The sequence below is a fragment of the Rubritalea sp. genome, assembly GCF_051252225.1.
Taxonomy (GTDB): domain Bacteria; phylum Verrucomicrobiota; class Verrucomicrobiia; order Verrucomicrobiales; family Akkermansiaceae; genus Rubritalea.
Genome location: NZ_JBPOGE010000015.1, coordinates 1 through 57,671 on the forward strand (window position 1 = coordinate 1; position 57,671 = coordinate 57,671).

The window sequence follows — 57,671 nt, forward strand, 5'->3', positions numbered from 1 at the left end:
AGTGAGAAGTGAGAAGTGAGAAGTGAGAAGTGAGAAGTGAGAAGTGAGAAGTGAGAAGTGAGAAGTGAGAAGTGAGAGATGTCGAGTGTGATAAAATGAAAAAACCTCAGGGCTCTAGTGAGCGCCTGAGGTTTTAAATAAGTATTGAGGTGGATTACTCAGCTGAATTAGCTTGGTTTTCTTCACCTGAGGTGTCGCCTTCTTTGCGCGACTTCGAGCCGTTTACTACGAGTTGGCGACCCATGAATGGTTGGTCGTGGAGTACTTCTACAGCACGCTCAGCTTCTTCTTTATTGAGCATCTGGATAAATCCGTAGCCCTTAGATTTGTGAGTGTTGCGATTGTAGATGATTTCTACTTTCTTTACAGTGCCCACTCCTTTGAAGAGTTCTTCTAGGTCATACTCAGTCGCATCGTAAGAAAGGTTTCCTACGTAGAGACGAGCTGATTCGACTGCTACTGGCTGCGGCTTGCGGCGCTGTGGCTTGTCTTCACTAGTTTTAGCATTACGAACGTTGCTTTTAGGGGCTGTCGTTTTTTGCTGAGCTGGCTTTTTAGAGCGTTGTTGGTCACGCTGTTGCTTGCGTACTTTTTCTTCATCGAAAAGACCGACTGCTTTGAGGAGCTTTTGCCAGAAGGTTAGTTCGAGTGGTTTCGGGGGCTGGTTGCTACGGTTCCTGTTACGGTTGTTCCGATTGCGGTTGTTGTTATTGTTGTTGCTATTGTTGCGACGTGGGCGACGGTTGCCGCCTTCGCGGTTCCCCTGATTTGGTTTCTGTGTTTCAGACATGTTGTCGGATGTATTACTTGGTCCTGGCGCTGGGCGTATGGATGCCAAATACATAGTTGGTTCTCTTTTCACCCGATGCTGGCACAGTGTGCTTTTCTTCATCGGCAGTGTGAAAATGGCTCGATAGCGTTGCGTTATCTAGAACCCGCTCAGCGTTGTATTTGGCATTTTACAAGTCTCTACGGAAGGAGCACTTGTAGGTCGAGCTGGCAGACGTTGAGCATGAGATGCTATAAAAGGCAAGTGGTTTCGCAGTCGGTTGGTAGATTCGGGGTTGCTTCTGAGCCGAAGGAGATTATTCTACCGCCGTCTGTATTATTTCATTATGCGTATTTTAGTTCTTCTCTCTGGTATCTTTTTAGCCATCACGTCCTTCTGTGTAGCACAGGAGAGTTACATAGTAGTTGAGCGCTATTCCAAGAGGGTTCTTTTAGCTTCGGGTACCGAGACCAAGCGTCCCATCGCAAGCCTAGCACATATGACTACGGCTAAAGTTGCACTGGATTGGGCGCGGATGGCGAGCATGAGTAGCTCTACTTTGCTGACTGTGCCGGCACATGCTTTTCACACGCAAGATGTAAACCCGCTGAATCTGCAGGCAGGTGACCGCATTAGCCTACGCGATGCACTCTATGCGGTAATTCTCACCGAGGATGCAGTTTCATCACTGACGATAGCCCAGCACGTAGGGGCTGACTTATTGCGTCGTCGGCCAACAGCTGGCACCCCTGTAGATGTTTTTATATCTGAGATGAATAATCTAGCACGCTCATTAGGTATGATGAAAACGCGCTACTATTCTCCGTCTGGTGCTGATGTCTGGCAAAGTAATACGTTTTCAACAGCATCCGATCAAGCAAAGCTCTCTGTGACATTGGCAACGAACAATGCTTTCACCTTCTATGCTAAGCAAAAGCAGCGCAGTCTAAAGGTCCTGCGCGCTGATGGTAGCGAGTCTCAAATGACCGTTATTAATAGCAATAAACTGCTCAACTCAGCCTTGAAGGTGGAAGGGCTAAAATTTGCATACAGTCGACTAGCTGGGCAGAACTATAGTGTGGTAGCCAATCATGATTCCTATCTAGAGAGCCTAGCTGATGGAGCCCAGAGGGCGACTCCTGTAGAGTTAGTAGTCATTGTTCTAGGCAGTACAAACGCCGAGAGCTTCAGCAAATCCTTGATTACCCAAGGTTGGAAAGAATACGAAAGTTGGCGTAACGGGGGATATATGACATCTCCTAATCGCAGAGAGTTTCTAAAACTACCGACAGATACTCAGTAAGAAGTTTTTTAGACTGGAATTTCTTGAAGTCTGGCGGCTTGTTAGGTTATGAATATAATCTATGTTTTCCCGCGTGTGCTTGCTGCTTAGTGTACTTTTATCGAGTACTTTAGCTATTGCTGCTCCTATTAGTTTAGAAAAGACACTAGATAAGTTAGCTGGTGAGGTTCTGAGAAAACATCCTGAACTTCTTCAGGAGGAGAGGATGTCTGTAGCTAGAGAGCGCATAGTAAAGAGCTGGCAAGCTTCTGAAGCTGGAGAAATAGATGAAGAGGAACTCAGGGATTTAAAACGTAGAAAGCGAGACTACGAGGGGTATGACTGGCAGAATATGCTTAAGAAATATGAATTAGCGCAACTTGATGACCCGTTGTCGCAGTTTTTATTCGATGTAGCATCTGAGAAAGGGTTGAGCGCTGAGAAATATTATGTGCTGTTGGCTTTGATGAGTGAGCGCTTGGAAGAAAGTATTGAGCTGCGAGAAGAGACTTCTAAGGAACGAATGCGTCTCATTGGCAAGGGATATACGGCATATGTGAAGGCACATGGAGTGGAGCCTTCAGGGCTTCAAATGTGTGCATCAAAGGCTGAAACAATTTTTGCGATTCGACCAGAAACTGGCGAGAAGGAGAACTGGGTGTACGTAGGGTCTGGACCGGCAGAGATCAGGGGAGGCAACCGCTATAGACTTATTGCGTATTCTCCGTTCCTGACGGGAAGCGCTAATGATAAACGCTGGGTTGTTTATAAGGGTGGGATGCTCGGTGAATGGAAAGATGAAACCATTCAGAAGCAAGTGGCTGCGATGCATTTAGAAAATATGTCTATTGTTAGAGAGTTGGAAAGTAAGACCGCGAAGTCCAAGGAAACGGAAGTTCGGGCTGACACTGGAAAAGTTGCTAAACAAAAACAAACACTGCGCATTGAGATTAGAGAATTGTGGTGAAAAAAAAGTAAGGCCTAACACTTTCAAATGTTAGGCCTGAGTATAGTTGATTTTTGTGAGATATACTTGGTTGCTAGTGACCCATAGGGCTCTCACCAGACGCTTCAGCTAGGCTTTGGCTTTCAGGTGGGAGGAAGTTCTTAAAGCGCGTTTTATCGATGGCTTTCATGTAGGCTTCCTCAGGAGTTACGATCCCTTCGCGGAGTTTGTCCCAGATGGCTTCATCCATGAACTGCATACCTTCGGCTTTCCCCTGAGTGATGACATCATAGAGCTTTTGTGTCTTACCTTCACGAATGATGGAGGCCACCGCAGGAGTCGTAAACATGATTTCGTTAACTGCCACGCGTCCACCGTTGTCACAGCGCTTCATTAGGAGCTGGGCAAGTACTCCTCGGAGTGAAGCCGCAAGCATGGTGCGGACTTGGGATTGCTGATCAGCAGGGAACACATCAATAATACGGTCAACTGTCTTACGAGCGTTATTGGTATGAAGAGTTCCAAAGACTAGCATGCCAGTCTCGGCTGCAGTGAGTGCGAGGGAGATGGTTTCCAAGTCACGCATCTCACCAACGAGAACGATCTCTGCATCTTCACGCAGGGAGGCCCGAAGACCATCTGCAAAAGTCGGACAGTGGTGAGGTACTTCGCGCTGAGTGATGATACATTGCTTGTTATTATGCACGAACTCGATGGGTTCCTCAACAGTGATAATGTGTTTGCGGGTATTCGTATTGATGTAATCTAACAGTGCAGCCAGTGTGGTGGATTTACCTGATCCGGTAGGTCCTGTCACAAGAATAAGACCAGATCGGATGTCAGCAAAGCGTTTCACTACCTCTGGGATACCGAGTTGCTCTAGAGTGGCAATTTTGGTAGGAATTAGACGGAAGACAGCTCCAAGACCTTGACGTTGTTTGAAATAGTTACATCGGAAACGGGATTGTTCGTCCATCTCATAGGCGAAGTCGAGGTCGCCTTCCTCTAGGTATTGCTCAAAGGGCTTTGGGTCGCATATTTCTGCGAGCATCTTTTTAAAGTTCTCAGCTTCGAGAACTGGTTCGCCCTCAATTGGGTGAACGCCGCCGTGGATACGCAGTTTAGGTACTTGCCCTTCACTTAGGTGTAAGTCAGAGCCGCCTGATTCGACGAGGTTTTGGAAATATTTATCAATGATAGCCATAACGATAAGTTGGTTCTTTTTTAGTGGCTTGTTAGGATTTGAAATAAGTTTTCATGAGCTTTTTATCTTCGGCTCTGAAGTAGGCTTCTTCTTGGCTGATACGGCCCTTAATATAGAGATTCTTGATGGATTCATCCATGGTAATCATCCCTACATTTTTACCTGTTTGCATAATGCCAGGGAGCATAAAGGTTTTACCATCTCGTATACATGCCGCTACAGCTGCAGTATTTACTAACAGTTCAAGAGCTAGCTCGCGTCCATCGCCCTTAGCATTCGGAATGAGCTGCTGTGAAATAACACCTCTGAGTGATTCTGCTACCATGACGCGAATCTGGTCTCGCTGATCTGTTGGGAAAACATCTAGAATACGGTCGAGTGTTCTGGGTGCGTTACCAGTGTGAAGAGTGGCTATGACCAGGTGGCCTGTCTCAGCCGCTGTGAGGGCGAGAGAAATGGTTTCCAAGTTGCGCATTTCACCGACAACAATGATGTCAGGGTCTTCACGTAAGGCTCCACGCAGAGCTCTTGGGAAGGATTCTGTATGTGAGTGGACTTCACGCTGATTAACGTGGCAGCCTTTTGATTCAAAGACATATTCGATCGGGTCTTCAAGTGTTAGGATATGATCCTCTCGGTCTTGGTTAATGAAGTCGATGATGGCCGCCATGGTGGTTGACTTACCGGAGCCGACTGAGCCGGTGACTAGAAGAAGTCCATTGTGGTAGCGAGTGAGAGGGATGAGGTGTTCTTTAGGAAGCTTAAGCTCATCAATGGTGCGAATGTGAGTGTTAATGACGCGGAAGACCATGTCATAGCCTAGGCGTTGTCTCACCACTGAGGCTCTGAAACGGCCTAACTCATTTTGGTAGGCAAAGTCAGCATCACCTCTCTTGTGGAGAAGTTCCCACAACTCTTCGGTTAAAAATGATTTCACCAAGTTTTCGGTGTCATCAGCTGTTAGAGGTGGGGCTTCATCCCAGATAGCTTGGAGTTTTCCAAAGCGCCTCCAACAGGGAGGGCTAGCTGTAGCTAGGTGAATATCTGAGCAATCATACTCTACGCCTAGACTTAAGTAGGTGTCGACGTGAGGGTAAACATGGTAATCTGACATTTGAAATGTAGGTTTTTGTGAATAGGGAGCCCCTAAACAAGCAGTCTTCAGCGAGATGGCACGCATAAAATTCAAACCCACCCATTTTTTCGTGAATAATCCATTGACTTGCGTTATGGCCTGTTGAGTATGTGTGTTTATGAACACATTTATATCTCTATTAGAATCCACTGTGCAGCAAGCTTCTCAAGTGCTTGCTGATTTAAAAAAGGGAAGTAAGCCTACAGTGCGATTAGAGCAGTTAGAGTTTACCTTTGGTATGGTACGTGAGTTCGAGGTAAACCAAAGTGTACAGAGGAAGCTTGCTAAAAGGTAATTGGGCTTGGGGGCTGGTTAGATTTCTTTTAAAAAGTAATATTCTAAGGAAAGCTGAAATTTTCCCAATTTTGAGCTTACTGTCAGTGATCTCTCTGTGTATAAGCACCCTCAACCTATGATCAGATCACATTTAAAACACCGTGGAATAGGCCCTCGGTTTGGAAATGCTTTATTGAAAGGGAGCTTTCTATGCAGTTTTGTACTAGCCACTGTGCCTCATCTTCTTGCAGATGATTATTCACAGAGCGTTGCTAGTCGAGAGGCTGCCCGGAGATCTGAGAATGTGTTGCTGGCTCGAGAAATGCTGGCTCTTGGAGATAAAGCATACGAGCAAGCAGATTATGAAGAGGCTGTGCAGCAGTACAAATCGGCATTGGCTTTGGTGCCAAAAGCAGGTCTGGGTGAAGAGCAATATATTGTTACCTCTGAGCGCTATGCTCAATCCGCAGTGGAGTACGCAAAACAGTTAGCGCGTTTTGGTCAGTACCCTGAAGCCAGAGCTTTGATGGAATCTGTGTTAGAGGAAAATGTAGCGCCTGATCATTTAGGCGCTAAATCAATGTTAGCAAAGTTAGATGATCCTATTCGTACTAACCCAGCGCTCACAGTCGAGCATACTCGTGATACTGAAAGTGTGCGTAAATGGCTCTATAACGCAGAAGGATATGTTAACTTAGGTCAATTTGATCAAGCTTTGTTAGCTTATGAAGAGGTGTTACAGATCGATCGATATAATGTAGCAGCGCGACGTGGTATGGAGCGTGTGAATCAACTCATCTCTAATTATCAGCAGACAGCGTATGACCAAAGCCGTGCTGAGCTTCTAAGTAGAGTGGATGGCGCTTGGGAGTCACCTGTGGCTCGGGAAGCAAATTTTGTAAATGAAGCGGACTTACTCAATGAAAAGCATGACCGTATTCAGCAAGTCCGCGGAGCAAAACTCCGACAAATTGTTATCCCAGTTGTAGATTTTCAAGATGCTTCTATTCAGGAAGCTTATGATGTTATCCGTGAATGGTCGCGTGAATTCGATCAGCTTACCCTTGATCAAGAGAAAAAAGGCTTAAACTTTGTGCTTAACCTTGGCGCTACGGATTCAGATTCTTATAGAGAAATTACTGATAAACGTATCAATCTTAATTTACGAAATGTCCCACTTGAAGAGGTGTTAGATTATGTGAATCAAGCAACTGGCACACAATGGATGGTTGATGATCATGCCGTCTTAATTACACCCTATGGTACCGCAGATTCTGAGATTAGACGTAGAACTTTCCGAGTGCCGCCAGGTTTCATGCGAGATGCATCTCCTAGTAGCGTAACTCAGAATGATGACCCGTTTGCGGATACTGATGCGTCAGCAACTGTTCTTTCTGCTAGAGTCTCAGCTCAGGATTACCTTTCCCAACTCGGGGTGAATTTTCCAGATGGAGCATCGGCGAAATATATTCCAGGTGCTGGCACCTTGATGGTGGCAAATACGGTTTCGAATCTTAACATGATCGAGGAATACCTTCATAATTTCTCTCGCACTGAAAGCATCCAAGTCGTCATGAAAATGACAATTATGGACGTAGCCATGGGTGACCTAGAGGAGCTGGGATTTGATTGGTTAGTTGGAAATACCAATGATGAGTCTACAGGCTTTGGCGTAGGCGGCGGTTCTACAGGTAGTGGCCGACCATTCAGCGGGCAAGGTAATGCAGCCTCAACGTTATCTCCAGTTACAGCCGGTAATCGTTCCGGAGAGTACATGTTTAACAGTGTGAATGAATTTGGAAATAGCCCACTCGTTAGTGATGGTGCCACTTCTGGCTTAGACAGCGCACCTTCAGCCTTAGTGTTATCTACAACTGATGTACAAGTGATCATGAGAGGTTTAGCTCAAAAGGAGAGTTTAGAATCTTTAGATGCTCCATCAGTAATCGCGAGACCTGGTGAAAGGGCTACATTGTTTAGTGGTCGCGAGTTTATTTATCCGACAGAGTACGAGCCACCTGAGTTACCGAATACTATTAATAGCAATAGTTCTGGCGGGGCTTTTCCCGTCACTCCATCACATCCTACAGCGTTTGATACACGTCTTATCGGTTTGGACATGGAGGTGGAGCTCGCTGTTCATGAGGATAGAAACTATGTTGATGTTCAGATGGATATCGAGAAGACAGATTTTGAAGGCTTTGTCAATTATGGCTCACCTATCCAGACCTCACTTCCCGATCCCATTACAGGTTTACCTACTCCTTTAATCATCAGTGAGAATGCGATCCTACAACCTGTATTTAAGAAAATTTATCCAGGTACTGCAGTGACTGTCCAGGATGGAGCTAATATTGTGATTGGCTCACTCCAGCAGAGTAGTATTACTGACGTTGAAGATAAAGTACCTGTATTAGGTGACATTCCTTTTGTGGGTAGATTTTTTAGGAGCTCTGGAACTCGCAAAATTGATCGTGCACTTTTGATATTCGTGAATGTCGAAATCCAAGACCCTACGGGGACGCCTTGGCGTGATAGATAAGCTGGTGCAGGTAGTTATTTGAGTTTAGTGTATCGTTTGAATTTGGATAAGACTCAACATGGTGAAACGAGGCGAAGACGAGTACGTAAACGTAAGTCTAGCAGAGAGGGCGAAAAGGTAGTACGCGATGATGGCTCAGTCGTCATTCGCAGACGCTCCAAGAATCGTCGAAGCCATCAGGCTCATAAGGTCTCTCAGTTTAAAAAGAGAAAACGTAATCTGATTCTTTTGATTATCGTTTTCGTCATAATGTTTATAGTAACATTAGGCTTCTCGTTTTCTATCGCTTACCATAATAGCAGTACCTTTAAGGATCGGCTTGTTAGTGCTCTTCAAGAACAGTCAGGTAGTCAAATTGAAATGAAAGGTTTCGAGGCTGATTACACTCAAGCGGGAGTTCAGTCCATAGGTGCCAAATGGCCGGATAATACGCTGTGGCTCAGATCTCTTCAACTAAGTGATCTCAAAACAAAATACCTGCCTGGTGGTTTACTCAGCTCGAATTGGCAGATAGATAGAGTCAATGCTAAGCAAGGCCTACTCACTTTATCCGCCGGTGGCGAGAGCCCTCCTGTAGGATCAAGTAGTGCTTCAGATGATTTTCATCTGGAGTCTTTGAGATGCAATTCGCTCGATATAGTGATCGATGGGCAAAAGGGAAAATGGGCTGAGCGTGTGGGAGTAACCATGCGGCAACGTACGAATTCTTTAGACTTATTGTTAGATGGAGGAGTTATGAATCTTCCTATTATCGAGAAGTTCGAGATTAGCCAAGGGTTAGTAAGGGTTTTAGATGATAGGCTTGAGTGTGCTATACGGTTTGAAAGTGAGAAGTCGCAAGCAGCTCTCTCATTAAAGGGGGAGATAGCTTATGAATCTGATCCAGTGCTGACAATGGGTCTAGATATTGAGTCGGTGAGTTCTAAAATGATTTTAGGGGAACCCTTAGCAGAGGTTTTCCGTGGAGACGGGAGTGGCGAGGGGGCGACCGTGGTTTACAATCGACTAGAGGGTAGGCTTGAGAGACTTGACGCTGATTTGAGTTTTACGGAAATGCAATTCTACGGGTTTCCATTTTTGGCAGAGCTTTCTAAAGTGTTAAGAAAACAATGGTATAGGAGGCCTACATTTACAGATGAAGTTGTACTTCAGCTTGAGAAAAATTCGCAGAGTTTGAGCCTAAATAACATGAGGCTTATCCAGAGGGATAGGCTGATAATACTGGGTGATTTTACTGTAGCCAGTGATGATTCTGTTTCAGGTGAAATAAAAGTGGGAGTGCCAATTGAGCATAAAAAAATCATTGAAAGCTCAGTGAAAGCAGGAGTGTTTAGTACGGCGAAAGATGGCTACTTATGGGAGAGCATAGTACTTTCAGGTAAGCTTGGAGATCTGTCTGACGACTTTACTGCTAAGGTGCTGTCTAGATCAGAAGTGATGAATCACGAGGAAAAATCGAAGAGTAATGGAGAGCTTTTAGAAGGTGAAACGAAGTCCGCGGATGATGCTTTTAACGAGTTGCTCGAAGACTAATGACTTTGATTAGATTAGGAGCTGTTCTGTGTCTTTTATTCAGCCAAGTATTCGCTGAAAGGGGGACTAACTCATGGACAGGTCAAATTGTGATGGACTTCATTGCCGCCCAAGAGGTCTCTAGTGAAATTGATGTTAGTGACTATCAAATTGCTGATAACCTGCAGCCTAGTAGGAGGGGGTGGCTCATAGATCGGCTGAAGAAAAAGCGAGCGATCTATTATTCAGCGGAAAGTGAGTTTCAAGTTCTAGCAAGCAAAACTAATGGGGAAGCTGGTATTGCACTTGTCGCAATTACTCGTCCTCTGGATCCTTTTTATGAGGATATTCTTTCAATCGCTTTTTGCCGTGTCGACGGAAAATGGAAGGCTGCTCCTATCGCAGGCTTGTTCACTTATACTGGCTATGGGGAGTATCGCGCTGAAGTGTTAGAAGATCTAGCTGAGTTAGAGGCTTGGGCAATATCTGCGCAGCGTGAATATATGAGAGATCGACTCTCTCAAAGAGAGCGAGAGTATGAGGATAGTAAATCCCTGATTCGGAGTTCGTCTGAGCAATTATTGGGTGCGACAAAAGAAGAAGTTCTCCAATATTTTATAGAGGCTTGTCGATCCAATGATATTATTTCGGCACTGGCGTGTGTTGACCATGACACGTCAGATCCTTTTGTTCGGCAAACTCTAGTGAGCGCATTTAATTCGATAGATAGAGTAAGCTTGTGGAGCACCCTTATGCATGAACAGTATCTGTATGCAGTTCTTCCTGATATAAAGGAAACTTCGCTAGTAAGTCTAGGTCTCTACCTGCCATATGAGAAAAAGGATACTCAGCAGATTATAGAGTTTAAATTTAAGAAGGTCGGCAGTGAATGGTATTTGGAGCTGCCGCATGCATTACAAATAAATTCTAATGGAGATTTTCCTGAAGCGCCGTTTCGTGCTTCAAATCTACATAGTTTTAATCAAGTGAGGCTTTTAGAGGTGCAGCAGAGCATCCTAGATAATATCCCGCTTGCTACGGTGGAAAGTTCTGGCGAAATAGTTGAGCTGTTTGAGACAGCAGTGAGTAAAAAGGACCTTGAGGAGTATGTGGAGCTCATAGCTCCAGAGCAAAGAAGGAATCACTTTAATCTCACGCTGTGGAAAAAATTGACGTCTGATTCAGTGAGTAACGTGTCTCGTATTTATGCAGATTATTCGGAGAGTGATGCGCATTTAATCTACCTGGTAGAAAACTGGCCACGTCCTGAGCGATTTTCCTTAGTTTCAGTACGGTATGTTCAGCAAGCAAATCATTGGTACGTTGATCCTGTGAAATATTCGAAGAGAGATTTGGAAGCCTTTTTGGATAATGCCCGTTTGGAGAAGTATCGAGAGTTTCAGCAAGCGAGTGATGAGAATGTGTTGATGTCGTTATTACCTGATGCTTTAGAGGTCAAACAAGGAGAGTTACAAGCATTAGGAGAGTATGCTGAGCTTCCAGCCGTATTTAATGAATATGAAGACAGTTTGCGTAGCGGGGAGTTAAATAAGCTTTCAGCAAACATAGCGATCACTAAAGGGGGAGAACTATCAACATTGCGCGCTATCGGGGCTGACGCTAGAGGTCGCTCGAGAGATGACTGTGTTTTCCGCTGGGTTAAGGTGGTGCAGGCTGAAAATGTGGCAATGGGAATAGTGAGTCTTGACTATGGTGATGAGACGGCAAAGGAGTACCTGTTTTACCCTTTTGTTAGATTGAAGGGCGACACGAGAATGATTCCTTCGCTTCTCTACTATTTTGAGCACGGACGTGGACAAGCGCTTGAAAATAGAAAGACAGTAAAGTTAATCGAAGAGGCTCAGCTTGAGGGGTTTAAAAAAGAATATTTCGAAGCAGTAGCTCTAGCTAATAAGGAAGTAGAGCGTATGGATATAGAAGGTAAGTCAAAATGAGTGAAGTTTCTGAGGTTGGTAATAAGATAGTAGGGGCTGTTTCTAAGGTGATACGTGGACAGGAGCCCCTTATTGAACGGTTAGTTTGTTGTTTAGGTGCAGGGGGGCATGTCTTATTAGAGGATTTCCCTGGGACTGGTAAAACAACGCTAGCTAAGGCTCTAGCAGCTACTATTGAGAACTCGAAGTTTCAGAGAATCCAATTCACTCCTGACTTGCTACCCTCAGATATATTAGGAGTGTCGGTGATAAACCCTAAAACTGCGGAGTTTAAGTTTCACAAGGGTCCTATCTTTTCTAACATTTTGTTAGGGGATGAAATCAACAGGGCTTCACCGCGTACTCAAAGCGCTATGTTGGAAGTGATGGCTGAGAAGCAAGCGACTATCGAAGGTGTGAGGCATACTCTCGATGGATTGTTTTTTGTAGTTGCTACACAAAACCCTGTCGAATTTAGGGGGACCTACCCGTTACCGGAGGCTCAGATGGATCGTTTCATGATGCAGTGTTCGCTGGGCTATGTGGGGATGGAGGAGGAAGTTCAGATTCTTACTGACCAGCAAGGTCTGATTCATCCAGTAGAAACAGTGGAAGCTGTGGTTTGTCAGGAAGATGTTCTCGAGTGGCAGCGGTTGATTTCACGAGTGAGAGTGAGTGAAGAACTAAAGCACTATATGGTGCAGCTCTGTTCCTCTACGCGTCATAACCCTGATATCAAGTTACCAGCGAGCCCGCGTGCATCGCTAGCTTTGATGAAGGTGGCACAGGCACGAAGTGTGATGGCAGGTGTTGATTTTGTGACTCCAGAGGTGATTCAAGATATAGCGGTTGATGTGATCGCTCACCGACTTGTTCTCAGTAACGAGGCCAAATATTCAGGACGTACAGGCAGAAGTGTTGTAGAGTCCATTTTGTCTGAAATTCCAGTACCAGTTTAGATAGTGGGAATGAGTCAACGCTTCCATCAAAGACTCTATAAGCTGTATAGTTCAGGATCACGATCAAGCTTTCGCCTTCGGAACTATATTTCCACGCTTGGCTGGATCGTCATTTGTGGATTGCCGATGTGTGGCTTCATGGCTTCGATGTATCCGAGAGATACATTTTTCCAGCTATTAGGTGTGGTTATAGCCGTGAGTATGACCGCATTTGTTGCTGTTCTGTTTCGCAAGTCACAGTTACTTGTACATCGGCAACTTCCTAGACATGCCACTGTCGGGTTTCCTCTTGAGTATACGGTTAGTTATACAAATCTAGCTAAGCGTAGATTGAATAATTTTTATTTAATCGATCTCGCTCCAGACCCTACGCCAACGCGGGATGTCTTCCTGAATGCTACTGAGCCAGGGGAGGAAAAGCGCAATGCATTTGATCGACTCTTTCTAGCGTATAGGTGGAACTGGCTACGTTCTCGCTTTTTGTTGATGAAGTCGAAACCGTTTCTGGCAAGTCCGGTGGCAACTGGTGAATGCGGCAAGCTACGAATGGAGCTATTGCCGTTACGTCGTGGTGTCATTCATTTGAAAGAGATGCGTGTGATTCTACCTGACGCGCTCGGTTTATTTCAGCGAGTGAGCGCGGTTCAGCAAGAGGAGGATGTTCTGATAGTATTGCCTAAGCGCTACCGGATGGATGGGTTTGATTTTGTTGGTCAGGCTCGCAGCCAAGTTGGCGGGGAGAGTAGCACCTCGGTTCAGGGGCAGAGTGGCGAGTTTGTGTCACTACGTGAATATCGACCAGGTGACCCACCAAAGCATATTCATTGGCCTAGCTGGGGGAGGACCGGGAAGCCAATCTTGAAGGAGTACGAGGAGGTCTTTTTTCCTCGTTATGGGATGGTTTTGGATACCGCAGTTAGAGCTGAGTGCGAGGAAGTGTTTGAAGAAGTCGTTTCTATAGCTGCGACTTTAGCGAGCGAAGTGGATACGGAGCAGAGCCTGATTGATGTGATGTTTATTCAGCAGGGAGCAAAGGTGCAAACTGTGGGTAAAAATGTGGAGAGGGTAGAAGCCATGCTCGAACTTCTTGCCAGTGTAGAAATTGATCCGATTCCCGATTGGCAGGCATTGAGGAATGCTGTGCTAAAACATGCAGATGACTTAACGACATGTTTTCTTGTGTTGGGAGACTGGGATGAAGGTCGCGCAAGTTTTGTACAGAGTCTTAGCACATACGGGATCTCACTTGTTGTCTTGGTGGTCCAGGATGAAACTAGGCCGATTTCTGTGAATTCGGAGTATGCCGCAATAACACTATTGGATGTGGGAAAAGTGGAGCAGGGGCTGGCGAGTTTACAATTATAAGCAAATTTCTGAACGATGCATTTCCGAAACTTAGCAAAAATAGTTGCCTATTAGCGCTATGGCAATTAGCAGTGGGTCAACACAGAAACTTTTATTATGGCAGACAAGGAAGATAAGAATGAAGAAAACGTAGGCGGTGAATTTTATGTCGATAGCCAATGTATCGATTGTGACCTTTGTCGTGAGACTGCACCAAACAACTTCACACGTGAAGACGATGAAGGATATTCCTATGTATACAAGCAGCCTGAGAACGACGATGAGCGTGAGCAGTGTGTGGAAGCTATGGAAGGTTGCCCAGTAGAGGCGATCGGTGAAGATGGCGCAAAATAACCAATCTAAAAAGCAGCTGCCGCACACGATGAAGTGGATGCGGGAGCTGACTTTGCGCCAATGGCGTCACGGGGAGCCTGTTAAGGACCCCAATCGCAATGTCCATGATGCTTCTGAGCATCTCGAAGGCTTACTCAAGGAGTTAGGCATCCAAGGTGGGATGGATGAAGAAAGGCTGCGTAAAGCCTGGGTGAAAGTAGCAGGTGACTTTGTCGCTAAGCATGCCGAGCCAGAATCTTTAAAAAAAGGTGTGCTCGTTCTGGTAGTAGTCCAGCCGTCTATGCGTTTTCATTTGGAACAAATGAAGGGTAAGTTGCTTAAGAATTTACGGGATGAACTGGGCGAAGGAGTGGTGAAGCAAGTGCGCTTCAAAGTTGGATAAAAGACTCAATTGGAAGCGATCATTTTTAAATGAAGAACAATACTATGAGTGGAGAGAAGTGGAATTGGATCTTTGATTGGTCAGGCACTTTAGTGGACGATATGGCTCTGGTGATTTGCGCGACGAATCACGTCATGCGTATTTACGATAGACCGGAATGGGAACGAGAGAGTTTTCGCCGAAGTTTTCAGTTGCCCTATGTAGAGTTCTATAAGGAGCATCTTCCTAATGTCGAGTTGGACGAGCTCGAAGAGCATTTCCGCCATGGATTTGCTATTTCAGAGGAAAAGGTTCCAGTGCTTCCTCATGCTGAAGAGTTCCTCCATTTCTTACACGCTCAGAAGAGTCGGATGTTTGTGCTCACTAGCATGTGCGCTCAGGCTTTCGCTGAACAGGAGTGTGAGCTCAAGCTGAATCAGTATTTCGAAAAAACCTATGCTGGAGTTTTGGATAAACGGGAGGTGATCGGCGAGATCATTTCCAGCAATGGTTTAGATCCAAAGAGAACAATCTTTGTCGGTGACATGACACATGATGTAGAAACTGCGCACCATGGTGGCATTTATTCAGCAGGCGTTTTGACCGGGTACAACCACCGCGAGGTGTTAGAGTCGGTGAAGCCGACAATCTTACTAGAGGACTTAGCGGAGTTCAAAGAAATGCTTTCCGAGTCTGAGGATTGGCATGATGTGATAGGAGTGTCGAAATGAAGGATCGAATTATTATCAAGGGCTTAGAAGTGCCCGTGTATATTGGCGTGCCGGACGAGGAGAGAGAGAATCCTCAAATACTTAAGCTGCATCTTGAGTTTGTGCCTCACAATGATTTTTCAGGGCTCGATGATGCGATCGAGAAAACGGTCAATTACTACGATGTTTCCCAGCGGGTGAAACAATTGGCTGCAGAGCGACCGAGGAAACTTATCGAGACATTAGGCGATGAAATTTGCTCGATGATCCTATCGGAATTTCAAATATCTGAAGTGCAGTTAGAGGTTGAGAAGTTTATTCTGCCTGACACAGACTTTGTTGGATTACGCATGCAGCGCAAAGTTTAGCGTAAGATTGTAAAGTCTTTGCTAATGCGAAGATACTGTCCTTCTTTCAGGTGCCCCAAGTTTAGTTCACCAATACTCTCACGGTGTAAACTGGTTACTTTGTTTCCAATGGCGTGGAACATGCGCTTTATCTGGTGGTAGCGTCCTTCATAGAGAGTTATTTTAGCTAATTTCTCTTCTAGGATCTCTAATTCTACTGGGGAGGTTGTGAGGTCTTCGAAAGCAAAATAAATCCCTTCATCGAAAATGTCGGTAGCGTTTTCGGGGATTGGGTCGCGCAGAGTGACTTCATAGACTTTGGGTACTTTTTTGTCTGGCTCAGTGAGTGCACGTGACCATCGGCCATCGTTAGTTAGTAAGAGAAGCCCAGTGGAGGCGCGGTCAAGACGGCCAACGATGTGTAAATCTGCAGCATAGGGTTCGTCGATCAGTTCGATCACCGTTGGATGTTCAGGGTCAGTAGTGGCGCTGAGATAGCCCGCTGGTTTGTACAGCATGAGATAGATGGCTTCGCGTTCTTGCAGAGTTTTTCCATCGAACTCAACTGTAGTGAATTGATCCACTTCCGTGCGATGAAAGGTTTCTACCGCACCATTGACTTTGGCGTGGCCTGCATCGATTTTTTGACGCACGGTTTTTTTTCCCAACCGCGTTTGGTGGGAAAGGAATCGATCAAGTCTCATAAGGGAGGCTTAACTAATAATAGTAACCCATGGAGCCAGTGGAGCGCGAGTTAGTGTTACCACTAGTCGCTCTGGTTGGGGTGTAGCTGCCGTAGGAGCCGTAACGAGGGTCTCCAGTAGCTGTGGCTGCTCCGAGTAGGCCTGTAACGGCTGCGCCGGTAGCTGCTCCAGACCATCCGCCCATGAGTCCGCCAACTCCGGCTCCGACTAGACCGCCAGTTACGGCGCGATTAGTTTGTTCTGGAGTTGAGCAAGAACTTGAGCAGATCCCAAGAGCAATGCTACAGATAAAAAAACGATTAGTTGTCACAGGTAATTAGTTGTTAGGTGTGAGGTCAGGAAGGTCTTGGAGGGTGATGTAGCCCTTATTATTCGTATCAATTTTACTGAAAGCAGTTTGAAGTTCTTCGATGAATGGAGCGTATTTCATGACATCAGTGAACTTAATGTACCCTTTTTTCGTGACGTCAATTTTAGGGTATTCTTGTTTTGCGCGATCTTTGTCCACAGCATGTAGGTGGTATTCCTGTTCGCTGACTCTGCCGTCTTTATTTTGGTCAAATTTCTCAAAAAGATTGGAAGCAATGGAGTGCACAAATTCTTCCTGAGTGAGGTGACCATTCTGGTTCTTATCAAATTTAGCAAAAAGAGCGAGCTGGTGTGCTTCTTGAGCCTCTTGTGAGCTTGCTTGGGTCGGCTTTGCAAATGCAGCGGAGCTAATGACTAGAATGAAAGCGATGGGAACTAAGGGCTTTATCATGGCGGGCTGACTATGGGGCTGAATAGATGGGATCCCAAGAAAAAAGCATTTCTTCTCGGGGTGATAACTAGCTTGCAAATCTTGCGTAGTTCAGTAGACATCGTCCGCGTTGAGAAACCTCATTACACACCCAGCGTGGACTGACGAAGATCTCGGAGCTCCACTTCCTGACACACGGCATGCTATTTCCGTGTGCTTACCTACGTGGGACTCAGTGATCGGATACGAGGAGGGCAGAGATAAGGTAGTGCGCCGTATGCGCTGTGGTTACCCTCGGTTCTTCAAGCATCCACTGGTAGAGCGATTATTTAATGAGGCTTCAAAACAGCTCGCTGTCGAATCTGAAAGGGTCGTGGTATTTCCTCATCGTGAGGCTGCTCAGCGCGCATTACGTTTTGTAGAGAAACGCACAGGAGCGGCAGCGCGAATTGTGAGCTATGATGGGTTGCAGGCATTGATCGTACCTGAGGCTGTGTTTGTTGTAGCTATGGAGTACTGGCGCTACACTGGTGAAATAGTCTCCAGCCGCCAAGCATACGATGTGCTAGATGGCGATGGACTTTGGAAATTTGATGTGAGTGCTTTGCGTGAGCGCATTGCTGGGTTTGGTAATTACCAAGTGGAAGACGTTTTTCTTTATGAAAGCGGAATGTCTGGAATCTATGCAGTTCACCGAGCTGTAACTGGTATGTTTTCTGGTAAGAAGACACTGCAAATTGATTTCCCGTATGTTGATGCACTCAAGATTCAAAACCATTTTGGATCAGGTGCTGTGATGCTCAACGATAGTTTTGGTGAGTCTCTTGACGAGGCTCTGAAACGCATCCGTCAGGGAGAGTTTGCTGCGGTGTTCTGCGAAGTACCTAGTAATCCGCTTTTACGCACGTTAGATCTGGAAAAAGTACATCACGCATGTCGCGAAGGTGGAGTTCCTTTAGTCGTGGATGATACTGTAGCGTCCGTCTATAATGTGAATGTGGCGAAGTATGCAGATGTGGTCACTAGTTCTTTGTCAAAATGGGTATCTGGTAAAGGTGATGTACTAGCTGGCTGTGTGCAGCTGGTAGAGAGTTCACCATTTTATAATGATTTTCGTGGGTTTTTCGATGACGACAGTGTGGAGGGTAGCCGTCTTTATGCGGCAGATGCCGCTGTGCTTGATGAAAACTCCATGGGCTTCTTAGAGCGTATGAGCCCAGTCAATGCTAACGGATTAGCTCTAGTATCTTTGTTAGAAGACCATCCCGCGGTGGACAAGATTTGGTATCCATCACTTTGCGCTACTGAGAACTACGATGATATTAAGCGTGAGATCGGTGGGTATGGAGGCTTGATTTCCTTTACTTTGAAGAATGAGAAAAAGGCTCCAAAGGTCTATGATTCTTTAAAAGTTTCCAAGGGACCTAGTCTAGGAACTGAGTTCAGCCTAGTTTGTCCCTACACATTGCTAGCGCATTATGATGAGCTTGAGTGGGCTGCGGGCTGCGGAGTGCCAAAGAGCCTTATTCGCATCTCAGTAGGGACCGAAGACTCAGATGCTTTGTTAGCTACCTTTAGAGAAGCTTTAGACTTAGGCTAATCACCAGTCGTGACTAGCCAATAGGTCTCGTTTTTATTGATCTTCGTAATGCGGGCTAGGTTGCCCTTGCTCTAGTGAGAGGTTGAGCCAGTCAAAGAGCTTGTTGATTTCTTCTGTATCGTTGCGAATAGCATCAAGAGCAGCCCAGTCGAGGTGTGGACGTGTGTGTGCAGCTGCCACACGATTTATATCGAGACGCTCCATCAAGGCTTCAGTTTCGCGTGGGTGTGCATTGAGGATGTGAGCCGGGCGCGGTAAGTCGTCTAACTGCTCAAGAGACAAACCAAAGGAAGTGACTCCGATACCAAATGTCTCGTTGAGTTTTCTAAATGCTTCAGTGAGAGCTTCATCTTCTATCGCGCATGCGTAGAAAAGTTCTCCACCATTTGCCCATACAGATGAGCTGAGAGCTTGGAAAAAGTCTTCTCGAAATGTGTGAATATTAGGGTAGATACGCAGACGTGCAGCGTAGAGGCGGAATGGTGGGAGGTTGAGCGTTTGCTTGAGTTTAAGCACACCGTTTCCTTCTTCTCCTGCACCTTCCCAGTCGACTAACATCAATTCCGGAAATTTCCAGAGATTGCCCATCGGTGAGGTAGCTTGAAATGGATCGCGGAAAATGAATGGGTAGCGACCGTTGATTTCGCACCAGCGGTTCACGATAGCGCGGAACTTCTTTACGCGAAGTAGAGCTAGGTCGACGGCGTCTTGATTAGAGCCGAAATCGTCCAGCCGCCCTTGAGTCATTGAGAGTAGTTCCTGTGCGCCAGCGAGCGCGGGAACCGCAGCTGTACGGCGATAGTAGCCTTGTCCTTTTTCCACCTTTGCTATGGATGATCCGGGATCGCAGGACATGATAGAAAAGTGGTAGCGTAAGGAAGCGTCTGAGTAGTTTCCATCGAGACGCATACGAACTAGCCTAATTAACTCCGTTCCTTTGATTGCCTCTTTCGGGTTGGCTGGGAGGATATCAGGTAGGACTTGATTTAGTTGATTACGCAGGCTCATAGATGGTGGGTTCGGGCAATTCCGTTAGCGAAAGATGCAGTGGGAAATGTAAAATTTTCAAGCCTAGAGTGTGTAACTTTTTAAAAAGTAGGGTGCGTGCTAACAATCTACTGATAAATTATTTGAATAAAGCGATTGGTCTTGCTGTCATAAGTAATATGGATTGTTCTAACCGAAGCATGAAAGCACCACTTTTTGTCACACTTTGTCTTATGCTCGTTTGTAGTTTACCAGCGATTGCTGATGAAGCTGCCGAGCGAATTCTCGCTAATACACGTTATTCCGTGACATTGCAGACCCAGCAAGATCTTCACGGGTACATGTCTAAAAATGGCAAGAAGACTCCACTGAGCCTATTCTTGAGGAAAGAGGATATTCAGTTTTTTTATAAAGTAGGTAAGGAAGAAAAACGCTTTCACATGCGCTTGGAGAAGGATCATTATGATCTTTTTGAAATTGTTGATGGAAACACTAAGCAATTTAATGACGCCAAGCTTTCAGAGAGTATCAACGAAACTGATGTCACCTACGAAGATATTTCCATGCGCTTTCTCTACTGGGAAAATGCTAAAGTGACTGGTGAGCAGAAAGTGAACGGTCAGCTCTGCGATGTGGTTCGTCTAGAGAACCCGTCTAAGACTGAAGGTGAGTATCGTATTGTTTACGTATGGGTACACAAGAAGTACGGAGCTATGATGAAAATGGTAGGCTATGATGCGCAAGGAAAGCCGCTCAAGCAATTTCTAGTAACCGACCTGATGCGTATTGGCAAAGAGTATACATTACGCACTATGCGCGTCTCCTCGGTGGATCCAGCATCGAATAAGCAGACGGGTATCACCTATGTGGAATTCCAGAAAGCCAAAGCTGCTGAGGGCAAAGCAAAGCGTTAATCTGGATCTATCCTGAGATAATATTTTTTATCTCTGTGAGTTGAGCATCACTCGCATTTCCTTGTGCTCTTGCGAGCTCAATCGTAGCAGCTCCGAGAGCTCTATACATTTCTAGGCTGTTGTCATTGCTAAGAGCGTTGAGGTGGTTTTGTACCGTCTCAGCATCTCCTCGCGAGATTGGTCCAGTCAGCGCGTGGGTAGTGCCTTGGCTGAAAATGTTAGCTAGCGTAGCTTCCATAATTGGTTGCATCAGCTTGAGTGATTGTTCGCGCTCTATCCCAGCGTGCTCGAATAGACTGGCACTGGCTTCAGTGAGTGATGTGAGGTAATTACAGCACATCACAGTAGCTGCGTGGTAGAGGGTTTTATTTTCCGACTCGATTTGGAAACAATTGCCACCAATGGCGTGAAATTTTTCTTCTAAGATTGCGATAGCTTGCGCATCACCTTCACAGCCACAATGGACACCTTCGAAATGTACACGTGACTCCAGTGCGGCGGCAAAGGTCATTACTGGATGAACGCTAGCAACTGTAGCTCCTAGATCTCGACAGCTTGTAAGAAGCTCTGAGGAGAATGCGCCACTGCAGTGAAAAATACAATCGCCTTGGCGTAGTAGACGGCTTTTAGAGAGAGCTTCGGCGGTGGGTGAGATTGATTGGTCATTGGTCGCGATGAGCCAGACTGATGCTGCGCTGGATTGCTCCAGAGTTGCGCACGCTGTTCCTGCGCCGATATGTTCAATGGCGTGTGCTGAGCTCTCTAAGCTCAGGTTTAGGATGGAGCCAATTTCGAATACTTGAGCTTCATTCCAGAGTCTAGCAAGAGACTGACCGAGCTTGCCGCATCCGATGATATTGAGTCTAGTCACGGCTAGGAGTTTAGAAATACAATCCTAGATGAGAAGCTTTTAGACAAGCTGGATGTCTTTTACCGAGAAAGGACGAGTGATAGAAAGAGCTTCTTCAGGGTGGTCTCCTTCTTTAAGTACTGCGTTGTAAAACTCTTGGTCGAATTCTCCAGATTGAAAACAATAACGAAGTGCGACTCGTAAAGAATAGCGGTACTTGAGACCTCCTAGACTTTTCTCGAGTTGATTGAAGCTTCGGAAGTTACCAGCTTTGAGAGAATACACATCTTTTAAGTGTTTGTGGATGTAATTCACCAAGGTTGTATTTGGCCGGTATGCTGCTTCGAAAGGATCATCTCGATCAATCCATTCTGAATGTAAAATGGGTGAAAGTCTGTGATCCAGAGCGTATATGTATGCGGCTGGAAAGATCTGATCGTCTTCACGGCGTGAGGCGTCGAGGAGAATTTGATGACGATGAATTTCGTAAAGAGCGGAGATGGTGGGGGACATAAGTCGTTTCGGCATTAGTTAGGTGAGGGGGGAGTAAATACAATCCAAAAATGAGAGAGACCTAATGTAGTTTTTATAAATGAATAGTCAGTTTGATACGTGTAGTGTCTGCCTTCAAGCCTCCAGTTTAATAACTGCGCCAGACGATATGTTTTATTGTGGCTCTCTGAACAAAAAAGATAATTATATCTTTGTTTGATTTCTGTGTTAAAAGGCTCTCTTCATATTATTTTTTGGCGTGAAATTCGTTTACAATGAATTACTTACGCGTAATTCGTTGTGGTTCATCGTCTAAGGGTTTAACTGGAGAAATTCTTAAAATTATGCTTAAAAATTGTCAATCTTCTGCTTCGTCTGATTGCTCCACAACGTTTCCAATTACTCAATCGATTGCCGAAACTGCAATCATTTACTGTGAAGGGAATTTTGGTGAAATTGATGGGAAAACAGCCAATGGGCTCGCTCGCCATTCAGAAAAGTACGAGATCCTTACGATCATCGATAGTACGAAAGTAGGTTTAGACGCTGGTGAGGTTCTCGATGGCACACCCAATGGTATTTTGATCTGCCGAGATCTTGAAGAGGCATTGGAGCAAGCTGTAAGCACTCCAGACCATCTTATTTTTGGAATCGCTCCAGCGAGTGGAATGCTTTCTCCAGAGGAAAGGCAATTGTTGCTCAATGCCATGCAACGTGGGATGAGTATCGTAAACGGTCTTCACGAGTTCTTGAATGACGACCAAGAGTTCATCGACGCGAGTGCTAAATGTGGAGTCGTGATTCGTGATGTGAGGAGACCTCGAGATAAGAAAGATTTACGAGTTTTTAGTGGACGAATCGCTGAAGTGAACTGTCCACGTATTGCGGTGCTAGGCACGGACTGCGCCATCGGTAAGCGTACGACTTCGACTATCCTAGTCGAAACCCTCAAGAAACGTGGGATCAATGCGGTAATGATAGGCACTGGCCAGACAGGCTTGATCCAAGGGGCTCGCTACGGCTTGGCTCTTGATGCAGTCCCTTCCCAGTTCTGTGCAGGCGAATTAGAAGCCACCATCGTTGAAGCTTTTGAAAATGAAAATCCAGATGTCATTTTTATCGAAGGCCAGGGCTCTTTGAGCCATCCGGCGTATTCCTCTTCGAGCTTCATTCTGCGAGGGAGTTGCCCTCAAGGAGTCATACTTCAGCATGCACCGGAACGTCAGCATCGATGTGACTTTGAGAATATGCCAATGCCTACGCCAGACTCAGAAATTAAACTTATTGAGACCTTTGCCGAAACCAAGGTCATAGGAATTACCATCAATCATGAAAACATGACAGATGATGAAGTTTTCGACACTATCACAAACTACGAGGAGAAATTTGGAATCCCTTGCACAGATGTGCTTACGAGGTCTCCTGAACGCCTTGTTGAAATGATTCTATCAGCCTTTCCCCAGATCGGAGAGAAACAATAAACCTGGCATCTCAGCCCGCGCCGCGTTTGGAGATAGATCTCGCTAAGATCTTTCACAATGCGTCGGCCATGGTGAATCGTCTTCGTGAAAAGGGGATTTCTGTTACTGGGGTGACTAAAGCCACTCTAGGATCTGCTGAAATTGCGAATGCTTGGTTGCGAGCTGGTGTCAGTGGACTAGGGGATTCACGTGTGGAAAATATGAGAACCATGCGTGGAGCTCAGATTTCTGCACCAATGACTCTGATTCGCACACCGATGTTGAGCCAAGTCGATCAAGTAGTGGCTCTCACAGATGTGAGTTTTAATACTGAAATCGATGTGATTCGCCAGCTTTCTGAGGCCGCAAAGCGAATCAACCGTATTCATGGGGTGGTGCTTATGGTGGAGCTCGGGGATCTTAGGGAAGGCATTATGCCTGCACTACTAGAAAAGACGATTCGAGCCACACTAAGATGTTCCCACATTACCTTTATGGGCATAGGGACTAACCTAGCCTGTCGCAGTGGTACCTCGCCGGATCGTCGAAACATGGGGGAACTCTCAGATCTTGCAGATTCTATTGATGCCACCTTTGGGCCAATTGTGAATACAGTTTCTGGTGGTAATTCTGCCAATCTTGGATGGGCGCTCAGTGGAGGGAATACAGGACGTATTAATAATCTGCGCTTGGGTGAGTCCATGCTTTTGGGTTGTGAGCCATTACACCGGCAACCTATCAAAGGGCTGCATACGGATGCCTTCACCTTGATGGCAGAGGTGATAGAGTTAAAAACTAAACCTACTAAGCCATGGGGTGAGATTGGTCAGACTGCTTTTGGTGAAGTGACAGCTTGCTCTGACAGGGGAAGCATCACTCAGGCGATTTTAGCAATTGGTAGACAAGATACAGATCCAGACGGTCTAAAGCCACCGGCTAGTCTTAAAATTCTAGCGGCGAGTAGCGACCACCTCGTTGTCGATACTAGTGATTATCTTGGGGCGATGAAGTTGGGTACACAGATTCCATTTCAGCTGAACTACAGCGCCCTGCTAGGAGCTATGACTTCTCCCTTCATTTCTAAAGTGATGAAAACACCTCACGTCAAACTTCAGACGAGCAGCGTATGAGTTTTTTGACCGCTCAAATATAATATATGCAAAGTAAACCATCGGTTCCTTTCGACTCTGCGTCGATGGATCTTCTTTCGACAGCCTTGGCAGAGCCTGGCTATGGCGTGTTTCCAGATCTTTTGACTACTGAATTTCAACGGGGGTTGATTGAGCTGATGAAAGAGAAGTTAGCTGCTGACCAACTTGTGCGCGCAGGCGTGGGTGCTGGGGGTGAAAAGAAAATACGCTCTGAAATTCGCAGTGATTCTATTTTTTGGTTAGAAGAGGATGATAAAGCTCCAGTCGCTGAAGCTTGGATCGAGGGTATGAATGGTCTCTGTGAGTATTTCCGACGCCATCTGTTTCTTTCATTATGGTCTTATGAAGGGCATTTAGCGCAGTACCCAGCCGAAGGGTTTTATAAAGCTCATCTCGATCAGCATGCTCAAACACTTGCTCGGCAAGTCAGCGTCATAGCCTATCTTAATGAAGACTGGAGTGAATCTGATGGCGGAACACTAAGGCTCTATACCGACATGGAAAAAGGTGTGAATGGTCCATTTATCGACATCCTACCAAAAGCTGGAACCGTGGTCATTTTCAGAAGTGCAGACTTTTGGCATGAGGTGCTACCGTCAAAGAGAACACGGTTGAGTCTAACGGGGTGGTTGCGAGGTCGAGAAGAATTGCCGATTCGGGTGTAATCAGAATTTTACTCAGCAATTAACACAGCTTCTATGTCTAGTAAACATGCTGTGACTAAGGCACAAAAAAAGCGAACCGATCTGGTCCGCTTTTTTTGTAGCCAAATGGCAGAGGGGGTGAGATTCGAACTCACGGTAGGTTGCCCTACGTCGGTTTTCAAGACCGGTGCATTAAACCACTCTGCCACCCCTCCGTGTGCATTTGATTGCTGGGAGGAAGAAAGCGTAATGTTGTAAATTTTGCAAGTAAACAGTGGTATTTTTTTTCATTTTCTCTCTAACTATCTATCAATGAGAGTACTCGTAGCGTGTGATAAATTTAAAGGGTCGCTTAGTGCGGCGGAAGCTTGTGAGGCTATAGCAAATGGACTGTGGGAAGCGGCTCCTGGAACAGAGGTGGATCAGGCTCCTATTGCAGATGGCGGCGAGGGATTCACTCAATCGGTCCATGATGTTCTTGGTGGCGAATGGGTTACCTGTAACACGCTGGATGCGATCGGGAGGCCATGTGAATCCCGCTATTTAGTCGTAGGTGATATGGCTGTCATGGAGATGGCTGAGGCGAATGGCTTGGAAATGATTGAGAAGGAGCAGCGTGATGTGTTTTGCTCGAACACCGCAGGTACGGGCATTATGATGCGTCATGCGGTGGAGAACTATTCGGTAAAGCGTATTGTAATGGGTATTGGTGGCAGCGCGACGAATGATGCGGGAGCCGGAATGGCAGTAGAGCTGGGGGCTACATTTTATGATTCGGCAGGAAATCCGTTGATGCCTGTGCCTGCTGAGCTTGCTCGTGCTGTGAAGTTTGATGGATCAGGTATAATGAAGATGCCTGATATCCTGGTTGCTTCAGATGTACGTAATCCACTTCTAGGAAGTAGCGGCGCTACCGCCATTTATGGTCCTCAAAAAGGAGTCGAGGATTTTTCAGCGATGGAATCTATACTTAAAAACATCATGCTCGTGTGTGATGGTGAGACAACGGCAGAGCGAGAAGGTGCCGGAGCTGCGGGAGGTTTGGGCTTTGGTTTAATGCACTTTTGTGAAGCCGAGCTGGTGAATGGTTTTGAGTGGTTAGCCCAAGAATTAAATATGGAAGAGCGCATCGCTAAAGCTGATTTAATTATCACTGGCGAGGGCAGTCTAGATGCTCAGACAGCCGAGGGGAAAGGACCTGCGGGGATCGCTAGGATGGCAAAGGAAGCTGGTAAACCAGTGGTCGCTATGGCTGGGCGTATCGAAGACGGCGCCGAAAAGATGTTTGACCGTCATTATGCTCTCGCGAATATTGGCTTACCTTTGGAGCAATGTATTGCACAAGGGGCAGTTCTTCTGAGAAATGTGGCTAAAGAAGAAGCTGCGAAATGGTGAAAGATGGAATTGTGATTGCCTCCCACGAATCACGCAGTTAGACACGACTCATGGCTAATAAGGTAGTTGTACTTTTTTCAGGACAGGGAGCTCAGAAAGTGGGCATGGGTAAAGACTTGGTAGAAGCGTATCCTTCTGCAAAGGCGCTTTTTAATAAAGCGGATGCAGCGCTAGGGCGCTCTCTTAGCTCTGTGATGTTTGAGGGTCCTGATGAGGAGCTCACTCGCACAGGAAATTGTCAGCCAGCTCTTTACCTTCACGGCCTTGCGTGTCTCGAAGTGTTGAAGGAAAAGCTTCCAGAGCTAGAGATCGTGACTGCTGCTGGTCTTTCGCTCGGCGAATTCACTGCACACGCAGCTGCTGGGACCTTCACTTTTGAAGATGGTCTCAAAGTAGTCGAGCAACGTGGTGCTTTCATGGAAGAAGCGTGCAATGCGACTGAAGGTGGCATGGCGGCAATGATCGGCGGTGATGAAGACGCTGTAAAATCACTCGCTGCTGACAGCGATGTGGATGTGGCGAATTTCAATGCACCTGGTCAGATCGTAGTTTCAGGCTCTGTCGAAGGAGTTGATAAGGCTGTGGCTGGGGCAAAAGAGCGTGGCATTCGTATGGCGAAGAAGCTGAAAGTAGCTGGGGCATACCATTCACGTTTGATGCAAAGTGCTCAAGATCAGCTTGCTCCAGTTCTTGCTGAGACAGAAATCTCCATGCCAGCAGTCCCTGTGTATTCTAACTATAATGCGACAGCAGTAGCTGATCTTGCTGAGATTCGTGAGACGCTCGAGAAGCAAGTCACTGGCTCTGTGCGCTGGACTGAAAGCATGCAGGCTGTGATCGCAGAAGGTAACACAACCTTCATCGAGCTAGGACCAGGCAAGGTGCTTGCTGGTCTTATGGGACGGATTGATAAGTCAGTGACGGTTCTCTCAATCGATGATGTAGCATCTCTCGATGCTGCAGTTGCTGAGCTGAGCTAAAATCATCCTCTATTCATTTTCTAACGCTCTACATCTGATGGTGTAGAGCATTTTTTTTCTATTGTAGTGCTTCCGAATCACTGCTTTGACGGTTACGAGACCATGGTATAGTGTGTTTTTGACCTCCTAAATAAGTGAAAGAAGTAATTGGAAGAATTGACCACCGGATTTTGTTGAATTACCGGATTGAGCCAGACGTATTGCAGAAACATTTACCCAATGGTTTTCGACCGATGCTGGTAGACGGATATGCGATCGGCGGTATTTGCCAAGTGAGCCTGTCTCAAATGCGAGCCAAGGGAATGGCTAAAATTTTTGGCAGCCAAAGTCACAATGCAGCGCACAGAGTGGCAGTTCATAGCTCCGAGGGAGTCGAGGGTGTTTTGGTCTTGCGCCGCGATACGAACTCGAGCCTCAATGTCTATTCTGGTGGAAAGATGTTTCCCGGAGAATACAGGAAGGCTGATTTTGAGGTGCAAGCGGCTGATGGTCGCTACCAAGTGGAGATTAACCAGCTAGGTGGAGCGCAACTCATGTCGATTGATGCAGAGCAAACCGACTTGTTAGATGGTGACTCGGTATTCAAGTCGATGGACGAAGTCTCTAGATTTTTCAAAAAAGGGAACCTTGGTTGGTCGCTGAATAAAGAGGGGCAATCTTATGATGCGATTGAGCTAGTTACTAAGCAATGGCACATGGAACCGCTAGAAGTGCTTTCGTGTTACAGCGCGTACTTCGATGACAAAAATCTATTTCCCGAGGGCAGTAGCCAGTTCGACAGTGCGGTACTGATGAAAGATCTCGAGCACAGCTGGGTTGTGCGAGATGGCTTTTGTGCTGTCTGTTAGGCCAGTACTTCTTTCAGCCTTTGAGCCACAAGTGCGTCTTGCCAATCGAATATTGTACGCAGGTCTAGCAATAAATGCTTTTCCTGAGTGTAGCCGACAATAGCGGGAGACCCTATGCGCAATAACTTTCCGAGCTTGTTGAGGCTGATACCCGTGGGAGTGATTTTGATCGCCATGGAAGGGATCTGAGATCGTGGCATGGTTCCTCCGCCAGTTGTGGCGATAGATTCGATGATACTAAGTTCGCCTTTAGTAAGATTCCCCACGGATTCGATGATAGCTTTGGCTCTCTCTTTTAAGAGCTCAGGACTCATTGCTAGAGCTTTTAAGTTGGGAACATCAGTCTCTGTGGGATTGGCTTGGGTGCGGAGGTATTCGTCGATACTTTCTTGGAGTACTGCTAGAATAAGTTTGTCGCAGCGCACGGCTCGGAAGAAGGGTTCTTTTTTAACTCCAGAGATGAGATCGGCGCGGCCAGCGATAATACCTGATTGAGGGCCACCTAGCAGCTTGTCACCAGAGAAACAAATGAGGTCGACACCTTTTGTTAGAGCTTCTTGAGGAGTTGGCTCGTGGTCGATGGGGGCGAGCTCGTCAGTATTCATGACAGCTCCTGAACCTATGTCTTCGACAAGTGGGATGTCGTGTTCCTTACAGAGAGTAGAAAGCTCTGAGATGTCGGGCTCTGAGGTGAAGCCTTCGATGTAGAAATTCGAGCGATGGACTTTGAGAATAAGCGCTGTGTTAGGAGTGACGGCTTTTGCGTAATCCGCGAGGTGGGTTTTGTTCGTAGCTCCCACTTCGACCAGCTTCGCGCCAGAAGTTTCTAGGATCTCTGGAATACGAAAGCCTCCGCCGATCTCAACCAGTTCTGAGCGTGAGACGATCACTTCATTTTTCTCACCTTCACAGAGGTGACGTAGGATTAATACGAGGGCAGCAGCGCAGTTGTTCACGGCAGTAGCCGCCTCAGCATTTACCAGACATGCGAGTGCCGTTTCGAGATAGCCCGCGCGCTTTCCGCGAGTTCCTTCGGGTAGATTAAATTCTAGATTGGAGTAGCCAGTGGCTATTTTTTCTAAAGCTGCCGCGGCTGTCTTGCCCAGCGGTGAGCGGCCAAGGTTTGTGTGAATGAGCACTCCTGTACCGTTGATTACAGGCTGTAGTCTTGAGACTGCAAAAGCATGGAGGTTTTGTTCAATATCCAGCTCGATAGCGTCACGTGAACTCTCAACACCGGCTAATAATTGCTTGCGCCAGCTTGTGACTTCTTTGCGCACAAAGGAAATGACGAGCGGCTTAGGTAGCTTCACTGCGCTAGCAAGCTTGTTCGCGAGAGGCTCGATGGGAGGTAGGATTTTTAGGGCTGAGGACATACTTGCTTTGGAATTAAGATTTAGGAGACTCGGTCGTATGAGTGATGTATGATTCGGCTTTTTCTTCCAAGGAATCCATTAGATTAGAATATTTAATCGTGGCGGGTCCATAGATAGTATCTTGCGCCTGCCAAGCTTGGCTGTGGCCGTATTCGGGGAAAGTGAAGGATGGCTCACCGTCGTGCCCTTGCTTAGGTCTGTCTTCATAGAACGAGCGCTTAGCTTCTAAGTAGGGCATGCATGTGAGTTCACAGGTGTAGTTAAGCGTATTCTGATCAGTCGCCTTGCCGAACGTATCCTTGAAGTACACTTCTCCACGAGAGCCTTGCAGAGAAGTTCTGAAATGTGAGCTATCAAAATAGAGGTAATCAAATTCCCATTGGTCGCCCTCACAGCGCATGGTGTAGGAACGTGGAGGAATGGCACGCTGTTCAAACTGATTTTTCTTTCGGTCTGGCTCAGTGGGGATCTTGAATTGGTCCTTATCGATCAGTAAAAATGTTTTCACTACCTCGGAGTCCTCTCGGACACGTTGGTATTCTGTGAGTTCTCTAACTAGCTCTCCGTTTAGAAATAATTGACGTTTGAGAACAGCGAGCTCACCGCTTTTGGGATGAGCGCTAAGTATTCTCTTTACTACTCCCAGGTCTCCAGGCGCTAAAAAGTCCGATTCAGTGAAATCATTTTCTGGGGTGATGGGCTCTTCCTTGAAAGTACGGTAGAGGGCCAAACTGGACAATAGGACCGAGAGGCTTAAGCCTACTGTGAGTATGGTTTTTTTCATGGGCGTGTGGCTTTAATCTGGAAGGTGTTCCAAGCAATAATCCTTGCCATCTTTTCCGACCCGGAATGTTTTATCAGGGTTGCTGATGTCATTGGCTCCACAGGTGTGGCATGTGTTGAACGCTTCGTTTTCGTCTTTCTGGTAGGCTTTAAATTTTTTCCTATGTGCTTTCACCGAACTACGCTGTTTGGTGTTTCTCAGGAGCATTGGGATAGCGATCACAAGGTAGTTAGAAATGCAGATCGCGACAAAGAGTCCGTGGAAAGGGCTCGAGATGGCGTCTAATAGCATCGGTACGCCAGCAAGTGCTGCAATGATCCAGATCGGGCAGGGGATCACCATAAATAACATGAGTGAGTATTTAGGATTGTAGGTGGCAAAGGCGAAGAGAATGGAGGCTCCTAGATAAATTCCAGACAGACTAAACTGGGTGTCCCAGACAGCTCCGAAGAGAATATTAGCGAGAAGAGTGCTGAGTATTCCCCAGTAGACAAAGAGATTCGCCCGAAACACTCCCCATTGTTGTTCGAGTCCATCGCTAAAGGAAAACATGAGCATGGTTCCGAATACCATAAAGATGACAGCGAATGCATTGAGCGAACCTATTTGAGGGGCGAAGATGAAGCTGAGTAGTCTCCACCACTCACCGTCAGTAATTTTAGTCCAATTGAAGTCGAGGGTCTCAGAGAATGCTGGGTTGATAGCAGAGAGAAGAAAGACGCCGACGAAGAGGAGAGCGAGGTAACGAATGAGGCCAGGAATTGCCCAGCTCCCAAATTGTCGTTCAAGTTGGTTTAGCATAGAAAAGGTGTGTTAGTTGATTTAACTAAGGGTCAATGTCTCCAATATATTCCAAGGTGCAAGGGATAACTCTAGATGTGTATGGATTCAGTCCTCCGTGGTTTGATACTGAGTTAGTTGAGAGATTGACAGTTTAGTGATTTCGCCGCAGCGTGCAGTTAGAATGAGCGATGAAATGATTCAGCAAACCCCGTTAGCTGAGCTCCACCATGAGCTGGGCGCAAAGATGATTCCATTTGCTGGCTGGAACATGCCTGTGCAGTACAGCAGTATTATGAACGAGCACGCTGCGGTGCGCGAAGCTGTGGGAGTTTTTGACATTTCTCACATGGGTCAGTTTTTTCTAAGTGGTGAGGGGGCTGAAGAGTGGCTCAACTCGATGCTTACAAATGATGTGAGAAAATTAGCAATCGGTGAGGCGCAATACACACTGATGCTCAATAAAAATGGTGGAGTTATAGACGACTTGATTATTTATCGACTAGCTGAGGATCGGATCTTCATGGTGGTGAATGCCTCGATGATAGCCGAAGATTATAGCTGGCTTACTAAGCACTTACCTGAGGGACTCACACTTATAGACGAGAGCCTGACATGGGCTGGTATGGCGGTGCAGGGGCCTGAGTCAGCAGCCATTTACGCTAAGATTTTTCCTGGGCGAGAGCTTCCACCGCGTAATGGAGTTGATGACTGGGAAGAGGGGGAGCAGCGCTTCCTCGTCTGCCGGACAGGGTATACTGGTGAAGATGGATTTGAACTTTTCTGTAAATCTAGTGTCGGGTCGGTATGGTTTAGCAAATTTATTGAAGCTGGAGCTAAGCCTTGTGGTTTGGGCGCGCGCGATACTCTTCGTCTCGAAGTTTGTTACCCGCTAAACGGCTCAGACCTCGCGCCGGAACGTAGCCCGCTGCAAGCAGGTCTTGGTTTTTTCTGTGCGCTTGATACCGATTTTATTGGCGTTGAAGCTTTACGAAAACAAAAAGAAGAAGGCTTAGCTGAACGGCTAGTCGCTCTGAAATATACGGGTAAAGGTGCGCCGCCACGAGCACACTATGGAGTCTTCGCTAAAACTGGTGAGCAGATTGGGGAATTGAGCAGTGGAGTTCTTTCACCAAGCCTTCGAGAAGGTATCGCGATGGCGTATCTCCCACAGATTTTCACATCAGTGGGAGCCCTGGTTGAGATCGATGTTCGTGGGCGTAGATTCGAGGCGAAAGTTGTGAAAAAACCTTTTTACAAGAAAGGCTAAACCCTCTTCTATCAGTCTAACTATTTTAATATGAGCATCCCTAACAATTTTAAATACACAGCAGATCACGAATGGATTCTAGTGGAAGGAGATGTGGCCACCGTAGGTATTACAGACCACGCGCAACTAGAGCTCACTGACATTGTTTTTGTCGAGCTGCCAGAAGTGGGACGCGTATGTGAGGCTGAAGAAGCGATTGCGGTGGTTGAGTCGGTGAAAGCCGCATCTGATATATACGCTCCAGTTTCTGGTGAGGTTGTTGGGGCGAATGAAGCGCTCGATGCTGATCCATCCTTGGTGAATACAGATCCGCATGCAGCTGGCTGGCTTTTTAAAATTAAGCTAAGTGATCCATCCCAAGTGGAGAGCTTGATGGATGCCGGAGCGTATGCTGCACATACTTGCGCCTAGGATTACGGGCTTAGGCCGACCATTCAACTCAGTAATTGCTAGATTTTTATAACGGTTAGTTTTGCATATTTCTGTGGCCTGTAGTTTACCAGCCGAGCAATACGCCTATTTTCAGTAAGCCAAGATCAAATTCCATACCCATTTTTTTATACTATAATGTCTATCTATGCAGATTTCTGTAGCCGTCACGTAGGAGTACACGGTGAAACTCGCCAAGAAATGATCAGCTCACTTGGCTATGAGCGTGTCTCTGAGCTTATTGCAGACGCGGTGCCAGCTGAGATTCTTGAGGAAAAGGAGCTGAACCTTCCAGCACCTCTCTCAGAAAGTGATGCCTTGGAGCTGCTTAAAATGCTGATGGACCAAAACGAGGTTCTAAAGCCTTTCATAGGGCAAGGCTATTACGGAACTAAGGTGCCAGCTGTGATTCAGCGCAATGTGTTAGAGAATCCAGGTTGGTACACAGCATACACTCCTTATCAGTCTGAAATAGCGCAGGGCCGGCTCGAAGCCTTGTTTAACTTTCAGACATTGATCACCGACCTCACAGGCTTAGACATAGCGAATGCCTCATTGCTTGATGAAGCCACAGCTGCCGCGGAAGCTGTGATTTTGGCTCGCTCGGCAATGCCGAAAGGGAATACAGTATTCATTTCAGACAAGGTGTTTACTCAGACGGTCGATGTAGTTAGAAATCGCTGTGAGCCGTTAGGAATTGATGTCGTAATAGGCGACTGGAAAACATTCGAACCCAGTGCATGTGACGGGCTCTTTGCAACGATTGTTCAGTATCCAGATGCCGATGGAGCGGTGAGCAATTACTCCGATTTTCACGAGAAGGCACATGCTGTGAAAGCCTCCACTATTGTGGCTGCGGATATTTTAGCTCTGTCAGTACTCACGCCTCCAGGAGAGTTTGGTGCTGATATTGCCGTGGGAAGTAGTCAGAGATTCGGCGTGCCGCTCGGTTTTGGTGGGCCACATGCCGCCTACATTGCGTGCATTGATAAACTGAAGCGCAAACTTCCTGGTCGGATCGTTGGGCTTTCAGTAGATGCCCAAGGTAACAAGGCTTACCGCCTTGCGCTCCAGACTCGCGAACAACACATTCGCAGGGATAAGGCGACTTCTAACATATGCACAGCGCAGGTGTTACTCGCTGTGATGGCTTCGATGTATGCCGTGTATCATGGTCCTGATGGGCTTCGAAACATAGCATTCAACGTGCACTATCTAGCTCAAGTAGTGGCATGTTCAGTTAAGCCGATCGGTCTCGAGGTTCTTAATGATAGTTTTTTTGATACTCTGACGATTAAGGCCCCGGGCATGGCGGCGGATATTTTAGAGCAGGGCATTGCTGCAGGGTTTAATTTCCGTCACATCGATGCTGATCATATTGGAATGTCCTTTGATGAGACGACGACCAATGACGATGTGATGACAATCCTCGCCATCTTCGGTGTGGAGCAACCAGTTTTACCTGAAGAAGACGAAGTCGCGTGGGACGCATTTAATGATAGGGAATCTGACTTTTGTACTGCAGAAGTCTTCCATAGTTACCATTCAGAAACCGAGATGCTGCGCTACTTATCTCGGCTCGAGAAGCGTGATCTCGCACTGAATGAGTCGATGATAGCACTAGGCTCCTGCACGATGAAACTGAATGCAACGGCAGAGATGGCTCCCTTGAGCTGGCCGACGGTTGCGAATATACATCCCTTTGCTCCTGAGGAACAGACGCATGGTTATCTGGATATGCTCGATAGCCTGTCTGATTGGCTCGCCGAAATCACCGGGTTTCATACGGTGTCACTTCAGCCAAATGCAGGTTCCCAAGGTGAGTATGCTGGCTTGCTAGCTATTCGCGCTTACCATTTAGCGAATGAAGGGGAGAGTCGTACTGACTGTCTGATCCCTACATCCGCACACGGTACGAATCCGGCATCCGCAGTGATGGCTGGTTTCAGTGTGGTTCCTGTAAAATGTGATGCTGAAGGGAATATCGATCTAGCGGACTTCAGTGAGAAGGTCGCGCAGTCTGGTGAAAACCTTGGCTGCTTGATGGTGACGTATCCCTCCACGCACGGTGTTTACGAATCAACAATCAAGGAAATATGTGAAATGGTTCACGATGCTGGTGGGCAAGTGTACATGGATGGCGCGAATCTCAATGCGCAGCTTGGGCTCACTAGTCCGGGAGCGATTGGGGCTGACGTTTGTCACCTGAATCTACATAAAACATTCTGTATTCCACACGGTGGAGGTGGTCCCGGAGTCGGCCCTATTGGAGTGGCTGAGCAACTCGTTCCTTATCTTCCTGGTCATTTCCGTGAAGAAAAAAAGGACGGTGCGGTCTGTGCGGCGGCTCATGGCTCAGCCTCGATCTATGTCATTTCGTGGATGTATATCGCGATGATGGGCAGTGAGGGACTTACCGAAGCTACGAAGGTAGCCATTCTCAATGCGAACTATGTGGCTTCGCGTCTTAAACCATTTTACCCAATCCTATACACAGGGAATAAAGGCCTAGTAGCACATGAATGTATTATTGACCTGCGTCAGCTTTCGGCTGAGTCCGGGATCACGGTGGAAGATGTGGCGAAGCGTCTCATGGACTACGGTTTCCACGCTCCTACCATGTCATGGCCAGTAACAGGGACACTGATGATCGAGCCGACTGAGTCTGAGTCGAAAGAGGAGATCGACCGTTTTTGTGACGCGCTGATTAGTATTCATGGAGAAATTCAAGAAGTGATCAATGGCTCGGAGGATCGCGAGGATAACGTGCTTAAGAATGCTCCGCACACCGCGCAGGTGGTGAGTAGTGATTTGTGGGATAGATCATACTCTCGTGAGAAAGCCGCGTATCCATTACCAAGCCTGCGGGAACATAAATTTTGGCCTTACGTCGGTCGTGTTGATAATGTCATAGGTGATCGTAATCTCGTCTGTTCCTGTAGAGGAATGGAAGAGTATGGCGATGCGTAAAATACTCAGATTACTTTAGATTTATGCGAGCCTAATTCAGAATTTTCTAGATTTGGCGCGGATCGATAGCTGAACACGTGGAGAGGCTATTTTTTCATCCTCTATCTAGAGCGTTGAAACTAGGCTGGACGCTAATTTATTGTTAATGAATTCAATGGATTAGCCGCTTGACTGAGGGTGGAAATAGGTGGAGATTTCGCACATGTCAGACACACGAGACATCCCATGTAGTTGTAAGGCTGAGATCGATGGCCTCCCGTACTTTTTGAGAATGTGCGACAAGATCAGAATGTTCGCAGCGGGGGAGTTGCATACTGACTATCATAACAATCTCGGCAGGGCGATGGATCTATGGACCTGTCAGCTACTGAATGTGGAATATACCGACTTGGTGACATTCATTACCGACACCGGAGCTGATGATAGAGCCGCGCTGGACTGGTGTTACCAAACTGGAACAAAACCTGAGTCTCCTGTATTGGACTGGTGGTTAAGCCATATTCGTAACTGTGGATATAGAGACGCCCTTTCCGAGCGCATAGAAATGCGAAAGGCTGATGCAGGGCTAGGTCAGCGTGACGACATCACTACTTTTTTCGACTTCATGGACGCTGAAGAAGGGCATTAATCTGTTTTTGTACATTCTTGCTCTTTAATAGTGACAGTCCTTCTCTCGCTTGTTCAATATAAAGCCTCTCTTTTTTATTTATGCCTAAAGAAATTACTCTTCGTTCACCACTCGATATGCACCTCCATCTTCGTGATGGAGACATGATGAAGTTGGTGACACCTTTGACTGCTGAAACATTTTCTGGTGCAGTCATTATGCCAAACTTGGTCCCACCAGTGGATAGCCTAGAACTCTTATTAGGTTACAAAGAGCGAATCATGGCTAACTTAGGTGGAAATCAATTCGATCCTTACATGATGTTCTTTTTCCGTGGCGACTATACGGAAGCTCAGTTAGCAGCAGCTAAAGAGCATATGCTTGGTATCAAGCTTTACCCAGCTGGAGCTACGACTAATAGTGAAGCTGGAGTGAAGGCGATCGATGCCGTGGAACCAGTTTTCAAAATGATGGAGGAAATGGGCATCCCACTCATGGTACATGGGGAGACTCATGGCTTTGTAATGGATAGAGAGAAGGAATTTTTAGAGAGTTACGATTATCTCGCGAAGAAGTTTCCTAAGCTCAATATCACCATGGAGCATATTACTACCGCGGATGCAGTGGCTATGCTGGATAAACATGAGAATTTACGAGCCACTGTGACACTTCAGCATCTGATCATCACACTCGATGACGTGGCTGGAGGCATGCTAGATCCACACCTTTTCTGTAAGCCTATAGCTAAACGCCCAGAGGACCGTGAGGCTCTATTGCAGGCTGCGCTGTCCGCTCACCCAAAATTAATGTTTGGCAGTGATTCAGCTCCGCATCCACTTGAGAAGAAAGAATGCTGTGGTTGTGCAGCAGGTGTTTTCACCGCGCCTTTAGCAATCGCTCGTTTAGCCCAACTTTTTGACAAGCACGATAAACTGGATAACTTACAAGCATTCATCAGTGATAACGCTCAAAGGCTCTATGGAGTTCAACCAGCGGAAAAACTGGTTACTGTAACGAATTCCCCATTCGAAGTGCCAGCTGCATACCAAGGCCATAACCAAAACGTGGTTCCTATGCATGCGGGAGATACACTTGAATGGAGCGTAAATTCAGTTAAAGTATAAATTACCCAAACCCCATAAGCCCTAAGGCAGGTTAAACTTGTGTTTATCTGCTAGAAATAAAAAATAAACTTCCCCTGAACTAATTAAAATAAAGATGAGCGACGAAGTTCTCAGAAGTAAGGTCAAAGATCTCCTCGAAAAAATGGAACGCGTCTTCGATACCGAATGGCGTAAGACAAAGCTGAACATGGATCACGAGATGGTGGAGCATTTCGTGGACCCTAAAGGCAGCTTTCTTAGTCCTGATGGAGCACATACCAATATTCCCTGGCCTAGCCGTGATGAATTACTCATCAGCTACCGTAGCTTGCTCCAGGAATTGGGCGGTGAACTCAGTTCTGCTAAGGCATCTACTCAACAAGTTGTTGAGACGAATTATGCAGATGTTGTTAGTGCGCTAGAAGCTGAGCATGACACCGAGAGTGTTGAGCTAACATCTCCAGTGAAAAAAAACGAATTGGCAGATAAAATATCAGATATTCCTGGGCCGCAAGCAATGCCTGCACCAATCACTAGCTCTCACGCTATCCCTAAGCCAAACACTGGAACTCAGGGAATCCCTGGGCCTGGAAATATTCAATGGCCCGGACCAATGACTGCTCCGGTCGGAGTGAATGCCGCAGCAGCGTCAGCTCCAAAAGGGTTTCCAAACCCCTTTACTCAAGCAGCTCTTAAGAAGGACGAGCCTAAAGGACCTGCGCCAATGGAAGGCCCAGCTGGTGGAAGTTCTCTCAAGCACGACCCAGCAGCGCTTCGTGCCATAGATAGTAAGAAGAAATTCGCTTACCTTCTAGAAGGTGTGAAGCAGGAAACTGTCCGTGATTTCATTTTAGCAGAGGGAACGAACTCTAATACAGGCAAACCAACAGTGATTATTTACACGCTAGAGCAGATTTGGCTCGAGTTTGCATTTCCCTATGAAGAGGGACAGCGCATCTTGACCAAATACCCTCAACGTGACCCAGAGCTCATTGAGTTCATGAAAGCAAGTGGACATAATGAGTAATGAAAGTTGGCGCTTCAGTTACTAAAAAATATTACTTTATAGTGTAGAAAGAGCTTGCGGTTATATGATTTCAACCGTAGGTTGCGCCCGCACCCGAAATGGGTTTCGCCACCAGATCTTCACGATCTGGCGAATAGCATTATTTAAATCGCGGGATGGAGCAGTCAGGTAGCTCGTCAGGCTCATAACCTGAAGGTCATAGGTTCAAATCCTGTTCCCGTAACCAACTTAAAAACGCTGTAACTGTTAAAAGTTACAGCGTTTTTGTTTGTGGGCGTAGTTTGACCGATGGACAGCTCAATACACCACAAGATGCGCTATTTTGTGCCGCAACTTGTGCCACAATTTTTTTAGGGAGAATTATGTGAACCAATTGGTGAGTGTGGTGGCTGGCTTTACTCAGCGGAAATTCTAAAGCTCTTCGTTGAAACACAGTAGCCTACAGCATTGACGACAAGGTCAATCAGCACATAGCTCCTAGTGGACGGCTACACGTGGCGTTAATTCTTTCTTAAATAGCATGAAAGAGCTTGCGGTTATACGATTTTAACCGTAGGTTCCGCCCGCACCCGAAAGGGTTTCGCCATCAGAGTTTAATCACTCGGCGACTGGCAATATTTCAATCGCGGGATGGAGCAGCCAGGTAGCTCGTCAGGCTCATAATCTGAAGGTCGTAGGTTCAAATCCTACTCCCGTAACCAACTTGAAAGCCGTTCTCAACAGAGAGCGGCTTTTTTGTGTACCCCTACGAAATATCTTCTAAAAGTTAAACTCTTAGTTGCGTGACTAGCGTGCTGTGTTAGATTTCACGGACTTAATTAATAAGCATTGGAGAGTGTTGCGTGCCTGGTGGTCGCCGCGGTCTTCAAAACCGTTGTAGGTCTGTTATGGTCCTGGCTTGGTTCGATTCCTTGCCTCTCCGCCAATGCTTATAATAAGTGACTTGCGTGTTTTGTGGGGGCTTTGGTGCTTTTTGAGCGTTCGCGGCAATTCGCCTCAATACGGGGTGGTTCTTATGAAAAAACAGTTACAAAGCAGTTACACTTTTTCGGTGAGACTTGGAGAACTCGCTTCACTTAGTTTCCTAGCATGTGGATGCTGTGCTTTCCCTGGAACCAGAGCCCTGTGACACGGCTTTGGCGAAACTTCCCAAGATAGCCAACTTGTTTGTCATATACTTCAATATGCCACGAATGTGTCGGGTGGGGTTTTAGATTTGCTCCTAACTCTTTGAGCTCAGTGAGCCATGATGAGAAGTTTGAAACAGTCAGAACAGCTCTGAGTGCTTGTGCTTCATGAAATTCATTGATGTCTCGGAGTGTGGGGATCGTCTCAGCAAAGCCTGGTATTGAGAGTGCCTGATGGACGGCTGAGAGAAGCGCATTGCGTGGTTCGAGGTCAGTCATGGTGGGAGATGGTGTAGAGGTGTTAGTCTATCCTTTGACTGGCTCTCGTTAAGCTTTCTTCGATCTTTTGGAAAAGTTCATTGAGGATATGGCCTTGGACGATCGACTCACAGCTGGGGAATAATAGGGAAATCGCGTGTGTGGTGATAATGAGGGAGCGTGCACAGAGCGCAGCGGGGGCGGCGAGGCCTTCGTGGCTGGGAGCTCGATTCATTTTCATCTTAATGCGCATGGTGCCCAGCGAGCTTGATGATCCATTCGCTCCAGCATGAACCTTGTGGCTTGCTTGTTTGTAATAGAGGCGCATGTTTTCATCACCCACAGATTCTTCCAGATCTTTGAACTGCGGGTTTTTCATGTCGAGGGCTTTAGCTGCCCATCCGTAGCCGTTCTTGAAAGCCTTTCCGTGTTTTTGGAGCAAACTGTGTAGGGCGTTTTCAAGGTCTTGCATTTCTTTGACTGGAATCTGCTTCTTGCCACTGAGTTCAGCTAGTTCGTTGTCTAGCTCACAGCATTTGATGTGATCCACGATTTCGTGTTCGAGATAAGCCTCGGCACATGCATCTCCATGTTGCTGTAGAAATGCCGTGGTGATCGCTATTTCGTGAAGTGAGCGCCAGCGAGAAAAGGCAGCATCGGGGAAGCCACCCTTGAGCATGTGCAAGACCTCTTCTGCGATCAGGCAAGCACGGGAGTGATTCCTGATCAGTGCGCTGAAAAGGTGCTCTTGGCCAGGCGTGCCAACTTCATTCGATTCCTTTATTAGGCGCGTTCCCCATTCAAGGTTGAGATGGATACACTGCTCGAGTAAGTTCAGTCCATCACCCCAGAAAACCTGAATGCCGTTCTGGATGTTCGTGATGTATTTGGTTCGCTCTCTTAGAGTGGCGGCACGGGATGCTTGTAGATTCTTCCATTGGTCTCTCCACTGTGATTTCAATAGGTCTGGAATGCATTCGCTGCCTTTCCCGTCGTAAAGGCGCATTGCCTCCTCTGGGTACTTTTGGTATTCCTCGTCTATGTAGCTTTGTAAGTCGCGCATGATAATTATGTGAAGCTATTTGCGTGAAGATCTAGCAAGCGTTGCCTAATGCCTAGAGCTGTTAGACCTAGGTTTAGTGTGCAGAAGCGTATCTTATGCTGTTGGATTGTGGCGAACTCATCAAGTTCCTCACCCACAGTGGGGTGGAGTAGCATACCTTGTGTAACTAAAGACTGAGGGGCATCCTCGATTTCCTGGCTGCGAAGATAGGCGTACATTTGATAAATATAGCCATTACGGAGAGATTGTTCTCTGTAGTATCCAGAAGCAGTCACGGCATTAAATTTGGTATCAATTACGAGTCGTTGTTTGGAACGTTTGCAATCGATTATTGTGTCCGTCTTCATGCCCGGTAAAATGTCATTGATGCTTGGGGATTGTTCACTGATCTGCCATTTAAACCACTTTCCAGAAGTGACTGACCATTCTGATTTTTCCAAATTCACGCTGTAGAAGCCTGCAATTGCTTTCTCGAAGAGCTTCCTTAGGAAAACGATGTTTCTATCCGGAGTTTGAAGGTGATGTTGGCCTGCCAATTCTTGAGGTATGGTAAGGTTAAATACGAGGTCAGCAGCCGCGACCATCTTTTGATCAGAAAGATCATTTCTGCCCATTCGTTCATTCTTACTATTATAGTTTACAGGTTTACCTTTTTTGACTCCTAGCCGATCGAGGCGGAGAGAAATAGTATTGCATCGCTGTGCAATCGTTCGACTTTTCACCATCAACGAGATCTTCTCTAGTGCTGCCCTGACATATCGATTTCTAGGTGTATCGATGGTTAGTTCTTCAAAGCGGCAATGAACTTTACCTTTGTCCAATAGTCTATGCCTTTGCGTACGGAGAATATCTATACGTCCTCGGACTCGGTTGATTGTTTCTTCTCTTTGTCTGTAACCAAAGCTGAGGTTTCGCATTAGTCGTTGTTCAACTAGGCTACATAGTATTTCAGCTACGAGATCTGCAATATTTTCAGGGTTATCTTCGACCTCCACTTTTGAATGACCAAGGTGTCGATAGAGATCAGAAGCGTAGAGCATAAGAAGCCAGAGATTCCGAACTGGAATTTTGCCGACCATAGAGATTTGCTCTTCTTCAGAGAGTTGAACTTCGGGCATATTAGAAATCTGCTAGTAGATCTTTTTTAGCCCTTGAAGCCTTCTCAGAGTCATCGAACCAATATTCCTCGAGTAATGGTCCAATTTCGGTTTCAACGACACTCCTGAACCAAGCATTCGAGTCTTTAACTATAGTGTTGAATGCTGGAGTGACATAGCTGTGTCCGACTTTAAACTGAGCACCTAGGTTTCGGTCATCAGCGATTTGAGTGTTCAACGAGAGTAAGCGATCCTCGATCAATTTGAGCGTGTCTAACGGGATGCGAGCCTTGTTGTTGACCCATTCATGCCATAGTTTACCAAATATAGGCTCTAAGGTGATGAATGCAAAGCGTCGTCTGAGAGCTAGGTCGACAAGCGCGAGGGATCTGTCAGCAATGTTCATAGTCCCGATCACGTATAAATTATCTGGGATGTGGATTTTTTCTCCGACTTCGCGAGAGTAGCTGAGTTCTAGTGCTTCTCTGGGTGTTCTCTTGTCAGCTTCTAGGAGTGTGAGCATTTCACCAAATATCTGAGCAGGATTACCTCGGTTTATTTCTTCAATTACAATCACGTGTTTGGTCGCGGGGTCTTGTTGAGCCTGCTTGATCATGTCTAGGAAGGGGCCATCGACTAGGGTGAGCTTTCCTTCTCCAGAAGGTCGCCAACCTCGAATGAAATCTTCGTATGAGAGATTAGGGTGAAATTGAACGGCACGTAATTTACTTTCATGCTTGGCTCCCATCAGAGCATAGGCCAGACGTTTGGCTAACCACGTTTTCCCTGTGCCTGGAGGCCCCTGAAGAATCAGATTTTTCTTCGTCCGCAAACGCTCAAGAATAGCCTCTAAAGATTTTCTTTCCATGAAACTACCATCACTAATGATGTCATTGATTGTATAATCTTCGAGGATGATGGGCGTGAGGGCGTGCTCCATTTCATCGTCAATTAACTCAACTTTAGGTGAGTTGTCTTCATAGTTAAATGCAGCCAACGATAGGTCTGGAAAAGAATGAACAGGGAAAGCGTCTTCTTTGAAACGCAACGTGAGAGTATCTAACGTTTTGAGGTAATTAGCCGCACTACACCGTTTCTTTGCTCCTAATTTCTCAATCTCGATCCCCAAACTATTTGTAATATAGCTCTGAGACTGCGCATCTAATGTTAAGTAATTCCAAGGGCGAATCCAATAGAGTCCCATCGTAATGTTCCAACCCACTCCACGTTGTTGAGTTACTCTGTTATAGCAGTCGATAAACTCGGATCGATCAGGTTCATTGATGCTGTCGGCTGAACTGAGAGCTGTGGCAAACATTTCCCAGAGCGTTTCAATATCGTCCGCTCCTTGGTTTTCTTCATAGGCGAAAAACCATGACTTTTGGTTGTTGAGTATAGGTATGCCTTCGAATGATTGGGGCACACTCTCTGTGACTTCTAAGAAGTTTGCGAGAGCAGTCGCTATACTGGATCTATTCGCAGAGGTGTAACCTCGGTTAAATACCCCAAACACTGTAAATGGACAAATGTCATTGAGTTCTTTATCTTGTATATAGGAAAGCTTGAATTCTTCTGCGAGGTTGTGGATAAAATTTATGAGAGCTTTTCGGTCATCTCTGTGCTTCAAAAGGGCATCAGCTACGGCTTCGTAGAATACCGTCCATTTGAACCTCTCTTCTTCAGTAGTGTGGTCGCCAAACCGCTCATGCCAATATGGATGGTTGCGGAAGCGATCTATATCTTGAGGGATGTCATTAAAGGCGAAGTCGACCAAGGCTTGTCCAGCCCAGTCTTCGAGCTTTGGTCGCCAGACAGTTCCTTGAAGGGTGTAGAAATACCAGACCTTATCTTCACCCTCGGGTGACACCCATTCCCACTCTACCTCAATATTTTGACCGTCACCATGGTTTTTGGTAATTGTGCCGGTAGCCTTGATACGCATACAGGAGACAAAGTGCCCTCTGTTGTTGAAGGGGAGGTCATTCTTACGGGTGTAGGTTGCTTTGATCGCGATACGATCACCGGGTTTCATCGATTTGACATCTTCCGCGTATTTGTCCTCATGGCCATTTTGCCAGATTCCTTCGGAAGTAAATCGCTCAGTTTGATCTCGGTCTGATCCATAAGATGCCCCTACTAGCCAATAGGCATGAGGTAGAGGCGGGGTAGTTTGAGTATCTTTGATTACTTCAGTTGATTGATTTTGTAGAGATGACATATTGAGTTTAAGGTAGAGCTAGATGGTTGAAACCGCTTTAAGGTGGTTCGTTGGCTGTTCTTCTTAGCTAGGAGTTTTGGCGTATTACTTGGGCGGTGGCGATGGAATGCCATTCCAGCCATTTGATGTGTGCTTGGGTGAAAGAATGCGTACGTGAGACGAGGATGACAGCGCGGGTCCAGAACTCTTTGTTGGCATCGTGGCTGCGCAGTCGTTGTTTGAGGTCCTCGGTCTGGCCAATGTAGGCTAGCGGCTTGCTGCTTTCGTCTTCAGAGCCAAAGAGAAAGTAGGTGCCCACGTAGTCTGACTCAGGTCGCTCGTAGAAGGACTCGAGGTGGGTGCGTGGTACCGAAATCGCCAGAACGATGCGCGTGGTGAGTTCGGCAATCTGAATGCGTCTGGAGTGCCTTCGGGGAGGAAGGCTTGGAGAGTTTTGGGAGTAGGTTTCATTTCTCGTTCTTGAAAGTTTTCCAGCCTAGTTTGTTATATGCTAGTTTGAAGAAGTTGGTGACATCAGAGTGAAAGTGCTCACATAGATCTTTTGTTAGCTGAAGTTCAGAGTGCTCTGTGAGTAAATAGAGATTTGGATTCTTTTGGTGTAGCTTCTTTAATTGTCCTGACGAGATCACCTCATATTTTGAATGTCCATCATGGACTAAATAGTTCCTAACAATTCTGAGAGCATCAATTCGATTCCAGACAAGGTGATCATTGGGGAGAAGGTTAGAATAAGTAGCTAGATATATCCTTAATTTAGAAACGAGACCACCTTGGCTGCTGCAATCCTCCAGTTTCAGCTTAAGTTTTTTTTCAGATTTTACCGACTGGCTGAGACGTTTTGATTCATTCTCAAATAAAGTGTAAAGTTGAATGAGATTGGTTGAAAATAGCACCTGTTGTTCATCTTCTTGATAGTTTTCAAAACTTGACCTTATAGAGCTAAATTCTTCCCGCTCTTCTTGTGAGTCAACTTTGTACTGAGACTCTAAATCCGTAATTGCCTCGGTGTGCACGAGGTTAAGTTGTCCATATAGTTTTTCAAAAAGACTCTTGTGTAAGCTGAGCTGAAAAACCGTTTCGTAGCCTCTAAGGTCCAATGGAAATAATGAGTTTGTGTCGTCCATCAGATTATCAATGTGTAGTCAGAATTGATTGTTAGCCTTTTGATTGAGGTGTTTTCTTTGTACCCTTGGGCTAAATTTGAATGTTTGCGTTGTTATTGTCGTTCAACAAATTACGTCTTAATTCGATAGCTGCCCAAAGACCTCTGAAGTATGAGTCCTCTTGCTGATCCATCCATCTATACAGCTTAATGTGCCAAAGGTCCCATGGTTCGAGATCGGCCAGTAGGTGTTGCTCCCTTGCTTTTTGTGCAACCTGATATTTTAGGTCGTCTTTGCATGTTGGACGGCAGTCTTTTGTTATGTAGGATATCGTTTTTTTTCTATAATATCCTCCGACCCGGTCTTTCATGCCATAGAGTCTCAGCCAAGATCTCTCGGCAGGTGTGTCGCTGTGTGTTAGTTCAGCTACAAATTCGAAATTGTTCCCATCTGCAAACTTAAGAGACACTAGTTGGTGGATACTTTGATTGAAGGGGTAAGAACACAGGCAGGGATTGCCCTCATCGTCGATGACGGGATCTTTTGTCTTCTTGGCTTTCCCGTTACAAGTCGTGCATGTTGGTAGCAAGTTGTGTGGGTGGACGGCATATTGAGAGTAATCTTTCTTGGGGAGGAGGTGATCGTATGGTCCACGCCAAGAATTATCGCCTTCTGTATTTTCCTGAAATTGAGTGAGCAGCTCTGTAGCACAGCATGGGCAAACGTTGCCATTGATTCTCATGAACTCTTCATAGTGCTCATGAAGGGTTTCGCCACAGTGGCGTTTAACCCCGACTAGGTTTGAAGAACTGGTGTAAAGATGGACAGTTAGGTTTCCAAAAGTTTCAGATAATCTAGCGTCAATTTTTTTGGGGGAATCTGCTTCATTTTGGAAATAAATGCAGAGGTCTTGGCTTTCGATGAGCATTTGATAAAACTCTCTTCGTTCAGTCGTATCAAAAATTTCGTGCAACTTTGAATGAAGGGCTTCAAATCTGTCTCGTGTTGCGGGATTATCCCATAGCTCTTTACCTAACGGGTCCGGAAATAGAGCTTCAGAGTAGTCAACTTCGTGAATGCTTACTTGGATAAATTTAAGAAGCTCCAGATTTAGGCCTTCAAAAATTTTAGGTGACGGGGTTCTGGAGTCAATCGGAGTGAACATTATTCAGATAGTCTATTCACAATGAACGATTTTTCCATCGACTCTCCGACATGCTCTTCGATCCATTGGACTGCTTGTGTAGGTGAATTTTGATATTCAGCAATCTTAGCGTTGATTTCATCGATAGCTGTACTTGAAATGAGAGAGTTCATGTCAAAAAATGTTTTTGATAAAAATTCAAAAGAGGAGCCGAAGGTTTGCTCTTCCGCCTGGGTGATATTCAAGTCGTCTTCATTCCTTTTAAACTGATAGACTGAGCTTTTATCTAACGAGGAAAGCATGAAGGGGGAATGCGTTGAAATGAAGATTTGGTGGTCTTTGCTAAAATCACCTTCCAAGTTTCTGATTTGCTCTAGGTTTTTGTGGAACTCTGTTCTCCAGTGAGGATTGAGGTGGGTGTCAGGTTCGTCTAATAGGAACAACGTAGTCTCTGTGTTGAAGACTCGAAGGGCTGCTAGAGTTTGAATGAGCTGAGTTTCACCATCGCTTAAGTCAAAGAAATTTACTTGAGTACCGTCTTCTTTTAGGAAAATGAGTTTAGTTACTTCTAGAGGGAGTTTCTGTCTGATTGGTTTTCGCACTGGCTCATAAAAGTCATCCTTGCGGAGATTTTTTTTGTCAGAGGCTTGCCAATTTTTTGTGCCAAGAAGCTGTACTTTATGAAGTTTTGAAAAGAAACTCGATGGACCAAGAGGGTAGGTCGTGGAAAGAGTATCACTCGCTTGATTTACATCGATTGAGAGTTTTCCTTGCTCATAGAGTTCTTCTTCAAAATCTATGTTTTCCTCGGTAAGCTCAGTATCGATACTATAACATCGGATTTGTTGGACTGGGTTAGTGACTTCCCCGTGGTGTTTAGCTACATGTATTAGGTCGCTAAGAACTCTCTCTTCATCGTCTGTATATGGTCTTCCACGCAGGTTGAATGCAAGGGTAAAACTACTTATTGAATGGTATCCAATCTGAGCACAAAAGCCTTCCAGTTCGTCAGGAGGCAGAGTAGTCAGTGAGGCCACCAGCAACGCAGTGGAGTCGTAGTCTATTAGCGTAGCTAACGGAGGTCTGGTGTATGCCCTTTCATTTTGAAATAAGTGTGGGAAGCCCATTTTATACCGAATACGTAATGTCTCAGCATCTTCGAAAGTCTCTTGGGAATTAAGTTTCTCCTGAAACTCAAGCATCACTCGTCGTCTGAATAGTAGAGCGTCATAGTAATGAGTAATGTTCTTTAGAAAAGGCCGTTGAAGGTTTTCATTGAGACCTGAGGAGTATCCAATGATCTGGTTGGGTAGATCGAGTGCCTCTAGGGGGATTTCTGAAAAATCTTCATCCGGGGGATAAGATGGAGGTTCTGGATCTGGATGAGTTATTTTAACAAAAATAGTCAAATGCCGGTCATTCCATACCACTTTGTATTTCTTGGTGACTCCAATATAATTCGTAATGCTATAGAAAATCTCAAAATTAAAACCGAATGTTTTAGGCGATTTGAAGTCGACGCGCTGATGTCTCTCTAAAAAGCAGAATATTTCGGCGACTAGTTCCAGGAAGTTGGATTTTCCTGCGCCGTTGAGGCCGACTAGGGCAATGATGTCAGAGTCTGAGTCTCGAAAGTCGAAGACTTGGTTTTTTAGCCCTTTGTAGCTGCCGATTAGTTCTAGATAATGAAGTCGCATGGCTTAGAATAGGTCCTCTTGTACGACTAACTCGCCGCGGAAGGCTTTGGCTAGGAGGGATTGGGTGAGGGAGGAATGCTGAATTTTGAGTTTAGAATGGAGAAGTTTGATGGCGTCGATGCGGGCGAAGGCGGCTTCGAGGAGGCGGACGATTTCTTTTTGTTCTGCAGGTGGGGGGAGAGGTTGTCCCAGACTTCTAATAATATCAGTATTGAGGTTTGGTTGTGCAGCTCCCTTATTTAACGAACGTAAATATTGGGTTTGTGAGGATAACCAATTGTAGCCAAAGAGTAACATCTCAGTCGGGTATCCTAGAATCCCGGCAATGCCATCATTCCCACAAGCATCAATTGCTAGAATTTTAGGAACTCCTAAGGTCGCCCCGCTGTTAGATAGAAGTAGAGTGTTCTTTGGAAAAGTTCTACTTTTTTCGACGCCTATTGGAGTTAAAAATTGTGAACTTTTAGTTAAATAAGGTGAACTGCCACTTGTAATGTTTTTTACGGTTAGCCAAGGGAATTGCCCTCCAAAAAATTTAGGATCTCCAGCTGGTCTAGGTGATGCTCCTCGCACGATGAAACCAAGGTCATCGATTGCGCAGTATAGCCATGAATTTGGAAGTTGAGCTAACGTCTTTGTGTGTTCAGCGTCTATTTTTACAGGCTTCTTGTATTTGGACCGCCAATTTGGGGGAGGGGTTTTGCCTTTTTGTTCGTACTTTTTGAGTTCGGTTTGTTCCCATTGTTTTTGGCGTTCTTTGCGGAGGCGGGTGAGGAGGTCTTGGGCTGATTCGTGTTGGATGCCTTGGGCTTTTTGTTGTTCGCGCCATTTGGCGGTTAGGTCGCCGCGGAAGGCGGAGGCAAGGAGTGAGGCGCGGTAGTCTTCGAGAAGTATGGGGATGGAGCCGAGGGCGTCGCTAGAGCGTTCGATGTGGCCTTGGCAGGTGTCTAACTTGGCAACAATCCGCTTTTGCTCGTTGAGTGGCGGGAGAGGCACAGTGACAACCTCTAGACTTTTTTTCGTGATTTGAGGTTGGGCTGATCCTCCTATAGCATCTTCAAAGCCACGGTTTGTGAGAGCTAATTTTGTAAATGAAAAATCAATCTGGTTGGTTTGCAATTCATCGAGAGCCATTGCGTTCCCATTCACCCATGACTTGGGCTTTGATACGTTGATTGTTCCGCACGTCGCTCCACGACATGTGATGAGTATGGTCGGAAACTCGTGTGTATATTCTGAATGAAATCCTATTTGACCGTTAGCTCCATACACTGGGTACCCATCTTCAGAAAGCTTAGACTTTGAAAGTGTGGGCCATTGTTTTGGTGACGAAATATCGAAAAGTGAAACCTCTTCCCACCCTTTAGGTAATTCACTCATGCCATTTCCTCCTGAAGTTTAGTAATGGCGGAGATGGCTTGCTCGAGGTTCTTCTTGATGTCCTCGGCGATGACTTCTGGTGAAGCGAGGTTTTCGGAGGCTGTGGTGTCATCATCGCGGAGCCACGTGATGTCGAGGTTCTCGTTGCGCTCGGCTATCTTTGCGCGGGTGTACTTACGGAAAGTTCCAGTGTCGCCTCCGTCCTTTCGTTTGGAGGTGCCGTGTGGATTTTTTCCAAAGGCTTTCTCGAAGGGCTTGAGGTCTTTCTCTGTGAAAGGTGTGCGCTTGCCGTAGGAGGGGGCATTGGTGCGGAGATCGTAGTACCAGATATGCTGGGTACAGCCTTCTTCCTGTCGTGGATTTTCTACAGTCCCCTTGGTGAAGAAGAGGACATTGGTCTTGACGCCAGCGGCGTAGAAGATGCCGGTGGGGAGGCGGAGGATGGTGTGGAGATTGCACTTATCCATTAGGTCGCGGCGGATGTCGGCTCCGGTGTTGTCCTCGAAAAGGACGTTGTCTGGGAGGACGACGGCGGCGCGGCCACCGGGCTTGAGTGCGCGGTAGATGTGCTGGAGGAAGGCGAGCTGCTTGTTGGAGGTGGGGAAGGTGAAGTCATCGCGCAGTTCAGAGGCGGTAGAGCCCCCCTTGGAGGTGCCGAAGGGAGGGTTGGCGAGGATGATGTCGACCTTCTCGAGCTTGGATCCTGATTTGCTGAGGGTGTTGCCGAGATGGACCACGCCATCGGCATCGCCTTCCATGCCGTGGAGCAGGCAGTTCATGAGGGCGAGACGGCGGGTGTCGGGGACCAGCTCCACGCCGAGGTAGGCATTGGAGCGCTGCCAGACGCGATCCTTTTCGCTTAGAGTGTAGAGGTCGTCGGTCCGTGACTTGATGTATGCGTCTGCAGCGATGAGGAAGCCTGCGGTGCCTGCGGCAGGGTCCTGGATGGTCTCGCCAGCCTGTGGTTTGACGCAGCGGACGATGGAGTCGATGAGTGCGCGGGGCGTGAAGTACTGGCCTGCGCCGGACTTGGTCTCAGTGGCATTCTTTTCGAGGAGGCCTTCGTAGACGTCGCCAAGGTCGTCCTTGTCGGATGAGAACCAGTTGAGGGCATCGAAGGTGCGGACGAGTGCGGCGAGATGGCGCGGCTCGCGCAGGGAGGTCTGAGCCTCGGCATAGATAGCGGTCACCATCGGGTCGATGGCGACAGGTGTCTCGCCGTCCTTGCCCGTAGAGAGGGTGAGGAGGAGGCGCTTGTAGAAGTTGAGCTGCTCAATGCCGCTTTTCTCTGAAAGGTCTGTCCAGCGGTAGCCTTCGGGGAGGCGGACTTTGTAGCCTTTCTCAGGATCTGGGTTGATTCTGGACTTCTCGTCTTCCATTTTAATGAAGAGGAGGAGGACGAGTTCGGTGACGTAGTCAGAGTAGTTGATGCCATCGTCGCGGAGGACGTCGCAGGTTTTCCAGAGTTTCTGGACGAGATCGTTTTGAGTCATGGGAATGAATTTAGAATTTAGAATGCCGAATTTAGAATTACTCGGTTGATGGATGCTGAATGGAGAATGCCGAATTTAGAAGTTTAGTTACTTCGAGCATTTTTGATGATTGTTGTGAGGATAGCGATGAGCTGGTTGGCTTCGTCGGTGAGTGAGGTGAGCTTGGACTCGGGGATGATGTCTGTTTCTGCTAAAAGGCGAAGCCAGTAGTGGGTCTCGCGTGCTTCTTTGCATGCGATGGTGAGTTTGGCGATGAAGTCGGGCTTGCTGTGGCCAGCCTTGGCTTCTTCGACGTTGGCTCCAATGGATGTGCCAGACCTGAGTAGTTGTTTGGCCAGTGTGCGAGATACATCCGAGCCCTGCTCAAGGGTGCGACATAGCAGCACAATGCGCTTCGCAAATTCAAAGGTCCTTTCTCGTATTTCAGCTGGCTCACTCATTAGAATTTAGAATTTAGAATTTAGAATTTAGAATTTAGAATTTAGAATTTAGAATTTAGAAGTTGGAAGTTGGAAGTTGGAAGTTGGAAGTTGGAAGTTGGAAGTTGGAAGTTGGAAGTTGGAAGTTGGAAGTTGATTGGTTGCGTCGTGCCGGTCTTCCAAATTCGGCATTCTAACTTCTAAATTCTACCGCTACGCGGTATTTTTGGAGGCGGCTGTTGGGTTTGTCGGGGAGGGTGCGTTCGATGTGGCCTGACGCAAGTGCGGGGTGGAGGTAGTTCTTACGGAATGTGGCACGGTGGGAGAGCCCAAGTGCAGCCATGCACTCGCTGGTGCTGAGTGGGCCAGATTTCAAAACCTCTAGGAGAGATTTGACTGGGTCGCTCACTGGGTTGTTGACTGGGTCGCTTGCTGCCTGTGTCTCATGGAGAGCTTGTAGTAAGGAGCTGAGTATAAATTCGATAAATTGGGCGGAGTCGGCGACCTTGTCACATGCTGCGAGCGTGTCGTAGTAGGCTTGTTGGTTCTGGCGAATGACGTCTTCTACTGGGAGGTAGGCGAGTGCTGGTTTCCAGTGGCTCAGAATGAGTGTCTGCCAGAGTCGACCAATACGGCCATTGCCATCGGCAAAGGGATGGATGAACTCTAGTTCATAATGGAAGACGCAGCTGGCAATGAGCGGGTGGACGTCGGTCGTTTCAAACCACTCCAGAAGATCGCGCATGAGGCCAGTGACCATGTCGGCTGGTGGGGCAAGGTGGACGACAGTTTCGCCTTTGGCTATGCCAACCGTACCAGAACGGAAGGAGCCAGGGCGATCGACTAGGCCATCCATCATCAGCGCATGGGCAGCAAGTAGGTCGTCGATGCTTTGTGGCTGCCAAGTTGGGAGAGCATCGTAGGCTTGGAAGGCATTTTTCACCTCGAGCACCTCTTTCGGTGGGCCTAGTACGCGCTGGCCTTCGAGGAGTGCTGTGACTTGCTCTAGGCTGAGAGTATTGTTCTCGATGGCAAGTGATGCATGAATGCTCTTGATGCGATTGCCACGGCGCAGTTGCGGTGGAGCTGGTGTGGCATCGCCTAATCCAAGTCGGCCCACCTGCTCAGCAATCTGCGCAAGGAGATCGAGAATGGCCGAGGTGATGGTGAACGGTGGAGTTGGCATGGAATTTGGAGTTTAGAATTTAGAATTTAGAATGTTGAAGTGGGAAGTGTTTGACTTCTAAATTCGGAATTCTCCATTCTAAATTCGCGGTTAGGCGCTTTCCCAGAGTTTTTCGGAGAGGGTGGAGAGGACAGTGTCTAGCTGCTTGCCGAGGAGGCCATCGAGACGGGTAGAGCCGCCGTGTTCGACAAAGGCCTGGTTGACGAATGTGTGGTCAATGACGACTTCGTGGGTGAGTTGCTTGGCGAGGCGGTCGAGCCATTTTTTCTGCACCTGACTCCAAGTGGTGAGGGCGTAGATATGGTTCATGGCATGTTTGACGCGGTCCTCGAAGTTGAGAAGCGGTTCGCCTAGAGCGGCCTGACGGATGTAGCCGATGATGCTGGCAGCGATGTCTTGGTTGGTCTTATTTCGCCAGGCGGTGGCGAGATTAGCTTTACTGTAGCCATGTTGATCGAGCAGGAGTTTGACTTCCTTGAGCTGGTCACGAGTCAGGTCTTTTGGGGCAGTGACGCAGGCGGTGAGCGCGGCTGACTCATTGAGGTGATCCTTGATCCACTGGCTGAAGCTATCGAGGTAGTCCTCGGGGCGAACGAAGCCTTCGGTGACTTGATTCCGGCCTATGAATTCATCTTCCAGTTCAGAGATGATAGGAAACTGCTTCGTGCCTACTCGTTTCTGGACCTCATCGATGTTTTTATCGATGGCAGGGAAGGTATCAAAGAAGTTGGCTGCTTCTACTGGGCCAAGCTGGTGAAGGTGCTGGTGGAGGTGGGCAGGAGCGACGCCCCATTGGTCTTCTAGCTCGTTGAGACGTTCTTTGAGCTGCGGGTCAGTTTCGGCCTTTTTCTCAGCCTTGCGGAAGACGCGCATGAGCTTCTGGTTGATTTCATTGAGAACGTCTTCAGCGTGTTGTTCTTCTTTCTTAGCGGTTTCGCTGGAGTCTCTAGGCTCGGTAGTTTCTGAGGAGTCGGTTAGAACATCGGCGTAATTGACGTGCACGCGTGGGTTCTTGAGCTCGCTGATGAGTTCTTTAAGCGGGATGTTAGGGCGCTTGACCAAGGGTTTCATGGTGCTGACTTCCTCAAGCGCAGCGTAGATGTCTACGGGGTCGTAGATCTTGAAAGTGGTTTTGGCAATCTCGGGGCAGCGACGAGTGGCGCGACCGATCATTTGCTCATAGAGAATGCGTGAGCGAACTCGGCGCAGGAAGACGAGGTGGCAAATTTTAGGGACATCGATGCCAGTGGTAAGGAGGTCTACCGTGATGGCGATGGTGGGGTGGCGCTCGTTTTTGTAGCGCTTGATGACCTTGGCGACTTGGTCGCTTTTGCCAGTGATCTTGCGGACGGAGGCTTCCTTGTAGGTGTCGCCATAGAGTTTATGGAATTCCTCGTCTAGTAGGCGCTTGACCATGTCAGCGTGGATGTCGGTGGCGCAGAAGATCATGACCTTCTCATCGCCATCTGGATCAAATTCTTGAGCGAGTTGTTCGCAGATGACTTGATTGAAGCTCTCTGTGATGACCTGGCGGTTGAAGGATTCGACATCGAACTGGAGGTCGTCTTCTAACTCTGCGAGTTCTACGCCTTTGGTGTTAGAGTTGATGACTGAGACGCTGTCGCCCTTTTCGAAATGGATGCCATGCTTGGAGAGAACAGTCTCGTAGCGGATAGGTGGCTCGTGGTCGATGAGCCAGCCGTCCGCCACAGCTTCGCGGTAGGAGTAGGTGAAGACCGGCTTGCCAAAGATGTCTGAGGTGTGCTTGGCGGGAGTGGCGGTGAGGCCGATTTTGACAGCATCGAAATAGTCGAGCACGCGACGGTAACTGGAGAGGTAGCGTGCTGGGTCACGGTGAACGAGTGACCCCTCAGTCATTTCCTGATCGAGGGTGTAGCCGCGGTGTGCTTCATCGACGATGATACAGTCGTAGCTGTCGATATTGGGGGCAGAGTCGGAGTTGAACACGCGTTGGACCATAGCCTGAACCGTGGCGACCTGAATGCGGGTCTCGGCCTCTGCAGCCATGTCGCCAAGCTCGGCGATGTTGTAGATGGTGGAGAGATTTTGGTTTTGCTCGAGCGGTGCGTCTTGGAAGGCTTCGAGGGCCTGGGTGCCGAGTGAAGTGCGGTCTACGAGGAAGAGGATACGCTTGAAGCGCTCTGCCTTGAGAAAGCGGTAGATGAGGCCAATGATGGTGCGAGTCTTGCCGGTGCCGGTGGCCATGGCGAGTAGGCAGCTGGTGGGTGTGCCATCTGGCTGGGTGGGGGTGGTCTCGAGCTTGTTTTCTACGGCGCGGATCGCCTTTTCTTGGAAATCGTAGAGCTGGAGGTAGGTAAAGCTTTCTGTCTGGAGCTTCTGGAGGGCGATGGCGTTGTCACGCTTCAGCAGATCTAGCAGGCCTTCAGGACTGTGGAAGCTGGGGAGAGATTTCGCGATGTTAGACGGGCTGCGCACATCACGGAACCAGGTGCCGGATTTCTCACGTAGCTGTTTGACGAAGGGCTTGCCATTGCATGAGTACACGAAGGGGAGGGCGTAATGGCCGCTCTCGTCGTCTGGCCACGCGACGGTGCGCCCAGCGACCTCGTAAGCCGGTTTGACGTTGTCAGGTTGCTGGAAGTCCCTGGAGTAGCGTTGCGCTTGTGGGATCTTTCCCGCGACATCGACGTTGTTGCGCTTGGCCTCGACTGCGGCAATGGGGGTGAGTCCCGCGAAGAGGATATAGTCAGCGGGGCCACTGGCTGTGGGGTACTCGGCAATCGCTTGATTGACGCCGTGTTTAGGTTTGGTTCCCTTGCTGTGGCGTAAGTTGATAGAATCCGCTTCCCAGCCGGCATCGATGAGAAGCTGATCGATGAGTTTGCGGGTGGTGGCTTCGTCCATCTCGTGGTCAAAGGCCTTCTGCGCTGCAGCGATGGATTCAGGAGTGAGAAGTGGGTTCGCCGCCTCTGGAGCTTCTTCGCCTTCCTTAGTTTCAGCAGGCTTGTGGGCTGCGAGAAATTTCTTTTGCTCAGCTTGGAGCTTTTGTTCTGATTCAGCTGCTAGATCAAGTGCAGCTTCGAGGTCTGAGTATTGCTCTTGTGCTGCTTTTTCGGCTGCTAAGTTTGCGATGGTGGCTTCTTTTTGCTGGGCAGCAAGTTTCTGTTTGGCTAGTTCTTCGTGGATCTTTGCTAGCTCGTCTTTGAGTGCTTCTGATGCATCTGGCGTAGCTTGTGGAGGGATGAACGGTCCGGCCTTGAACTGTGGGTTGCTGAGGCTGTGGAACCAGATGGCGGTCATTCTGCCGAGCTTGAGGCCAAAGAGAGCTTGAGGAGCGGTGGCTTCAGCTTCGTGGGTCGCGGAGTTACCGAGCTTGCGCAAGGTATGCATGGCGTCAGCCAATTGTTGATCGATCGCCCCTTGATATCTCAGCTCACTAATGCGCTTGGCGTTGTCGGATTTTTCATCGTTACCTAGCACGCTCACTAGAATGCCCTCTAGCAGCTGTCTGAGACGAGTGAGTGCTAGGTCAGGGCTTCTGAGGCAGAGACGTTCAGCATCAACAGCTAAGCGGTGTAGATGAGGTTGCGATTTGGCTAAAAACTGGAAGTTTGGGGACTTTAACGACATGAGGAGAAAACGGTGAGACCACTCTAGTCGTATTCAAATCGCCGTTTCAAGGTGCAAGTTAGGAAATGTTAGATAACAGGTCTAGTATTGTGAATTGCGGAACAGCTATGATTTAGGATAGTTCCCGAATGTGAAGTCGTTAATGAGCTTATAGTGTACCACTTGTGTGTTTTTTGTGAGAGTTGCGGAACCATTACGCGCGCGTGCGCGAGGGAACTCTGCTGAGATGCTCGCATTAAGAGAGTGTAACAGGGTGTTGGTAAATGTAACAAATGGAATTAATTGCAAATTTGCAATTAATTCCATTTGTACCTTTTTTCACCCGTCAATGGGGGTACGCAGAGCCATACAAGGCAGTTCTATTTTATTTGCCGTGTTGATAGTTTCAATGACTAGGGCTCTACCCAGTCATTGCGAGACGCCCCTTACTCAACATTGGAGAGTTCTCTTCTTTCCTCGTCTGAGGGTGGGAAGAAGTGACTCCGAGTAAATAGGCCAACATTCGTTAGATTGGATTAGAGAGACTTGTTGGGGATCCCTCCAAAATTTCATAACATACGACACGCCATCTCGGTTCGGATCGTATGTTGTGACTTCAGCTTTTCCACCCTCATGAATGCAGCACTCCCAAATATTTCTTATGTCATCGCAAGAGACATTGCTCGGTAATCCTGCGAACATTCCGTGTAGATGGATATGCTCCAGCGATTTTCCGAATTCTATTTGGACCATATATAGAGCACTTTGCCTCTTTTTCGCTGACTTCCCGATGCATTTTCTGAGAAGCCTACCTTTAAAGCCTAGAAAGCACTGCTTGGCACGTTTTTCAGTGATGCCGTGGCATGAGAACGTGAGAGTGAAGAAAAACTGCCACCGTATCTGGCGAAGCATGTGCTCTACACCATTTAATCTGGTGGTCGAATACGATGCTTCGCCTGAAATAGGCGAGTTCATTTAGTATTAGGGCTGTAACCCTGTTTTACACTGCAAACGGTAGGTCAGACTCTTCAGGCGGGTTAGGCCTGATCAGCGCATAAAGTGAACACCGATTTTTCGTTCCAGTGTCCTGGCAATACGCAGAAAATTGGA

Annotated in this window: 52 protein-coding genes and 4 tRNA genes (1 of these 56 running past the window's edge); 29 read left to right on the top strand and 27 right to left on the bottom strand. The window is 47.1% G+C overall.

Features of this window, described 5'->3' with window-relative positions; genetic code table 11:
* Positions 1-154 precede the first annotated feature (154 nt).
* Positions 155-790, bottom strand: a complete 636-nt coding sequence (locus ACSHX2_RS12100; protein ID WP_435693211.1) for an RNA recognition motif domain-containing protein — start codon at positions 788-790, stop codon at positions 155-157.
* A 325-nt stretch (positions 791-1,115) separates the two neighbouring features.
* Between ACSHX2_RS12100 and ACSHX2_RS12105 the strand changes: the two genes are divergently transcribed.
* The gene (locus ACSHX2_RS12105; RefSeq protein ID WP_435693212.1) at positions 1,116-2,072 is read left to right on the top strand and encodes a D-alanyl-D-alanine carboxypeptidase family protein; all 957 of its coding nucleotides are present in this window, start codon (positions 1,116-1,118) and stop codon (positions 2,070-2,072) included.
* A 61-nt stretch (positions 2,073-2,133) separates the two neighbouring features.
* Complete coding sequence (locus ACSHX2_RS12110) at positions 2,134-3,018, top strand: hypothetical protein (protein WP_435693213.1); 885 nt, start codon at positions 2,134-2,136, stop codon at positions 3,016-3,018.
* 73 nt (positions 3,019-3,091) lie between these two features.
* On the opposite strand, the gene ACSHX2_RS12115 is transcribed toward ACSHX2_RS12110, so the two are convergent.
* Together ACSHX2_RS12115 and ACSHX2_RS12120 are read right to left on the bottom strand one after the other, a co-directional pair.
* Entirely contained in the window at positions 3,092-4,201 is a 1,110-nt protein-coding gene (locus ACSHX2_RS12115) for a type IV pilus twitching motility protein PilT (protein ID WP_435693214.1), read from the bottom strand.
* 31 nt (positions 4,202-4,232) lie between these two features.
* A complete protein-coding gene (locus ACSHX2_RS12120) occupies positions 4,233-5,315 on the bottom strand; it encodes a type IV pilus twitching motility protein PilT (protein WP_435693215.1) in 1,083 nt (360 codons plus the stop codon).
* A 139-nt stretch (positions 5,316-5,454) separates the two neighbouring features.
* Here ACSHX2_RS12120 and ACSHX2_RS12125 point away from each other — a divergent pair, with 139 nt between their 5' ends.
* From ACSHX2_RS12125 to ACSHX2_RS12170, 10 genes are all read left to right on the top strand, one after another.
* Positions 5,455-5,631 (top strand): hypothetical protein, encoded by a 177-nt coding sequence (locus ACSHX2_RS12125; RefSeq protein WP_435693216.1) that lies wholly within the window; start codon positions 5,455-5,457, stop codon positions 5,629-5,631.
* A gap of 213 nt (positions 5,632-5,844) precedes the next feature.
* Positions 5,845-8,154 (top strand): Amuc_1098 family type IV pilus outer membrane protein, encoded by a 2,310-nt coding sequence (locus tag ACSHX2_RS12130; protein WP_435693217.1) that lies wholly within the window; start codon positions 5,845-5,847, stop codon positions 8,152-8,154.
* Between the two features lie 735 nt (positions 8,155-8,889).
* Positions 8,890-9,687, top strand: a complete 798-nt coding sequence (locus ACSHX2_RS12135; protein ID WP_435693218.1) for a hypothetical protein — start codon at positions 8,890-8,892, stop codon at positions 9,685-9,687.
* Complete coding sequence (locus ACSHX2_RS12140) at positions 9,687-11,621, top strand: hypothetical protein (protein ID WP_435693219.1); 1,935 nt, start codon at positions 9,687-9,689, stop codon at positions 11,619-11,621. Before ACSHX2_RS12135 ends, ACSHX2_RS12140 begins: the two co-directional genes overlap by 1 nt.
* On the top strand, positions 11,618-12,559 hold the full coding sequence (locus ACSHX2_RS12145; RefSeq protein ID WP_435693220.1) for an AAA family ATPase: 942 nt from the start codon (positions 11,618-11,620) through the stop codon (positions 12,557-12,559). Before ACSHX2_RS12140 ends, ACSHX2_RS12145 begins: the two co-directional genes overlap by 4 nt.
* Before the next feature lie 9 nt (positions 12,560-12,568).
* Positions 12,569-13,924: a DUF58 domain-containing protein gene (locus tag ACSHX2_RS12150; protein ID WP_435693221.1), complete on the top strand. Its 1,356-nt coding sequence runs from the start codon at positions 12,569-12,571 to the stop codon at positions 13,922-13,924.
* Positions 13,925-14,020: 96 nt separating this feature from the next.
* Positions 14,021-14,257 carry a ferredoxin gene (locus ACSHX2_RS12155; RefSeq protein WP_435693222.1) on the top strand — a complete coding sequence of 79 codons (237 nt, stop codon included), beginning with the start codon at positions 14,021-14,023 and terminating at the stop codon, positions 14,255-14,257.
* Positions 14,244-14,639 (top strand): DUF721 domain-containing protein, encoded by a 396-nt coding sequence (locus ACSHX2_RS12160; protein WP_435693223.1) that lies wholly within the window; start codon positions 14,244-14,246, stop codon positions 14,637-14,639. The genes ACSHX2_RS12155 and ACSHX2_RS12160 overlap by 14 nt, the downstream gene beginning before the upstream one ends.
* A gap of 29 nt (positions 14,640-14,668) precedes the next feature.
* Positions 14,669-15,349: an HAD family hydrolase gene (locus ACSHX2_RS12165; protein WP_435693224.1), complete on the top strand. Its 681-nt coding sequence runs from the start codon at positions 14,669-14,671 to the stop codon at positions 15,347-15,349.
* Positions 15,346-15,696, top strand: coding sequence for a dihydroneopterin aldolase (locus ACSHX2_RS12170; RefSeq protein ID WP_435693225.1), 351 nt, complete (start codon positions 15,346-15,348; stop codon positions 15,694-15,696). The genes ACSHX2_RS12165 and ACSHX2_RS12170 overlap by 4 nt, the downstream gene beginning before the upstream one ends.
* On the opposite strand, the gene ACSHX2_RS12175 is transcribed toward ACSHX2_RS12170, so the two are convergent.
* From ACSHX2_RS12175 to ACSHX2_RS12185, 3 genes are all read right to left on the bottom strand, one after another.
* The gene (locus ACSHX2_RS12175) at positions 15,693-16,328 is read right to left on the bottom strand and encodes a pseudouridine synthase (RefSeq protein WP_435693226.1); all 636 of its coding nucleotides are present in this window, start codon (positions 16,326-16,328) and stop codon (positions 15,693-15,695) included. The genes ACSHX2_RS12170 and ACSHX2_RS12175 overlap by 4 nt on opposite strands.
* A 64-nt stretch (positions 16,329-16,392) precedes the next feature.
* On the bottom strand, positions 16,393-16,689 hold the full coding sequence (locus ACSHX2_RS12180; protein WP_435693227.1) for a hypothetical protein: 297 nt from the start codon (positions 16,687-16,689) through the stop codon (positions 16,393-16,395).
* 6 nt (positions 16,690-16,695) lie between these two features.
* A complete protein-coding gene (locus ACSHX2_RS12185) occupies positions 16,696-17,139 on the bottom strand; it encodes an EF-hand domain-containing protein (protein WP_435693228.1) in 444 nt (147 codons plus the stop codon).
* Between the two features lie 109 nt (positions 17,140-17,248).
* Here ACSHX2_RS12185 and ACSHX2_RS12190 point away from each other — a divergent pair, with 109 nt between their 5' ends.
* Positions 17,249-18,718, top strand: coding sequence for a PLP-dependent transferase (locus ACSHX2_RS12190; protein ID WP_435693229.1), 1,470 nt, complete (start codon positions 17,249-17,251; stop codon positions 18,716-18,718).
* Positions 18,719-18,751: 33 nt separating this feature from the next.
* Here the strand turns inward: ACSHX2_RS12190 and ACSHX2_RS12195 are convergent, their stop codons facing one another.
* On the bottom strand, positions 18,752-19,726 hold the full coding sequence (locus ACSHX2_RS12195) for a hypothetical protein (RefSeq protein WP_435693230.1): 975 nt from the start codon (positions 19,724-19,726) through the stop codon (positions 18,752-18,754).
* 179 nt (positions 19,727-19,905) lie between these two features.
* Here ACSHX2_RS12195 and ACSHX2_RS12200 point away from each other — a divergent pair, with 179 nt between their 5' ends.
* Positions 19,906-20,619: an outer membrane lipoprotein-sorting protein gene (locus ACSHX2_RS12200; protein ID WP_435693231.1), complete on the top strand. Its 714-nt coding sequence runs from the start codon at positions 19,906-19,908 to the stop codon at positions 20,617-20,619.
* A gap of 7 nt (positions 20,620-20,626) precedes the next feature.
* Here the strand turns inward: ACSHX2_RS12200 and ACSHX2_RS12205 are convergent, their stop codons facing one another.
* A complete protein-coding gene (locus ACSHX2_RS12205) occupies positions 20,627-21,490 on the bottom strand; it encodes a Rossmann-like and DUF2520 domain-containing protein (RefSeq protein WP_435693232.1) in 864 nt (287 codons plus the stop codon).
* A gap of 39 nt (positions 21,491-21,529) precedes the next feature.
* Positions 21,530-21,997, bottom strand: a complete 468-nt coding sequence (locus ACSHX2_RS12210; protein WP_435693233.1) for a hypothetical protein — start codon at positions 21,995-21,997, stop codon at positions 21,530-21,532.
* Between the two features lie 308 nt (positions 21,998-22,305).
* Between ACSHX2_RS12210 and ACSHX2_RS12215 the strand changes: the two genes are divergently transcribed.
* From ACSHX2_RS12215 to ACSHX2_RS12225, 3 genes are read left to right on the top strand one after another with little or no spacing between them, the layout of a single operon-like run.
* Entirely contained in the window at positions 22,306-23,442 is a 1,137-nt protein-coding gene (locus ACSHX2_RS12215) for a DUF1611 domain-containing protein (RefSeq protein WP_435693234.1), read from the top strand.
* Positions 23,443-23,468: 26 nt separating this feature from the next.
* Positions 23,469-24,551, top strand: coding sequence for an alanine/ornithine racemase family PLP-dependent enzyme (locus ACSHX2_RS12220; RefSeq protein ID WP_435693235.1), 1,083 nt, complete (start codon positions 23,469-23,471; stop codon positions 24,549-24,551).
* Positions 24,552-24,577: 26 nt separating this feature from the next.
* Positions 24,578-25,237 (top strand): 2OG-Fe(II) oxygenase, encoded by a 660-nt coding sequence (locus ACSHX2_RS12225; RefSeq protein ID WP_435693236.1) that lies wholly within the window; start codon positions 24,578-24,580, stop codon positions 25,235-25,237.
* Between the two features lie 106 nt (positions 25,238-25,343).
* Here the strand turns inward: ACSHX2_RS12225 and ACSHX2_RS12230 are convergent.
* Positions 25,344-25,431 (bottom strand) — tRNA-Ser (locus ACSHX2_RS12230).
* A 97-nt stretch (positions 25,432-25,528) separates the two neighbouring features.
* Here ACSHX2_RS12230 and ACSHX2_RS12235 point away from each other — a divergent pair.
* From ACSHX2_RS12235 to ACSHX2_RS12245, 3 genes are all read left to right on the top strand, one after another.
* Positions 25,529-26,611 carry a glycerate kinase gene (locus tag ACSHX2_RS12235; RefSeq protein WP_435693237.1) on the top strand — a complete coding sequence of 361 codons (1,083 nt, stop codon included), beginning with the start codon at positions 25,529-25,531 and terminating at the stop codon, positions 26,609-26,611.
* 50 nt (positions 26,612-26,661) lie between these two features.
* Positions 26,662-27,591 carry an ACP S-malonyltransferase gene (gene fabD / locus ACSHX2_RS12240; RefSeq protein ID WP_435693238.1) on the top strand — a complete coding sequence of 310 codons (930 nt, stop codon included), beginning with the start codon at positions 26,662-26,664 and terminating at the stop codon, positions 27,589-27,591.
* Between the two features lie 134 nt (positions 27,592-27,725).
* The gene (locus tag ACSHX2_RS12245; RefSeq protein ID WP_435693239.1) at positions 27,726-28,439 is read left to right on the top strand and encodes a DUF2071 domain-containing protein; all 714 of its coding nucleotides are present in this window, start codon (positions 27,726-27,728) and stop codon (positions 28,437-28,439) included.
* On the opposite strand, the gene selA is transcribed toward ACSHX2_RS12245, so the two are convergent.
* The 3 genes from selA to ACSHX2_RS12260 are packed head-to-tail and all read right to left on the bottom strand — an operon-like array spanning position 28,436 to position 31,400.
* A complete protein-coding gene (gene selA / locus ACSHX2_RS12250) occupies positions 28,436-29,815 on the bottom strand; it encodes an L-seryl-tRNA(Sec) selenium transferase (RefSeq protein ID WP_435693240.1) in 1,380 nt (459 codons plus the stop codon). The two genes, ACSHX2_RS12245 and selA, sit on opposite strands and share 4 nt — an antisense overlap.
* 13 nt (positions 29,816-29,828) lie before the next feature.
* Positions 29,829-30,599, bottom strand: coding sequence for a hypothetical protein (locus tag ACSHX2_RS12255; RefSeq protein ID WP_435693241.1), 771 nt, complete (start codon positions 30,597-30,599; stop codon positions 29,829-29,831).
* Positions 30,600-30,611: 12 nt separating this feature from the next.
* Positions 30,612-31,400, bottom strand: a complete 789-nt coding sequence (locus ACSHX2_RS12260) for a hypothetical protein (protein ID WP_435693242.1) — start codon at positions 31,398-31,400, stop codon at positions 30,612-30,614.
* Between the two features lie 175 nt (positions 31,401-31,575).
* On the opposite strand from ACSHX2_RS12260, the gene gcvT reads away from it, so the two are divergent.
* From gcvT to ACSHX2_RS12305, 9 genes are all read left to right on the top strand, one after another.
* Positions 31,576-32,649, top strand: coding sequence for a glycine cleavage system aminomethyltransferase GcvT (gene gcvT, locus ACSHX2_RS12265; protein ID WP_435693243.1), 1,074 nt, complete (start codon positions 31,576-31,578; stop codon positions 32,647-32,649).
* Between the two features lie 30 nt (positions 32,650-32,679).
* A complete protein-coding gene (gene gcvH / locus ACSHX2_RS12270) occupies positions 32,680-33,060 on the top strand; it encodes a glycine cleavage system protein GcvH (protein WP_435693244.1) in 381 nt (126 codons plus the stop codon).
* Between the two features lie 156 nt (positions 33,061-33,216).
* Positions 33,217-36,048 (top strand): aminomethyl-transferring glycine dehydrogenase, encoded by a 2,832-nt coding sequence (gene gcvP / locus ACSHX2_RS12275; protein WP_435693245.1) that lies wholly within the window; start codon positions 33,217-33,219, stop codon positions 36,046-36,048.
* A gap of 202 nt (positions 36,049-36,250) precedes the next feature.
* Positions 36,251-36,676: a DUF5069 domain-containing protein gene (locus ACSHX2_RS12280; protein WP_435693246.1), complete on the top strand. Its 426-nt coding sequence runs from the start codon at positions 36,251-36,253 to the stop codon at positions 36,674-36,676.
* 80 nt (positions 36,677-36,756) lie between these two features.
* Positions 36,757-37,779 carry a dihydroorotase gene (gene pyrC, locus ACSHX2_RS12285; protein WP_435693247.1) on the top strand — a complete coding sequence of 341 codons (1,023 nt, stop codon included), beginning with the start codon at positions 36,757-36,759 and terminating at the stop codon, positions 37,777-37,779.
* Positions 37,780-37,873: 94 nt separating this feature from the next.
* Positions 37,874-38,785, top strand: coding sequence for a hypothetical protein (locus ACSHX2_RS12290; RefSeq protein ID WP_435693248.1), 912 nt, complete (start codon positions 37,874-37,876; stop codon positions 38,783-38,785).
* A 149-nt stretch (positions 38,786-38,934) separates the two neighbouring features.
* Positions 38,935-39,011: transfer RNA gene (locus tag ACSHX2_RS12295), tRNA-Met, on the top strand.
* Between the two features lie 398 nt (positions 39,012-39,409).
* Positions 39,410-39,486 (top strand) — tRNA-Met (locus ACSHX2_RS12300).
* A gap of 129 nt (positions 39,487-39,615) precedes the next feature.
* A tRNA-Sec gene (locus tag ACSHX2_RS12305) sits at positions 39,616-39,710 on the top strand.
* 151 nt (positions 39,711-39,861) lie between these two features.
* Here the strand turns inward: ACSHX2_RS12305 and ACSHX2_RS12310 are convergent.
* The 14 genes from ACSHX2_RS12310 to ACSHX2_RS12375 form a co-directional block, all read right to left on the bottom strand.
* On the bottom strand, positions 39,862-40,191 hold the full coding sequence (locus ACSHX2_RS12310) for a hypothetical protein (protein WP_435693249.1): 330 nt from the start codon (positions 40,189-40,191) through the stop codon (positions 39,862-39,864).
* A 22-nt stretch (positions 40,192-40,213) separates the two neighbouring features.
* Positions 40,214-41,233, bottom strand: a complete 1,020-nt coding sequence (locus ACSHX2_RS12315; RefSeq protein ID WP_435693250.1) for a DUF5677 domain-containing protein — start codon at positions 41,231-41,233, stop codon at positions 40,214-40,216.
* 5 nt (positions 41,234-41,238) lie between these two features.
* A complete protein-coding gene (gene mcrC, locus ACSHX2_RS12320) occupies positions 41,239-42,351 on the bottom strand; it encodes a 5-methylcytosine-specific restriction endonuclease system specificity protein McrC (protein WP_435693251.1) in 1,113 nt (370 codons plus the stop codon).
* Position 42,352: 1 nt separating this feature from the next.
* The gene (locus ACSHX2_RS12325; protein ID WP_435693252.1) at positions 42,353-44,548 is read right to left on the bottom strand and encodes an McrB family protein; all 2,196 of its coding nucleotides are present in this window, start codon (positions 44,546-44,548) and stop codon (positions 42,353-42,355) included.
* Between the two features lie 67 nt (positions 44,549-44,615).
* The gene (locus ACSHX2_RS12330) at positions 44,616-44,846 is read right to left on the bottom strand and encodes a GIY-YIG nuclease family protein (RefSeq protein ID WP_435693253.1); all 231 of its coding nucleotides are present in this window, start codon (positions 44,844-44,846) and stop codon (positions 44,616-44,618) included.
* 148 nt (positions 44,847-44,994) lie between these two features.
* Complete coding sequence (locus tag ACSHX2_RS12335) at positions 44,995-45,672, bottom strand: hypothetical protein (protein ID WP_435693254.1); 678 nt, start codon at positions 45,670-45,672, stop codon at positions 44,995-44,997.
* Positions 45,673-45,742: 70 nt separating this feature from the next.
* Positions 45,743-46,816 (bottom strand): hypothetical protein, encoded by a 1,074-nt coding sequence (locus ACSHX2_RS12340; protein WP_435693255.1) that lies wholly within the window; start codon positions 46,814-46,816, stop codon positions 45,743-45,745.
* Positions 46,816-48,492, bottom strand: a complete 1,677-nt coding sequence (locus ACSHX2_RS12345) for an AAA family ATPase (RefSeq protein ID WP_435693256.1) — start codon at positions 48,490-48,492, stop codon at positions 46,816-46,818. The genes ACSHX2_RS12340 and ACSHX2_RS12345 overlap by 1 nt, the downstream gene beginning before the upstream one ends.
* Before the next feature lie 3 nt (positions 48,493-48,495).
* Entirely contained in the window at positions 48,496-49,872 is a 1,377-nt protein-coding gene (locus ACSHX2_RS12350) for a restriction endonuclease subunit S (protein ID WP_435693257.1), read from the bottom strand.
* Positions 49,869-51,365: an N-6 DNA methylase gene (locus ACSHX2_RS12355; protein ID WP_435693258.1), complete on the bottom strand. Its 1,497-nt coding sequence runs from the start codon at positions 51,363-51,365 to the stop codon at positions 49,869-49,871. Before ACSHX2_RS12355 ends, ACSHX2_RS12350 begins: the two co-directional genes overlap by 4 nt.
* Before the next feature lie 83 nt (positions 51,366-51,448).
* Positions 51,449-51,805, bottom strand: coding sequence for a four helix bundle protein (locus ACSHX2_RS12360; RefSeq protein ID WP_435693259.1), 357 nt, complete (start codon positions 51,803-51,805; stop codon positions 51,449-51,451).
* Positions 51,806-51,977: 172 nt separating this feature from the next.
* Positions 51,978-52,970 (bottom strand): Fic family protein, encoded by a 993-nt coding sequence (locus tag ACSHX2_RS12365; protein WP_435693260.1) that lies wholly within the window; start codon positions 52,968-52,970, stop codon positions 51,978-51,980.
* Positions 52,971-53,060: 90 nt separating this feature from the next.
* Positions 53,061-56,582 (bottom strand): type I restriction-modification system endonuclease, encoded by a 3,522-nt coding sequence (gene hsdR, locus ACSHX2_RS12370; protein ID WP_435693261.1) that lies wholly within the window; start codon positions 56,580-56,582, stop codon positions 53,061-53,063.
* A 979-nt stretch (positions 56,583-57,561) separates the two neighbouring features.
* Positions 57,562-57,671 carry the 3' portion of a hypothetical protein gene (locus ACSHX2_RS12375; RefSeq protein ID WP_435693262.1) on the bottom strand. Its footprint extends 289 nt past the window's final position, so 110 of the gene's 399 nt are visible here — the last part of the coding sequence; its start codon lies beyond the right edge, outside the window; it ends in the stop codon at positions 57,562-57,564.

Coding starts and splice junctions, on each gene's coding strand:
- ACSHX2_RS12350 (WP_435693257.1), bottom strand. CDS start 49,872: ATGAGTGAATTACCTAAAGGGTGGGAAGAGGTTTCACTTTTCGATATT.
- ACSHX2_RS12120 (WP_435693215.1), bottom strand. CDS start 5,315: ATGTCAGATTACCATGTTTACCCTCACGTCGACACCTACTTAAGTCTA.
- ACSHX2_RS12340 (WP_435693255.1), bottom strand. CDS start 46,816: ATGTTCACTCCGATTGACTCCAGAACCCCGTCACCTAAAATTTTTGAA.
- ACSHX2_RS12235 (WP_435693237.1), top strand. CDS start 25,529: ATGAGAGTACTCGTAGCGTGTGATAAATTTAAAGGGTCGCTTAGTGCG.
- gcvT (WP_435693243.1), top strand. CDS start 31,576: ATGATTCAGCAAACCCCGTTAGCTGAGCTCCACCATGAGCTGGGCGCA.
- ACSHX2_RS12255 (WP_435693241.1), bottom strand. CDS start 30,599: ATGAAAAAAACCATACTCACAGTAGGCTTAAGCCTCTCGGTCCTATTG.
- ACSHX2_RS12165 (WP_435693224.1), top strand. CDS start 14,669: ATGAAGAACAATACTATGAGTGGAGAGAAGTGGAATTGGATCTTTGAT.
- ACSHX2_RS12335 (WP_435693254.1), bottom strand. CDS start 45,672: ATGGACGACACAAACTCATTATTTCCATTGGACCTTAGAGGCTACGAA.
- pyrC (WP_435693247.1), top strand. CDS start 36,757: ATGCCTAAAGAAATTACTCTTCGTTCACCACTCGATATGCACCTCCAT.
- ACSHX2_RS12145 (WP_435693220.1), top strand. CDS start 11,618: ATGAGTGAAGTTTCTGAGGTTGGTAATAAGATAGTAGGGGCTGTTTCT.
- ACSHX2_RS12355 (WP_435693258.1), bottom strand. CDS start 51,365: ATGACTCAAAACGATCTCGTCCAGAAACTCTGGAAAACCTGCGACGTC.
- ACSHX2_RS12100 (WP_435693211.1), bottom strand. CDS start 790: ATGTCTGAAACACAGAAACCAAATCAGGGGAACCGCGAAGGCGGCAAC.
- ACSHX2_RS12115 (WP_435693214.1), bottom strand. CDS start 4,201: ATGGCTATCATTGATAAATATTTCCAAAACCTCGTCGAATCAGGCGGC.
- ACSHX2_RS12200 (WP_435693231.1), top strand. CDS start 19,906: ATGAAAGCACCACTTTTTGTCACACTTTGTCTTATGCTCGTTTGTAGT.
- ACSHX2_RS12365 (WP_435693260.1), bottom strand. CDS start 52,970: ATGCCAACTCCACCGTTCACCATCACCTCGGCCATTCTCGATCTCCTT.
- ACSHX2_RS12195 (WP_435693230.1), bottom strand. CDS start 19,726: ATGAGCCTGCGTAATCAACTAAATCAAGTCCTACCTGATATCCTCCCA.
- ACSHX2_RS12325 (WP_435693252.1), bottom strand. CDS start 44,548: ATGTCATCTCTACAAAATCAATCAACTGAAGTAATCAAAGATACTCAA.
- ACSHX2_RS12260 (WP_435693242.1), bottom strand. CDS start 31,400: ATGCTAAACCAACTTGAACGACAATTTGGGAGCTGGGCAATTCCTGGC.
- fabD (WP_435693238.1), top strand. CDS start 26,662: ATGGCTAATAAGGTAGTTGTACTTTTTTCAGGACAGGGAGCTCAGAAA.
- ACSHX2_RS12160 (WP_435693223.1), top strand. CDS start 14,244: ATGGCGCAAAATAACCAATCTAAAAAGCAGCTGCCGCACACGATGAAG.
- ACSHX2_RS12210 (WP_435693233.1), bottom strand. CDS start 21,997: ATGCCGAAACGACTTATGTCCCCCACCATCTCCGCTCTTTACGAAATT.
- ACSHX2_RS12110 (WP_435693213.1), top strand. CDS start 2,134: ATGTTTTCCCGCGTGTGCTTGCTGCTTAGTGTACTTTTATCGAGTACT.
- ACSHX2_RS12185 (WP_435693228.1), bottom strand. CDS start 17,139: ATGATAAAGCCCTTAGTTCCCATCGCTTTCATTCTAGTCATTAGCTCC.
- ACSHX2_RS12290 (WP_435693248.1), top strand. CDS start 37,874: ATGAGCGACGAAGTTCTCAGAAGTAAGGTCAAAGATCTCCTCGAAAAA.
- mcrC (WP_435693251.1), bottom strand. CDS start 42,351: ATGCCCGAAGTTCAACTCTCTGAAGAAGAGCAAATCTCTATGGTCGGC.
- ACSHX2_RS12225 (WP_435693236.1), top strand. CDS start 24,578: ATGCAAAGTAAACCATCGGTTCCTTTCGACTCTGCGTCGATGGATCTT.
- selA (WP_435693240.1), bottom strand. CDS start 29,815: ATGTCCTCAGCCCTAAAAATCCTACCTCCCATCGAGCCTCTCGCGAAC.
- ACSHX2_RS12155 (WP_435693222.1), top strand. CDS start 14,021: ATGGCAGACAAGGAAGATAAGAATGAAGAAAACGTAGGCGGTGAATTT.
- ACSHX2_RS12150 (WP_435693221.1), top strand. CDS start 12,569: ATGAGTCAACGCTTCCATCAAAGACTCTATAAGCTGTATAGTTCAGGA.
- ACSHX2_RS12140 (WP_435693219.1), top strand. CDS start 9,687: ATGACTTTGATTAGATTAGGAGCTGTTCTGTGTCTTTTATTCAGCCAA.
- ACSHX2_RS12170 (WP_435693225.1), top strand. CDS start 15,346: ATGAAGGATCGAATTATTATCAAGGGCTTAGAAGTGCCCGTGTATATT.
- ACSHX2_RS12310 (WP_435693249.1), bottom strand. CDS start 40,191: ATGACTGACCTCGAACCACGCAATGCGCTTCTCTCAGCCGTCCATCAG.
- ACSHX2_RS12360 (WP_435693259.1), bottom strand. CDS start 51,805: ATGAGTGAGCCAGCTGAAATACGAGAAAGGACCTTTGAATTTGCGAAG.
- ACSHX2_RS12215 (WP_435693234.1), top strand. CDS start 22,306: ATGCTTAAAAATTGTCAATCTTCTGCTTCGTCTGATTGCTCCACAACG.
- ACSHX2_RS12345 (WP_435693256.1), bottom strand. CDS start 48,492: ATGCGACTTCATTATCTAGAACTAATCGGCAGCTACAAAGGGCTAAAA.
- ACSHX2_RS12125 (WP_435693216.1), top strand. CDS start 5,455: ATGAACACATTTATATCTCTATTAGAATCCACTGTGCAGCAAGCTTCT.
- ACSHX2_RS12315 (WP_435693250.1), bottom strand. CDS start 41,233: ATGCGCGACTTACAAAGCTACATAGACGAGGAATACCAAAAGTACCCA.
- ACSHX2_RS12135 (WP_435693218.1), top strand. CDS start 8,890: ATGAATCTTCCTATTATCGAGAAGTTCGAGATTAGCCAAGGGTTAGTA.
- gcvP (WP_435693245.1), top strand. CDS start 33,217: ATGTCTATCTATGCAGATTTCTGTAGCCGTCACGTAGGAGTACACGGT.
- ACSHX2_RS12280 (WP_435693246.1), top strand. CDS start 36,251: ATGTCAGACACACGAGACATCCCATGTAGTTGTAAGGCTGAGATCGAT.
- gcvH (WP_435693244.1), top strand. CDS start 32,680: ATGAGCATCCCTAACAATTTTAAATACACAGCAGATCACGAATGGATT.
- ACSHX2_RS12105 (WP_435693212.1), top strand. CDS start 1,116: ATGCGTATTTTAGTTCTTCTCTCTGGTATCTTTTTAGCCATCACGTCC.
- hsdR (WP_435693261.1), bottom strand. CDS start 56,582: ATGTCGTTAAAGTCCCCAAACTTCCAGTTTTTAGCCAAATCGCAACCT.